Annotated in this window: 55 protein-coding genes, 1 tRNA gene, 1 other RNA gene and 1 pseudogene (1 of these 58 running past the window's edge); 28 read left to right on the forward strand and 30 right to left on the reverse strand. The window is 69.0% G+C overall.

Annotated features, from left to right (window positions below):
• Positions 1-124, reverse strand: a pseudogene (locus tag J4H91_RS10760) (IS5/IS1182 family transposase); the annotation flags it as partial.
• A 47-nt stretch (positions 125-171) separates the two neighbouring features.
• A complete protein-coding gene (locus tag J4H91_RS10765) occupies positions 172-555 on the reverse strand; it encodes a DUF2568 domain-containing protein (protein WP_208046265.1) in 384 nt (127 codons plus the stop codon).
• Positions 556-687: 132 nt separating this feature from the next.
• On the opposite strand from J4H91_RS10765, the gene J4H91_RS10770 reads away from it, so the two are divergent.
• The 7 genes from J4H91_RS10770 (at position 688) to J4H91_RS10800 (ending at position 10,520) form a co-directional block, all read left to right on the forward strand.
• Positions 688-2,028 carry an amidohydrolase family protein gene (locus tag J4H91_RS10770; RefSeq protein ID WP_208046266.1) on the forward strand — a complete coding sequence of 447 codons (1,341 nt, stop codon included), beginning with the start codon at positions 688-690 and terminating at the stop codon, positions 2,026-2,028.
• The gene (locus tag J4H91_RS10775; protein ID WP_208046267.1) at positions 2,025-3,596 is read left to right on the forward strand and encodes an ABC transporter substrate-binding protein; all 1,572 of its coding nucleotides are present in this window, start codon (positions 2,025-2,027) and stop codon (positions 3,594-3,596) included. The genes J4H91_RS10770 and J4H91_RS10775 overlap by 4 nt, the downstream gene beginning before the upstream one ends.
• A gap of 201 nt (positions 3,597-3,797) precedes the next feature.
• Positions 3,798-4,874, forward strand: coding sequence for an ABC transporter permease (locus tag J4H91_RS10780; RefSeq protein WP_341783521.1), 1,077 nt, complete (start codon positions 3,798-3,800; stop codon positions 4,872-4,874).
• A complete protein-coding gene (locus tag J4H91_RS10785) occupies positions 4,871-7,579 on the forward strand; it encodes an ABC transporter ATP-binding protein/permease (protein ID WP_208046268.1) in 2,709 nt (902 codons plus the stop codon). Before J4H91_RS10780 ends, J4H91_RS10785 begins: the two co-directional genes overlap by 4 nt.
• A 31-nt stretch (positions 7,580-7,610) precedes the next feature.
• Complete coding sequence (locus J4H91_RS10790) at positions 7,611-8,204, forward strand: hypothetical protein (RefSeq protein ID WP_208046269.1); 594 nt, start codon at positions 7,611-7,613, stop codon at positions 8,202-8,204.
• Between the two features lie 11 nt (positions 8,205-8,215).
• On the forward strand, positions 8,216-9,820 hold the full coding sequence (locus J4H91_RS10795) for an SPFH domain-containing protein (RefSeq protein WP_208046270.1): 1,605 nt from the start codon (positions 8,216-8,218) through the stop codon (positions 9,818-9,820).
• 4 nt (positions 9,821-9,824) lie between these two features.
• Positions 9,825-10,520, forward strand: a complete 696-nt coding sequence (locus J4H91_RS10800) for a PH domain-containing protein (protein ID WP_208046271.1) — start codon at positions 9,825-9,827, stop codon at positions 10,518-10,520.
• A gap of 92 nt (positions 10,521-10,612) precedes the next feature.
• On the opposite strand, the gene J4H91_RS10805 is transcribed toward J4H91_RS10800, so the two are convergent.
• Positions 10,613-11,167 (reverse strand): YqaJ viral recombinase family protein, encoded by a 555-nt coding sequence (locus J4H91_RS10805; RefSeq protein WP_208046354.1) that lies wholly within the window; start codon positions 11,165-11,167, stop codon positions 10,613-10,615.
• Positions 11,168-11,479: 312 nt separating this feature from the next.
• On the opposite strand from J4H91_RS10805, the gene J4H91_RS10810 reads away from it, so the two are divergent.
• The 7 genes from J4H91_RS10810 (at position 11,480) to ffs (ending at position 18,696) form a co-directional block, all read left to right on the forward strand.
• Positions 11,480-12,202 (forward strand): response regulator transcription factor, encoded by a 723-nt coding sequence (locus tag J4H91_RS10810; protein ID WP_208046272.1) that lies wholly within the window; start codon positions 11,480-11,482, stop codon positions 12,200-12,202.
• 269 nt (positions 12,203-12,471) lie between these two features.
• The gene (gene rplJ / locus J4H91_RS10815; protein WP_208046273.1) at positions 12,472-12,981 is read left to right on the forward strand and encodes a 50S ribosomal protein L10; all 510 of its coding nucleotides are present in this window, start codon (positions 12,472-12,474) and stop codon (positions 12,979-12,981) included.
• 83 nt (positions 12,982-13,064) lie between these two features.
• Complete coding sequence (gene rplL / locus J4H91_RS10820) at positions 13,065-13,448, forward strand: 50S ribosomal protein L7/L12 (protein WP_208046274.1); 384 nt, start codon at positions 13,065-13,067, stop codon at positions 13,446-13,448.
• Between the two features lie 309 nt (positions 13,449-13,757).
• A complete protein-coding gene (locus tag J4H91_RS10825) occupies positions 13,758-15,506 on the forward strand; it encodes an ABC transporter transmembrane domain-containing protein (RefSeq protein WP_208046275.1) in 1,749 nt (582 codons plus the stop codon).
• Positions 15,506-17,611: an ABC transporter ATP-binding protein gene (locus tag J4H91_RS10830; protein WP_208046276.1), complete on the forward strand. Its 2,106-nt coding sequence runs from the start codon at positions 15,506-15,508 to the stop codon at positions 17,609-17,611. The genes J4H91_RS10825 and J4H91_RS10830 overlap by 1 nt, the downstream gene beginning before the upstream one ends.
• Before the next feature lie 2 nt (positions 17,612-17,613).
• Entirely contained in the window at positions 17,614-18,567 is a 954-nt protein-coding gene (locus J4H91_RS10835; protein ID WP_208046277.1) for a hypothetical protein, read from the forward strand.
• A 32-nt stretch (positions 18,568-18,599) separates the two neighbouring features.
• Positions 18,600-18,696: signal recognition particle sRNA small type (gene ffs / locus J4H91_RS10840), an RNA gene on the forward strand.
• Positions 18,697-18,763: 67 nt separating this feature from the next.
• Here the strand turns inward: ffs and J4H91_RS10845 are convergent.
• A complete protein-coding gene (locus J4H91_RS10845) occupies positions 18,764-19,570 on the reverse strand; it encodes an ABC transporter permease (RefSeq protein ID WP_208046278.1) in 807 nt (268 codons plus the stop codon).
• Complete coding sequence (locus tag J4H91_RS10850; RefSeq protein WP_208046279.1) at positions 19,567-20,337, reverse strand: ABC transporter ATP-binding protein; 771 nt, start codon at positions 20,335-20,337, stop codon at positions 19,567-19,569. The genes J4H91_RS10845 and J4H91_RS10850 overlap by 4 nt, the downstream gene beginning before the upstream one ends.
• 111 nt (positions 20,338-20,448) lie before the next feature.
• Here J4H91_RS10850 and J4H91_RS10855 point away from each other — a divergent pair, with 111 nt between their 5' ends.
• Positions 20,449-21,711: a sensor histidine kinase gene (locus J4H91_RS10855; protein ID WP_243752902.1), complete on the forward strand. Its 1,263-nt coding sequence runs from the start codon at positions 20,449-20,451 to the stop codon at positions 21,709-21,711.
• Positions 21,708-22,367 carry a response regulator gene (locus tag J4H91_RS10860; protein WP_208046280.1) on the forward strand — a complete coding sequence of 220 codons (660 nt, stop codon included), beginning with the start codon at positions 21,708-21,710 and terminating at the stop codon, positions 22,365-22,367. Before J4H91_RS10855 ends, J4H91_RS10860 begins: the two co-directional genes overlap by 4 nt.
• Positions 22,368-22,453: 86 nt before the next feature.
• On the opposite strand, the gene J4H91_RS10865 is transcribed toward J4H91_RS10860, so the two are convergent.
• From J4H91_RS10865 to J4H91_RS10885, 5 genes are all read right to left on the reverse strand, one after another.
• Positions 22,454-23,911 carry an ATP-binding protein gene (locus J4H91_RS10865; protein ID WP_208046281.1) on the reverse strand — a complete coding sequence of 486 codons (1,458 nt, stop codon included), beginning with the start codon at positions 23,909-23,911 and terminating at the stop codon, positions 22,454-22,456.
• Position 23,912: 1 nt separating this feature from the next.
• Entirely contained in the window at positions 23,913-24,614 is a 702-nt protein-coding gene (locus J4H91_RS10870; protein ID WP_208046282.1) for a response regulator transcription factor, read from the reverse strand.
• 100 nt (positions 24,615-24,714) lie between these two features.
• Positions 24,715-26,373: a DNA repair helicase XPB gene (locus tag J4H91_RS10875; protein WP_208046283.1), complete on the reverse strand. Its 1,659-nt coding sequence runs from the start codon at positions 26,371-26,373 to the stop codon at positions 24,715-24,717.
• 94 nt (positions 26,374-26,467) lie between these two features.
• Positions 26,468-28,198, reverse strand: coding sequence for a helicase-associated domain-containing protein (locus tag J4H91_RS10880; protein ID WP_208046284.1), 1,731 nt, complete (start codon positions 28,196-28,198; stop codon positions 26,468-26,470).
• A 2-nt stretch (positions 28,199-28,200) separates the two neighbouring features.
• Entirely contained in the window at positions 28,201-28,470 is a 270-nt protein-coding gene (locus J4H91_RS10885; protein WP_243752903.1) for a hypothetical protein, read from the reverse strand.
• Positions 28,471-28,605: 135 nt separating this feature from the next.
• Between J4H91_RS10885 and J4H91_RS10890 the strand changes: the two genes are divergently transcribed.
• From J4H91_RS10890 to J4H91_RS10910, 5 genes are all read left to right on the forward strand, one after another.
• Entirely contained in the window at positions 28,606-28,983 is a 378-nt protein-coding gene (locus J4H91_RS10890; RefSeq protein WP_208046286.1) for a cold-shock protein, read from the forward strand.
• Positions 28,976-29,668, forward strand: coding sequence for a DUF3027 domain-containing protein (locus J4H91_RS10895; RefSeq protein WP_208046287.1), 693 nt, complete (start codon positions 28,976-28,978; stop codon positions 29,666-29,668). The genes J4H91_RS10890 and J4H91_RS10895 overlap by 8 nt, the downstream gene beginning before the upstream one ends.
• A gap of 138 nt (positions 29,669-29,806) precedes the next feature.
• A complete protein-coding gene (locus J4H91_RS10900; protein ID WP_208046288.1) occupies positions 29,807-32,332 on the forward strand; it encodes an MSCRAMM family protein in 2,526 nt (841 codons plus the stop codon).
• Positions 32,333-32,457: 125 nt separating this feature from the next.
• Positions 32,458-33,948 carry a SpaH/EbpB family LPXTG-anchored major pilin gene (locus J4H91_RS10905; RefSeq protein WP_208046289.1) on the forward strand — a complete coding sequence of 497 codons (1,491 nt, stop codon included), beginning with the start codon at positions 32,458-32,460 and terminating at the stop codon, positions 33,946-33,948.
• 116 nt (positions 33,949-34,064) lie between these two features.
• Complete coding sequence (locus J4H91_RS10910; RefSeq protein ID WP_208046290.1) at positions 34,065-35,018, forward strand: class C sortase; 954 nt, start codon at positions 34,065-34,067, stop codon at positions 35,016-35,018.
• Here the strand turns inward: J4H91_RS10910 and serC are convergent.
• Entirely contained in the window at positions 34,994-36,112 is a 1,119-nt protein-coding gene (serC, locus tag J4H91_RS10915; protein WP_208046291.1) for a phosphoserine transaminase, read from the reverse strand. The genes J4H91_RS10910 and serC overlap by 25 nt on opposite strands.
• Before the next feature lie 98 nt (positions 36,113-36,210).
• Between serC and J4H91_RS10920 the strand changes: the two genes are divergently transcribed.
• The 7 genes from J4H91_RS10920 (at position 36,211) to J4H91_RS10950 (ending at position 41,092) form a co-directional block, all read left to right on the forward strand.
• Complete coding sequence (locus J4H91_RS10920) at positions 36,211-36,903, forward strand: iron-dependent transcriptional repressor DtxR (RefSeq protein WP_208046292.1); 693 nt, start codon at positions 36,211-36,213, stop codon at positions 36,901-36,903.
• A gap of 81 nt (positions 36,904-36,984) precedes the next feature.
• Positions 36,985-38,337 (forward strand): NADP-specific glutamate dehydrogenase, encoded by a 1,353-nt coding sequence (gene gdhA / locus J4H91_RS10925; protein ID WP_208046293.1) that lies wholly within the window; start codon positions 36,985-36,987, stop codon positions 38,335-38,337.
• 281 nt (positions 38,338-38,618) lie between these two features.
• A complete protein-coding gene (locus J4H91_RS15915; protein WP_208046294.1) occupies positions 38,619-39,341 on the forward strand; it encodes an NlpC/P60 family protein in 723 nt (240 codons plus the stop codon).
• A 101-nt stretch (positions 39,342-39,442) separates the two neighbouring features.
• Positions 39,443-39,518 (forward strand) — tRNA-Arg (locus J4H91_RS10935).
• 158 nt (positions 39,519-39,676) lie between these two features.
• Positions 39,677-39,952, forward strand: a complete 276-nt coding sequence (locus tag J4H91_RS10940) for a hypothetical protein (protein ID WP_208046295.1) — start codon at positions 39,677-39,679, stop codon at positions 39,950-39,952.
• 150 nt (positions 39,953-40,102) lie between these two features.
• A complete protein-coding gene (locus tag J4H91_RS10945) occupies positions 40,103-40,417 on the forward strand; it encodes a hypothetical protein (RefSeq protein ID WP_208046296.1) in 315 nt (104 codons plus the stop codon).
• A 48-nt stretch (positions 40,418-40,465) separates the two neighbouring features.
• Positions 40,466-41,092 (forward strand): SOS response-associated peptidase family protein, encoded by a 627-nt coding sequence (locus J4H91_RS10950; protein ID WP_208046297.1) that lies wholly within the window; start codon positions 40,466-40,468, stop codon positions 41,090-41,092.
• Positions 41,093-41,770: 678 nt separating this feature from the next.
• Here J4H91_RS10950 and J4H91_RS10955 read toward each other — a convergent pair.
• The 19 genes from J4H91_RS10955 to J4H91_RS11045 all read right to left on the reverse strand — a co-directional run.
• On the reverse strand, positions 41,771-42,028 hold the full coding sequence (locus J4H91_RS10955) for a hypothetical protein (protein WP_208046298.1): 258 nt from the start codon (positions 42,026-42,028) through the stop codon (positions 41,771-41,773).
• Positions 42,025-42,441 (reverse strand): hypothetical protein, encoded by a 417-nt coding sequence (locus tag J4H91_RS10960; protein ID WP_208046299.1) that lies wholly within the window; start codon positions 42,439-42,441, stop codon positions 42,025-42,027. The genes J4H91_RS10955 and J4H91_RS10960 overlap by 4 nt, the downstream gene beginning before the upstream one ends.
• Before the next feature lie 97 nt (positions 42,442-42,538).
• Positions 42,539-43,258, reverse strand: coding sequence for a CHAP domain-containing protein (locus J4H91_RS10965; protein ID WP_208046300.1), 720 nt, complete (start codon positions 43,256-43,258; stop codon positions 42,539-42,541).
• Positions 43,259-43,309: 51 nt separating this feature from the next.
• Positions 43,310-45,106, reverse strand: a complete 1,797-nt coding sequence (locus tag J4H91_RS10970; RefSeq protein ID WP_208046301.1) for a hypothetical protein — start codon at positions 45,104-45,106, stop codon at positions 43,310-43,312.
• A 206-nt stretch (positions 45,107-45,312) separates the two neighbouring features.
• Positions 45,313-46,434, reverse strand: coding sequence for a hypothetical protein (locus J4H91_RS10975; RefSeq protein ID WP_208046302.1), 1,122 nt, complete (start codon positions 46,432-46,434; stop codon positions 45,313-45,315).
• Positions 46,434-47,225: a hypothetical protein gene (locus tag J4H91_RS10980; RefSeq protein WP_208046303.1), complete on the reverse strand. Its 792-nt coding sequence runs from the start codon at positions 47,223-47,225 to the stop codon at positions 46,434-46,436. The genes J4H91_RS10975 and J4H91_RS10980 overlap by 1 nt, the downstream gene beginning before the upstream one ends.
• 1 nt (position 47,226) lies before the next feature.
• Positions 47,227-48,060 (reverse strand): hypothetical protein, encoded by an 834-nt coding sequence (locus J4H91_RS10985; RefSeq protein WP_208046304.1) that lies wholly within the window; start codon positions 48,058-48,060, stop codon positions 47,227-47,229.
• Positions 48,047-50,578, reverse strand: a complete 2,532-nt coding sequence (locus J4H91_RS10990) for a phage tail protein (protein ID WP_208046305.1) — start codon at positions 50,576-50,578, stop codon at positions 48,047-48,049. Before J4H91_RS10990 ends, J4H91_RS10985 begins: the two co-directional genes overlap by 14 nt.
• Positions 50,579-50,592: 14 nt before the next feature.
• Positions 50,593-51,015 carry a hypothetical protein gene (locus tag J4H91_RS10995; protein ID WP_208046306.1) on the reverse strand — a complete coding sequence of 141 codons (423 nt, stop codon included), beginning with the start codon at positions 51,013-51,015 and terminating at the stop codon, positions 50,593-50,595.
• The gene (locus J4H91_RS11000; protein ID WP_208046307.1) at positions 50,958-51,377 is read right to left on the reverse strand and encodes a hypothetical protein; all 420 of its coding nucleotides are present in this window, start codon (positions 51,375-51,377) and stop codon (positions 50,958-50,960) included. Before J4H91_RS11000 ends, J4H91_RS10995 begins: the two co-directional genes overlap by 58 nt.
• Before the next feature lie 84 nt (positions 51,378-51,461).
• Positions 51,462-52,046, reverse strand: coding sequence for a hypothetical protein (locus J4H91_RS11005; RefSeq protein WP_208046308.1), 585 nt, complete (start codon positions 52,044-52,046; stop codon positions 51,462-51,464).
• A gap of 65 nt (positions 52,047-52,111) precedes the next feature.
• The gene (locus J4H91_RS11010) at positions 52,112-52,561 is read right to left on the reverse strand and encodes a hypothetical protein (protein ID WP_208046309.1); all 450 of its coding nucleotides are present in this window, start codon (positions 52,559-52,561) and stop codon (positions 52,112-52,114) included.
• Positions 52,551-52,820 carry a hypothetical protein gene (locus J4H91_RS11015; RefSeq protein WP_208046310.1) on the reverse strand — a complete coding sequence of 90 codons (270 nt, stop codon included), beginning with the start codon at positions 52,818-52,820 and terminating at the stop codon, positions 52,551-52,553. The genes J4H91_RS11010 and J4H91_RS11015 overlap by 11 nt, the downstream gene beginning before the upstream one ends.
• On the reverse strand, positions 52,817-53,167 hold the full coding sequence (locus J4H91_RS11020; protein WP_208046311.1) for a hypothetical protein: 351 nt from the start codon (positions 53,165-53,167) through the stop codon (positions 52,817-52,819). Before J4H91_RS11020 ends, J4H91_RS11015 begins: the two co-directional genes overlap by 4 nt.
• Complete coding sequence (locus tag J4H91_RS11025) at positions 53,148-53,558, reverse strand: hypothetical protein (RefSeq protein ID WP_208046312.1); 411 nt, start codon at positions 53,556-53,558, stop codon at positions 53,148-53,150. Before J4H91_RS11025 ends, J4H91_RS11020 begins: the two co-directional genes overlap by 20 nt.
• A 21-nt stretch (positions 53,559-53,579) precedes the next feature.
• Positions 53,580-53,879: a hypothetical protein gene (locus tag J4H91_RS11030; protein WP_208046313.1), complete on the reverse strand. Its 300-nt coding sequence runs from the start codon at positions 53,877-53,879 to the stop codon at positions 53,580-53,582.
• Positions 53,880-53,893: 14 nt separating this feature from the next.
• The gene (locus J4H91_RS11035) at positions 53,894-54,838 is read right to left on the reverse strand and encodes a phage major capsid protein (RefSeq protein WP_208046314.1); all 945 of its coding nucleotides are present in this window, start codon (positions 54,836-54,838) and stop codon (positions 53,894-53,896) included.
• Between the two features lie 65 nt (positions 54,839-54,903).
• Positions 54,904-55,488: a hypothetical protein gene (locus J4H91_RS11040; RefSeq protein WP_208046315.1), complete on the reverse strand. Its 585-nt coding sequence runs from the start codon at positions 55,486-55,488 to the stop codon at positions 54,904-54,906.
• Positions 55,489-55,708: 220 nt separating this feature from the next.
• A protein-coding gene (locus J4H91_RS11045) for a phage portal protein (protein WP_208046316.1) crosses the window boundary here: on the reverse strand, positions 55,709-56,963 show its 3' portion. Its footprint extends 59 nt past the window's final position; the window shows 1,255 of its 1,314 coding nt (coding positions 60-1,314); its start codon lies off the right edge, out of view — the gene reads right to left on this strand; its stop codon occupies positions 55,709-55,711.

Here is a 56,963-nt window from a genome sequence, read left to right on the forward strand (position 1 = left end):
CCTCGACCACACGCCGATTGTCCTCGAACGGACGACCCTTACGTCCCTCATTCGATGGCAGCAAAGGTTCAACGCGTTCCCATTGATCGTTCGTGAACTGCGTGAACCTCGACCGGCGAACCATGATCCTCAGCCTGCCCGAACTTCACCGACTCATATAGGAGACACGCCCTAGCCCCTGCGGGCCGACGCGATATAGCCGACCACGGCCCCGGCGACGCCGAACAGCACGGGCCAGACCCAGAAGATCCCGAAGTCGAGCAGCGCTGCGACGGCCGCGGCGAGCAGCAGCAGCTCGACGAGCGCCTGCCCGAAGCGGTCGGTGCGCAGCACTGGGCGGGGCGACAGGAACAACGCCCAGATCAGCACCGACAGCACGAGGAACCCGAGACCGGTGAGCACGCCCGGGAAGGGCAGCGGCCACGCGAGGAAGCCCCACACGGTGACCGCCGCGACGGCGACCAGCTGGAACAGGCCGCGCACGAGCTGCAGGGTCGCTGCGGTGCGTGCGGACGAGGGCTGTGCGGTCACGGGGTGTTCGGAGGCGTTGGTCACCCCGACAGTCTACCCGCGACCGATCCCTCGTCTCTCATGAGACGGGCGTGGGTGGTTCAGCGCGCACCGCGAGAAGTGGTCCATTGCTTGGTGGTGAGTTAGCGTCTTCTCATAGACCAGATGGGTCTCGACATGGATCGCGGAGGAGACGGAGTCACGGTGCCGGTGGTGAGAGGGATCCGCGCGCTCGACGAGCGCGGCGATTTCGGCGCGCCCGTCGACGTCTCGTGGGCTTCGGGCCGGTTCCGCATCGGTGCGAGCGCCGAGCCCGCCCCCGGGAGCGGCATCGCGCACGGCAGCGACGAGATTGACGGCACGGGACTGTGGATGATCCCCGGCCTCGTCGACGCCCACGCGCATCTCGCGTGGCACGCCTTCGACGCGGCCGACCGCGCGCTCCTGAGCGAATCCGAGACCGCCGCCGCGACCGATGCGGCGCTCGCGCGCCTGCTCGCGGCCGGCTTCACCTCGGTGCGAGACGCGGGCGGTCTCGCGCCGTCGCACCGCCCAGGCAACCCGTCGGACGATCCGCTCTCGATCCCCCGCCTGCAGCACTCCGTCACCATGATCGACCGCTCCGCCGCAGACGCCGCGGGCGGGATCGGCCCGGCCGTCGAGGCCGCGCTCGCGGCCGGCGCGAACTGGGTGAAGCTCGTCGCGACCGCCTCGGTCGCATCGCCTCCCGGCTCGGGTCTCGACCCCGTCTTCACACCCGGCGAGGTGCGCGACGCCGTGCGCCTGGCGGAGCAGGCAGGCGCGGGCGTGATGGTGCACGCGTGGGGCGGCGCCGCGATCGACGCCGCGATCGAGGCCGGGGCGCTCAGCATCGAGCACGGCATCTTCCTGACCGACGAGCAGGCGTGCCGCGCGGCCGAGCGGGGCATGACCCTTGTGCCGACGCTGCGCATCTACCGGCTCGTGCAGCGCATGATCGGCGAGGGATCCCTCCCCGCCGCATTCCGAGCCCGCGTCGACGAGGCCGTCTCCGCGCACCCGGCGGCCGTGCTGCGCGCCAGGGACGCGGGTCTCGCGCTCGCCGTCGGCACCGACTCCGGCACCCCCGAGCAGCACGGCACGGGAGGCCGCGAGGTCGACGCGCTCGTCGCAGCGGGTCTCGCCCCGGAGGAGGCGCTCCTCGCGGCCACGCGCGGCGGGGCAGAGTTGCTCGCCCGCGTCGCGCACGCCGATGACGCCCCTTCGGGCGTCATCGCCGACGGCGCGATCGCCGACGCGGTGATCCTGCGCCGCGACCCGCGCGACCCCGGCGCGCTCGGCGACCCCGACGCGGTCGTCGCCGTCATCCTCGGGGGTCGCGTCCTTGACCCGGCCGTCCTCCGCCCGGCAGGATCCCTCGCGGAAGGGGAGGGATCCCCCTCCCGCATCGCCGCGGCACCGCACGCCGCCTTGGACCACCCCGCACCCGGAGGCGCCCAGCGCCCCGCCACCACCCGCACCCGAAAGGAACCGCAGTGACCAGCACACCCACCCCGAGGCGCAGACGCCTCGCCCTCGCGGCAGCCGCCGTGTCGGCGGCCCTCCTGCTCAGCGCCTGCTCGGGCGGCCGGACCGCCGAGCAGGCTCCCGCTGACGAGGCACCCGTCAGCGGAGGCACCCTCGTCTTCGGCCGCTCGGCCGCCGTGAACGACCTCGACCTCAACCAGCAGATCACGGCGAACAACGCCTTCGCGATCGACAAGATCTTCGAACCGCTCGTCAGCTTCGACGAGAGCGGCGAGATCGTGCCGTGGCTGGCCGAGTACTCCGAGAGCGACGATGGCACGAGCTACGTCTTCACCCTGCGCGACGGCCTGAAGTTCTCGAACGGCGAGGACGTCACGCCGGACGACGTGGTCTTCTCGCTCAATCGGCACCTGGAGGTCGAGGGGCCGCTGCCGCTCACCGCGCCCATCACCTCGATCGAGGCGACTGGAGAGCGCGAGGTGACCATCACGCTCAGCGAGCCCTACACACCCTTCCTCTCGGAGTTGTCGAGCTTCTCCAACGGCATCTTCCCCGCAGACTTCGGCGGCGCGACCGAGGAGGAGTTCTTCCAGAAGCCCGTCGGCACCGGTCCGTTCGTCGTGCAGGAGTGGGATCCCACCGGCGACCTCACCTTCGTCAAGAACGAGCACTACTGGCAGGAGGGCCGCCCCTACATCGACGAGCTCGTCTACAAGTTCGTCGCCGATGACACGCAGCTGCGTCAGCAGCTCGCCGCCGGTCAGCTCGACGCGATCGACATCGTGCCTCCCTCGAACGCGGCCGAGGTCGGCGACTCCGCCGACACCGTGCTCTCGCAGACCCCGGGCTGGTCGACCGAGCAGGTCTTCTTCAACACGCAGCGCGAGCAGTTCGCCGACCCGCACGTGCGTCGGGCCATCGCCCACGCGCTCGACCGCGAGGGAATCACGGCCGCCACGACCTTCGGCACCGCCGAGGTCGCGAACGTGCTGCTGCCGCCGAACGTCGCCTACTCGGCGAACGACGAGGGCTACGACCTCGCGTTCGACGTCGAGACGGCGAAGGACGAGCTCGCGAGGTCGCAGTACCCCGACGGCTTCGAGACGACGCTGCTGATCGCGAGCGGCAACTCGCAGCGCGCGCAGATCGCCCAGATCGTGCAGGACTCGCTCGCGAAGATCGGCATCACCGTCAAGATCGAGCAGCTCGACATCGCCACCTTCCGCGAGCGGTTCAAGGCCTACGACTACGACTTCATGCTCAACAGCGGGCAGCTCGACTCGCCCGACCCCAACGGCTTCGTCACCTTCCAGGCCGACCCCGAGGGCTTCAGCAAGTCGTACTGGACGCACTTCACCGACGACCGCGTGACCGCACTCATGCACGAGGGGCGCACGACGCCCGAGGGCGACGAGCGCGAGCGGGTCTACTTCGAGATCCAGAAGATCCTCGCCGACGAGGTGCCCTACATCCCGCTCTTCTTCCCGGCCAACCTGAAGGCGACGACCTCCGGCGTGCACGGCTTCACCGTGCTGCCGAACGGGTCGGTGCGCTTCCAGGACGCCTGGCTGAGCGCGTAGCGCGGGGCGGGCCGGGTCGATTCGGGCCGGGTCGGGTCGGGTCGGGTCGGTTCGGTTCGGTTCGGGGCGAGGGATCCCTCGCCCGGCCTCTCGCGAGTACACCCGTTCCGTCCGACTACGCCCGAACAGTACGGGCGTAGTCGGACGGAACGGGTGTGCTCACGGTGTGCTCGTGAGGCGAACGAAAGTTAGGGTGAAGCGGTGACGAAGAACACGGTGCTGCGGGTGCTCGCGGCGACGGGCCTGCTGCTCGCGCGCGTGGTACCCGTGATGCTCGGCGTGGTCGTCGCGGTGTTCTTCCTGCTGCGGCTGGTACCGGGCGACCCTGCGACGATGATCCTCGGCGACCAGGCCACGTCGCGGTCCATCGCGGATCTCCGCGGTCGGCTCGGCCTCGACCAGCCGCTGTGGGATCAGTTCACCGCCTTCGTCGCCCAGGTGCTCACCCGTTTCGACACGGGCGACTCGCTCGTCTCGGGGGCGTCGACGCGGGAGATGATCCTCGCGAAGGCGCCGGTGAGCCTCGGCATCGTGGGCCTCGCCGTGCTGCTCGCGGTGCTCATCGCGGTGCCGCTCGCGCTCGCGGCGGCCCTCCGGAAGGACGGCTGGGTCGACCACGTCATCCGCGTGCTGCCGACGATCGGCATGGGCATGCCGCTCTTCTGGATCGGCCTGCTGCTCATCATCGTGTTCGCGGTCGAGTTCGAGTGGTTCCCGGTCGGCGGTGTCGGCGAGGGACCGGGCGAGCCGCTGCGCAGCCTCTTCCTCCCGGCCCTCGCGGTGGCACTCGGCATGGCGCCGCCGCTGATCCGCTCGCTCCGCGCCCAGCTCGTCGAGGTGCTGGCGTCCGACTTCGTGACAACGCTACGCGCCGCGGGCATCCCCGAGCGCGCGGTCGTGCTGCGCCACGTGCTGCGCGGAGCCGCGCTGCCGACGCTCACGCTGCTGAGCGTGAACACCGCCTACCTGATCGGGGGCACGCTCGTGGTGGAGAAGGTGTTCGGCATCAACGGGCTGGGCACCCTGCTCTTCACCTCGATCGGCAGTCGGGACTTCCCCGTGGTGCAGGGCATCGCGCTCTACTGCGCGGTCGCGGTGGTCGCCGTGACGACGCTCGCGGGCCTGCTGTCGGCGCTGCTCGACCCGCGGTTGCGCGCGGGTTCGGGGCGGGTGAGGGATCCGCTCCCGTCCGCCGTGGCGACGACCTTCGATGCGCCGGTACACGCTCCGGGTCCCGTGACGGGAACGAACGACCCGGCGGCGGGAGACCCGCGATGAGCGCGCGCCGACCGGGCGGGCCTCCCGCGGGGATCGCCCGAGCGGCGACGCGCGCGGCACGGCCCGCGCGTCGCCGCGTCTCGCCGGCGCTCGTCGCCGGTGCGGTCCTCACCGCGCTCATCGTCGGGGCGGCGCTCCTCGCCCCGCTCGTCGCGCCCTACTCGCCGACCGAGCAGAACCTCTCCGCCGGGTTGCAGCCGCCATCCCTCGCGCACTGGTTCGGCACCGACCAGCTGGGCCGCGACATCTTCTCGCGCGTGCTGTTCGCCGCCCGCACGGACCTGCGCATCGCGCTGCTGGCCGCGATCGCACCGTTCGCGATCGGCGTGCTCGTCGGGCTCCTCTCCGGCTACTTCGGCCGGGCGCTCGGCGGATTCGTCGGGTGGGCGGTCGACCGCGTCACCGACACCGTGATCGCCTTCCCCTTCTACGTGCTCGTGATCGCGATCGCCTTCGCGGTGGGCGCGGGCGAGGGCGGAATCGTGCTGACCTTCGCGCTCGTCGGCTGGGTCGGCTACGCGCGCGTGCTGGGCGCGATGACCGCGGCACTGCGCGACGCGGACTGGGTGCTGGCAGCACGCGGGGGCGGGCTCTCGCACGTGCGGGTGCTGCTGCGCCACGTGCTGCCGAACATCCTGCCGCAGGCGGTCGTGCTGCTCGCGACCGAGATCGTGCTGATCATGGTCGCGATCGTCACCCTCGGCTATCTCTCCCTCGGCATCCAGCCGCCCACGCCCGACTGGGGCACCATGATCCTCGACGGTCAGCCCTTCATCACCTCGGCCTGGTGGCTGTCGGCGATGCCGGGCCTCGCCGTCGTGGTGACGGGCATCGCGTTCTCGCTGCTCGGGGACGGCACGGGCGACCTGCTGCGCATCGGCCGCGATCCCGCGCCGCGCCGCGCGCGCATTCCGCGCCGTGCGCGCCGCGCCACCGGTTCGGAGCCGACCGGGCTGCGGACGGGGGAGCTGCGCGTGCGCGGCCTGCGGGTCGAGAACCGCGAGGGATCGCCCCTCGTGGGCGGGCTCGACCTCGCAGTGGAACCCGGCGGTGCGCTCGGCATCGTGGGGGAGTCGGGCTCGGGGAAGAGCCTGACGCTGCGCGCCCTGCTCGGCATGATGCCGGCGGGCACCCGTGTCGCGTCGGGCGAGATCGGCGTCGGCGGTCGGGTCGGGATGGTGTTCCAGGATCCGCTGACCGCGCTCGACCCGCTCACCCGGGTGGGTGCGCAGCTGCGCGAGGCCGTCGCCGCGGCCGAACGGGATGGTGCGGACGGACGGCACGGGGCGGCCGGCCGGGGTGCCGCGGCCGGGAGGGGTGCGGCGGCCCGTGCGCGTGTCGCGGGAGCCGCCCGTCGGGGATCCCTCGCCGATCGCGCGCTCGAACTGCTGACCGCCGCGGGGCTGCCCGATCCGCAGCGCATCGCGCGCGCCTACCCGCACCAGCTCTCGGGCGGGCAGCGGCAGCGCGCGGTGATCGCGATGGCGCTCGCTGCGAACCCCGACGTGCTGCTCTGCGACGAACCCACCACCGCCCTCGACGTGACCGTGCAGCGCCAGGTGCTCGAACTGCTCGCGCGGCTGCGCCGCGAGCGGGGGCTGACGCTCGTGTTCGTGAGCCACGACCTCGCCGTCGTCGCCGAGGTCTGCGAGCGGGTGCTCGTGATGCGAGCGGGCGCTGCGGTCGAGGAGGGGCGGATGGAGGAGGTCGTGAGGGATCCTCGTGCGCCCTACACCCGGGCCCTGCTCGATGCGCTGCCCGTGCTGCCGCCGCTCGATCCCTCGCCGGCGCCGCCGTCCGCACCGGGCTCCTCGCACGCCTCGGATCCCGCCTCCGCGCCCGCGGCCACCCCCGCGCCGACCCCCGTGCACGCCCCGACTCTTGACGAGGGGTCGCGTTTGGGGGTTATCGGGGCTCCTAAACCCCCAAACGTGACCCCTCAAGGTAGGGAAGGCGGGGGCCGCGCCGGGGTACCGGTGCTCGAGGTCGACGCCGTCGACGTGCGCTACGGGCGCGCCGTTGCCGTGCGCGGTGCGACGCTCGCGGTCGCCGCGGGCGGTGCGCTGGGTCTCGTGGGGGAGTCGGGCTCCGGCAAGACGACGCTCGCCCGCGCGATCGTCGGCCAGCTGCCGGTGAGCGCGGGGAGCGTGCGGCTCGACGGCGTCCCGCTGCCGAGGCGGCGAGGCGCGATGCTGCGCCGGGCCGTGCAGCTGGTTCCGCAGGATCCCTATTCCTCCCTCAACCCCCGCATGACCGCGGGCGCGACCGTCGCCGAGCTCGCCGGAGCCGCGCGCGTGCCCGAACTGCTCGAACTGGTGCGCCTCGACGCGGGCGTCGCGGGCGCCTACCCGCACGAGCTGTCGGGCGGGCAGCGGCAGCGGGTGGCGATCGCGCGAGCGCTCGCCGCGGCCCCCCGGGTGCTCGTCGCCGACGAGCCCACGAGTGCGCTCGACGTCTCCGTGCAGGCGGAGATCGTCGAGCTGCTTCGGGAGCTGCGGCGCGAGCTGGGCCTCGCGCTCGTCTTCGTGTCGCACGACCTGGCGGTGGTGCACCGGCTGTGCGATGAGGTCGCGGTGATGCGCGACGGTCGGATCGTCGAGCACGGCGGCCCCGACTTCTTCACGTCTCCGAGCGACCCGTACAGTCGGCGGCTGCTCGACGCGGTGCCGAGGCTCGCCGGAGCCGATGTCGGACCCCCTCGGTAGACTGGGGCGGACCGAGCAGAGGAGGTGCGAGATGGACGGCATCGTGTCGTGGGTCGAGCGGCTGCTCGACGGCTCGCTCATCGCGGGCGGCGTCTTCCTCGTGATCGGCATCGCCGGTGCGCTGCTGCTGCTCGTGTCGCTGCTGCTCGACGGCATCTTCGACGCGCTCGATTTCGGCGACGGTCCGCTCAGCCTCACGACGATCGCGGCGTTCACCGCGATCTTCGGCTTCGCCGCCTTCGCCTGCGTGGGGGCGGGCATGAGCACTTCGCTCGCCTCGGTGCTCGGCGCCCTGGCCGGCCTGCTCGGCGGCGCTGCGGCGTGGTGGCTGACCAGGCTCATCCGCGGGGCGGAGTCGAACACGGCGGTGAGCGGAGACGAGCTCGTCGGCTCCGTCGGCTCGGTGGTGCTCGCCATCCCCGCGACGGGCCTCGGCGAGGTGGCGCTCGTGCGCCACGGCGAGCGCATCTCGCTCTCGGCGGTCTCCGACCGACCCATCGCCCGCGGTACCGCCGTTCGCATCGTGCAGACGGTGACCTCCACCTCGGTGCGAGTCGAGCCGGTCGAGCCCGTGGCACCCGCGCCAGAGCAGTCGCCCCCAGACCCGAACCCACCGTCCGACTGAACGGAGACTCCATGTTCCTCGCAAGCCCGGCGATAGTCGGCATCTTCGGCGCCGTCATCGCGCTCGTGCTGATCGCGCTCGTCATCATCAAGCGCTATCGCATCGCGAAGCCCGACGAGGCGATCATCGTCACGGGCGGCAAGGGCAAGGAGGTGGTCGACGCCGCGGGCAACCGGACGAGGGATCTCTCGGGGCAGAAGGTCGTGACGGGCGGCGGCGTGTTCGTCGTGCCCTTCGTGCAGAAGTCGTTCACGATCTCGCTGCGCTCGCGCCGTCTCTCGATCACCACGGAGGCGCAGACGACCGACGGCATCACGATCCAGGCGCAGGCCGTCGCGGTCGTGAAGGTCGGGGGCACGCAGGAGATGATCCGGGCGGCCGCCCAGCGATTCCTCTCGAACTCCGACGAGATCGACGAGTCGACGCAGGAGGTGCTGTCGGGTTCCCTGCGCTCGATCATCGGCGGCCTGACCGTGCTGCAGATCATCAGGGATCGCGCGGTCGTGGCGCAGAGCGTGCTCGAGGCCGCCGAGGAGGCGCTGACGAAGCAGGGCCTCGTCGTCGACACCCTGCAGATCCAGGAGATCCGCGACGGCGCCGACTACATCACGAACATCGGACGCCCCGAGGCCGCGAAGGTGCGTCAGGCCGCCGACATCGCCGAGACGAACGCCTACCAGGCGTCGCAGGAGGCGAAGATCGCGGCCGAGCAGGTGCTCGTCGATCGCAATCGTGAGCTGAAGCTGCGTCAGGCCGCCGTGCAGGTCGAGACCGACAAGGCCACCGCGCAGGCATCCGCAGCCGAACCGCTCGAGCAGGCGATCCAGCAGCAGGCCATCGTGCAGCAGCAGCAGATCACCGCCCAGAAAGAGGTCGCGCTGCGCACCGAGAAGCTGAACGCAGACGTGCGCGCGGTCGCCGAGGCCGAGGCCTACCGGGTCGAGCAGCTCGCGAAGGCGGAGGCCGCCGCCGCGATCTCCGCGGCCGAGGGCCGCGCCGCCGCGATCGAGCGCGAGGGTCTCGCGAGCCGGGCGGCGCGTATCGCGGCCGCCGAAGCGCTCGAAGCCGAGGGTCGAGCCGAGGCGGCGGCGCTGAAGGCGAAGGGCACGGCGGAGGCCGCGGCGATCGACGCCCGCGCTCGCGCGCTCGAGACCCAGTCGCAGGCCGTGCTGGCGCAGGAGCTCATCCACCTGCTGCCCGAGATCGCGAACGAGTACGCGCGGGCGATCGGCGCGATCGACAACATGACCGTCGTCACCACCGACGGCACCTCGAAGGTCGCGGGCGACGCCATGGGCAACATCAAGGGCCTGCTGGAGATGGCGAAGGACACGGTGGGCATCGACCTCGTCGGTATGCTCAACGGCGTCGTCGCCGGCGGTGCCGCGGGTGCCGCCGCCGGACGCGCATCCGCGAGGAACGAGGCGGATCCCTCGCCCGCCGCCGAATCGGCGGGGCGCGCGGTCGCCGAGGCCGCCGAGGCCGTCTCGACCGCCTCGGAGGCAGTGCGCGATGCGGAGGCCCGCGCGGATGCGGCGGCTGCGAGCGCTCAGAGCGCTGCGGGCGCGGCCGCTCAGAACGCCGCAGGGGAGTCGCAGCCGAACGCGGCAGAATAGGCGTATGCCGCACACCGATCTCGACGCGATGCTCGGGCCCCCGCCGTCCTCGTACGCGCAGCCCGAAGCCGTCGTGCTGCGGCTGCGGCGCCACGGCCGCCGACTCGTGCTGCCCGTGCTGGTGCTCATCGTCGTCGCGGCGGCGGCGGGGTTCTGGGTGGGCGCGCTGAGCGAGCCCTGGATGAACCTCGCCGCCGCTGCCGGTGCCGCACTGGCCGCGCTGCTGCTCGGCGTCGTGCCGATCCTGCTCTGGTTGACGCGGCGCGTCACCGTGACGACCCGCCGCGTCATCCTGCGCCACGGCGTCTTCGTGCGTCACCGTTCCGAGGTCGCGCTCTCGCGGGTGCGCGAGGTGCGATCGCGGCGCACGCCGGGCCAGCGGCTCTTCGGCTCCGGCAGCATCGACCTGCTCGTGGGCTCCGAGAGCATCCGCATCGAGGACGTGCCGGGAGCGGGCGTCGTGACCGACGCGCTGCAGGAACTCGTCGAGCGCAACTACGAGCACTCGACGCGGGCCTTCGGGATGCCGGGCGTGCCGGGCGCCCCCGCGGGTCTCGGCACGCCGGGCGGAGCGGGAACGCCGAGCGCGCAGGCGTTCCCCGCCGCTGCCGGCCACGACCCGACCGCGGTGTTCCCGCAGTCGGCTCTGGGCGGCCGGCCTCCGGCCGCGGATCCCTCTGCCCCCGTCTCGTTCTGGTAGGCCCCGCGCGTCTCCCTCCGGTAGACCCGGCGCGCTCGTAGGCACCGTTCGGAGACGGGCGACCGACTTGCGTCGCTCCCGGGAGCGGCCGGTTACGTCGTGCGCTCGATGAGCACGTCGATGAGCTGCGAGGCCAGCTTCACGAGCCGCTCTATCTCGCTCTCATCGCGATCGACCCACCGGAACTCGGGCTCGCCGACCGGCACGAAGTTCTCGTGGCGCTCCCACACCATGAGCGTGCGCTCGGCGCCGAGCACGTACTGCTGCCACCACACCTGCCGCAGATACTGGCGAGGGATCGAGCGCCACTCCTTGTTGGTGGTCTTGATCTCGGCGAGTTCGACGCAGCCGTCCTCGCGCAGGGCGAGCCCGTCGGGAGTGGCGAGGTGGCGCCGGTCGAACTCGGCGTGGAAGAGCGCCTGGCTCGGAGAGATCCCGTGCTCCCGCTGCACCCATGCCGCGATCTCGGGCTCCCTGGCCTTGCCGTGGTCGGTGTAGGCGTTGCCGCTGAAACGGCTGCCGAAGAGCTTCTCCCGCGCCGCCGCCTCGATGGAGCGCGGCGTCGAGAGTTTCGCGACATCGGTCGCGGTGATGCCGCGCGCCCGGGCCCGGAACCACTCGCCGCGGTCGCTGCCGTCCGTCACCATGCGGCGCAGGTAGGCGGGGGCGAGAACGGTCACCCCACCAGTCTCCCACGCCTCCGTGCCGCGCGGGCGCAGCGCGTCGCGCGTGTAGCCGATCCCTCACTGAGAGCGGAATCCGCCCGTGCGCTGCGAACCGGGCGCTCGGCGAACGCGAGCGGATCTCTTGCGGGTGCTCGGGAGCCGTGCGGAGTATTGTCTTCCTGTGAGCCGCAGATCCCGGGGCGTGCGCCCCGACTGCGCCGCAGGGGTACTGAGGTAGCCCGCTCGACTCGCGGCGGGTTCCGCGAGGCAGGACGAACGGACCGGGGACTGAACATGGACAAGCGGGGCAAGGTGCCAGCCGAGAGCGAGAAGCTCAGGGCGCTCATCGTCGACGATGAGGACTCGATCACTCAGCTCGTGTCGATGGCACTCCGCTACGAGGGGTGGAACGTCGAGACGGCCTCGAACGCGGCGGAGGCGCTGGAACGCATCAAGGAGCGCGAACCCGACGTCGCCGTGTTCGACATCATGCTGCCCGACATGGATGGCATGCAGCTGCTCTCGCGCGTGCGCAGCGGAGGTGCGCTCTTCCCGGTGCTCTTCCTGACCGCGCTCGACTCGGTGGAGGATCGGGTGAAGGGGCTCACCGCGGGCGGAGACGACTACGTGGTGAAGCCGTTCAGCCTGGAGGAGCTGATCGCGCGCCTACGCGGGCTGGTGCGACGCTCGCAGATGGCGGCCGCACTGCAGCCCGATCCCGTGCTGCGGGTCGGAGACCTCAGCCTCAACGAGGACAGCTACGAGGTGGAGCGCGCGGGCGAGCCCATCCAGGTCACCAGCACGGAGTTCGAGCTGCTGCGCTATCTGATGCGCAACCCGGGGCGCGTGCTCTCGAAGGCGCAGATCCTCGACCGCGTCTGGGCATACGACTTCTCGGGCAAGTCGACCGTCGTCGAGCTCTACATCTCCTACCTGCGCAAGAAGATCGATTCGGGCAGGGATCCCATGCTCCACACGGTGCGCGGCGCCGGCTACATGCTGAAGCCGGCGAACTGACCCGGGCGGACCGGCTCGCACGCATCAACGAAACGTGATAGAGTTTCCGACGGCCCAAGACCGCCGGTAGGGTCCGCAAGGATCCCGGAACGTCTGCGAGAGCAGAGACCTGCGCAGGTACGAACTCCTTGAGGAGCGGACTCGATCCCTCACTCTCTGAAGCTCCGTGCGTGCGCGCCGGAGCTTTTCTCGTTTCGAGAGCGAGTTCCGAGCGGCGCCGGCCCCCGTGCGACGTCCGTCGCCCGGGTTACGACAAGCTAGGGAGCGCCATGGCTACGAAGGACGCTACGGTCGCCGATCTTCAGCGCAAGTTTGAAGAGTCGGACGCCGTTCTGCTGACTGAGTACCGCGGTCTCACGGTTGCCCAGCTGCGGGATCTCCGCAACAGCATCCGCGAGCACGCGACTTACGCCGTGGCGAAGAACACGCTGACCAAGATTGCGGCCAACAACGCCGGGATCACCGCTTTCGATGACGAGCTCGCCGGTCCCTCGGCTCTCGCCTTCGTGCACGGTGACACCGTCGCGGTCGCCAAGGCCCTGCGTGACTTCGCCAAGGCCAACCCTCTTCTGGTGGTGAAGGCGGGCTACTTCGATGGCAACGCCCTGACCGCCGCCGAGGTTGGCAAGCTTGCCGATCTTGAGAGCCGCGAGGTGCTGCTGGCCAAGGCCGCAGGCGCCATGCAGGCTGCTCTCGTCGGTGCAGCTCAGCTGTTCAACGCTCTGCCCGCCAAGGCCGCACGCGGCTTCGGCGCGCTGCAGGAGAAGCAGGACGCGTAAGTTCCGACCCCGTCGGATACATACCCACAACAAGACCCGCCTGCCGTGCGCACGCACGGGGGCAGACATCAAGGAGAAACACAATGGCTAAGCTTTCGACTGAAGAGCTGCTCGAGCAGTTCAAGGAGCTCACCCTCATCGAGCTCTCGGAGTTCGTGAAGGCGTTCGAGGAGACCTTCGACGTGTCGGCTGCCGCTCCGGTCGCCGTCGCCGCTGCTCCGGCCGCCGGTGGCGCTGCCGAGGCCGTCGAGGAGAAGGACGAGTTCGACGTCGTCCTCGAGTCGGCCGGCGACAAGAAGATCCAGGTCATCAAGGTCGTGCGCGAGCTGACCGGCCTGGGCCTGGGCGAGGCGAAGGCTCTCGTCGAGGAGGCTCCGAAGAACGTGCTCGAGGGCGCGAACAAGGAGGACGCGGAGGCCGCCAAGGCCAAGCTCGAGGAGGCAGGCGCCGGCGTCAAGCTCGCCTAAGCCCTCTTCGCCCTCAGGCGATTCCCGGCGGCCCCGCGGGAGTGTTTCGACACTTTCGCGGGGCCGCCGTCGTTTTCGATGAGGAATCCCTAACGCTCGCCTTCGCCTCGGCCCGCCTCCTCCGGTCCTCTTCCTCCTTTCGCGCGATCACGGCCTCGAGACTGGTGATTCCGTCCGACATCTGCTACTGTTTCTCGGCTGCTACGATCCGTTTTCCATTCGCCATGACGCTACTGAGCCGCTTCTGCGTGCGTCCTCTCGCGAATGTCAGTGGTACGGATCAGACTGGCGCAGGACGAAAGGATCCTCGTGGCCCTCATCTCATTGACCCTTCGACACGCGAAGAAGTACTGGTGGTTCATCGCCGCGGTGCTCGTATTGCAACTGCTGTCGACGATCGCGGCGCTGTGGCTGCCGAGCCTCAACGCGCAGATCATCGACAAGGGCATCGCCCAGGGCGATACCGATTTCATCTGGCGCACGGGCGGCTTCATGCTGATCGTGTCGCTCGGCCAGGTCATCACGGCCGTGTTCGCCGTCTATTGCGGCGCGCGCGCCTCGATGGGCATCGGCCGTGATCTGCGTCGCGAGGTCTACCGCAAGGTCGACTCCCTCTCCACGCTCGAGGCGACGAGGTTCGGGGCCGGCACGCTCATCACGCGCGGCACCAACGACGTGCAGCAGATCCAGATGCTCGTGCTGATGACCTTCAACTTCATGGTCTCCGCGCCGATCATGGCGATCGGCGGCATCATCATGGCCCTGCGAGAGGATGCGGGCATGGCCTGGCTCGTGTGGGTGTCGGTCGCGGTGCTGGCGGTGATCGTCGGCCTGCTCGTCTGGCTGCTGCTGCCGCTGTTCCGCACCATGCAGGAGAAGGTCGACGCGATCAACGGCGTGCTGCGCGAGCAGATCATGGGCATCCGGGTGGTGCGGGCGTTCGTGCGCGAGAATTTCGAGAGGGATCGCTACGGCGTAGCCAACCGCGACATCACCGACGTGTCGGTGAAGGTCGGCAACATCTTCGTGCTCATGTTCCCGGTCATCATGATGGTGCTGCACTTCGCGACGGCAGCCGTGCTGTGGTTCGGCGGGCACCGGGTCGAGGCGGGCGACGTGGAGGTCGGCTCGCTGACCGCCTTCCTGCAGTATCTGCTGCAGATCCTCATGGCGGTCATGATGGGCGTGTTCATGACGATGATGATCCCGCGCGCCGTCGTCTGCGCCGAGCGCATCCGCGAACTGCTCGAGACGGAGTCGACCCTGTCCTTCCCCGAGCGGGCGACCGCCCCGACGCCGACCGAGGGCCGCATCGAGTTCGACGGAGTCACCTTCGGCTTCCCCGGTGCTGAGAAGCCCGTCATCCGCAACGCGAGCTTCGTCGCCGAGCCCGGTCGCACGACCGCGATCATCGGCTCCACCGGCTCGGGCAAGACAGTGCTGCTCAATCTCCTCCTGCGGCTCTACGATCCGCAGGAGGGGTCGATCACGATCGACGGCGTGCCGGTCTCGTCTCTCACGCGCGCTCAGCTCGCCGAGGCGGCGAGTCTCGTGCCGCAGCGGCCGTACCTGTTCTCCGGCACGATCGCGTCGAACCTCCGCTTCGGTCGCGCCGATGCGACGGACGAGGAGCTGTGGGAGGCCCTGCGCGTGGCTCAGGGCGCCGACTTCGTCCGCGAGAAGGAGCACCAGCTCGACGAGCCGGTCTCGCAGGGCGGCACGAGCGTCTCGGGTGGCCAGCGCCAGCGGCTCTCGATCGCGCGGGCGCTCGTGGCGAGGCCCCGGGTCTACCTGTTCGACGATTCCTTCTCGGCGCTCGACGTCGCGACGGACGCGAAGCTGCGCGAAGCGCTGCCCGACGCGACGGCGGGGGCGACGACGATCATCGTGGCTCAGCGAGTGTCGACCATCACCGAGGCCGATCAGATCCTCGTCGTCGAAGACGGCGAGATCGTCGGACGCGGCACCCACGACGAGTTGCTCGAGAGCAACGAGGTCTACCAGGAGATCGTGCGATCGCAGCTGGAAACGGCTGAGGCGAGTGGAGGTGCGGCCTGATGGCGCGCAAGAAGAAGCAGGACGGCGGTTCGACCGCAGGCGGCGCGGTGACCACCGCGACCGATGAGTTCGAGCTGCCCGACGACTACCAGCCCGATAACGACGACTGGTCGGGCACGCAGCCGACCAAGAAGGCGAAGCACTTCTGGCCATCGGCCAGGCGACTCTTCGGCCTGCTCGCCCCCGAGAAGCTGCTGTTCGGCTTCGTCGTCGCGCTCGTCGTGATCTCGGTCGTCCTGACCGTGATCGCACCCAAGGTTCTCGGCCAGGCGATGGATGTGATCTTCAACGGCATCATCGGCAAGCAGCTGCCCGCCGGTGTGCCGCTCGAGCAGATCATCCAGGGTGCCAGGGCCGAGGGCAACGACCAGTTCGCCGACATGCTCAGCGGCGCGAACATCGTACCCGGCGAGGGCATCGACTTCGGTCTGCTCGCCCGCCTGATCATCGCGGTGCTCGGCCTCTACCTGGTGGCCTCCTTCCTGATGTGGTGGAACGGCTACATCCTGAACCGCCTGGTGATGCGCGTCGTCTACCGTCTGCGCGAGGACATCGAGGAGAAGATCAACCGCCTGCCGCTCAGCTATTTCGACGGGCGACAGCGCGGCGACGTGCTCTCGCGGGTCACGAACGACGTGGACAACATCCAGCAGGCGCTGCAGCAGGCGCTGTCGCAGCTGGTGCAATCCGCGCTCACCGTGCTCGGCATCGCGATCATGATGTTCGCCGTGTCGTGGCAGCTGGCCCTGCTCGCGCTGATCGCGCTGCCGCTCTCGGGCATCATCGCCGGTTTCGTGGGCGTGCGCGCACAGAAGCTGTTCGTGGCGCAGTGGAAGAACACGGGCGATCTCAACGGTCACATCGAGGAGTCGTTCACCGGCCACGAGCTCGTGCGCATCTTCAACCGCGATGTGGAGATGACCGAGGAGTTCGACCGCCGCAACGAGGGCCTGTTCCAGGCCTCGTTCAAGGCGCAGGCGCTCTCCGGGACCATCATGCCCTCGATGCAGTTCGTGCAGTATCTCAGCTACGTGCTCATCGCCGTGGTCGGCGCGCTCCGCGTCACGGGCGGCCAGATGACACTGGGCGACGTGACCGCGTTCATCCAGTACTCGCGCGAGTTCTCCCAGCCCATCGGGCAGATGGCGGGCATGGCCAACATGCTGCAATCGGGTGTCGCCTCGGCGGAGCGCACCTTCGAGCTGCTCGACGCAGACGAGCAGGACCCCGACACCGCAGAGTCGTCGCTGCCCGAGCGCACCGACGGGCACGTCGAGTTCGAGCACGTCTCCTTCAGCTACGACCCCGAGTCGTCGCTGATCGAGGATCTCTCGCTCGAGGCCCGACCGGGTCACACCGTGGCGATCGTCGGCCCCACGGGCGCGGGCAAGACCACGCTCGTGAACCTCATCATGCGGTTCTACGAGCTGAACAGCGGACGCATCCTGCTCGACGGCGTCGACATCACCCGGCTGTCTCGCGCCGAACTGCGCGGACACGTCGGCATGGTGCTGCAGGACGCGTGGCTGTTCGACGGCACGATCCGGGAGAACATCCGCTACGGCCGCCTCGACGCGACCGACGACGAGATCGTGGAGGCCGCGCAGGCGACGATGGTCGACCGCTTCGTGCGCCAGCTGCCCGACGGCTACGACACCGTGATCTCCGAGAACGCGTCGTCGCTGTCGGCGGGTGAGCGGCAGCTGCTGACCATCGCGCGCGCCTTCATCGCGAACCCCTCGCTGCTGATCCTCGACGAGGCGACCTCGTCGGTCGACACCCGCACCGAGGTACTGGTGCAGCAGGCGATGCGCGCCCTGCGCGCCGACCGCACCTCATTCGTCATCGCGCACCGTCTGTCGACGATCCGCGATGCCGACACCATCCTCATGATGGAGAGCGGTCGGATCGTGGAGCAGGGCACGCACGAGGAACTGCTGGCGAAGAAGGGCGCCTATTACGCGCTCCACCAGGCACAGTTCGCGGGCGAGGACGCCGAGGAGCGCGCTGCCGAGCTGTTCGAGGAGCCCGCGACCACGGGGGTCATCCCGGTGATGGATGAGACGCCAGTGGAGGAGAGCGGCGAGGCCGAGCGGGGCGAGTGACGGTGTCGGACAGCCCCGCCTCCCAGGGGAACGGCTTCGAGCCGTTCCCCTGGCCTCCGGTCGAGCCGACGTTCTCGGCGTGGAAGGCGGCAACGTTCGGCATCGGTGCCGCCTTGGCCGGTGCCCTTCTGCTCGCACGGGATCTGGCCGAGGGGGAGCGCGTGCACGCGCTCCTCACCGGTCTCCTCTTCAGCTGTTTCTCGCTGATCGGCTTCGGCCTCATCCCGCAGCGGCGCCCGCGCGGCGCCTTCCGCTACATCAACGCGACGGTGATGACCCGCGCGGAGAGGCCGACCGCGGACTCCTGGGTGCATCTCGCGCCCACGCGCCCCGCGCGGCTGCCGCTGCTCATCGCCGGGGCGGAGGCGACGCTCGCGCTGAGCGCGCTCGTCGTCTACATCGTGCTGGTGCTGCTCGGCCTCGCCCCGCTCCTCAACGAGGATACGGGGGAGGGCGGCTACCTGCTCGCCCTCGTGCCGGTCGCCCTTCTCGCGGTCGCGAGCGGCTGGGTCACGGCGCTCATGATCGGCAGACGCATCCGCGGGGGCAGCTTCGGCACGCGGCCCAGCGGCGTCGCGCTCGGCGAGACGAGCGTGACCGTGCGCGTCCCCGGCCGAGACATCGAGATCCCCTGGACCCAGATCAAGAGCGTCACCGCGCGCCGCACCGCTGTCGGCACCGATCTTCCCGGTTCGGTGCTGCTCCCGCGCCGCCACCGGGGCGAGAACCTCGATCTCATCCGTCTCGCGCTGCTCCCGGGCGGTGAGGTGACATCGCGGGAGCAGTGGCTGGCGGCCGATGGTTACTCGGTGCCTCGCGACGCCGTCTACACAGCGCTCCGCTGGTATCACTCCCACCCCGAAGCACGGTGGGAGCTGGGCCGGGTCGAGGGGGAGCGCCGCATCGAGGGCTGGCGTCGCCGCGCCCTCGCGGCGGCACGGCCAACCGAGGCGTGATTCGAACCGCTCCTCGGCATCCGCTAGACTGGTGAGGCTCCCCACGTGGCGCTATCTCCGGGAACTCCCCCAGGTCGGAAACGAAGCAAGGGTACCGGGGCTCTGGCGGGTGCGTGGGGAGTCTTGCATTTCCGCCCCGGCGCCCCGGTGGGCGAAGCACCCCCGCTGATTGAGCGAGGCGCGTCGCCCGCCCTGCTCACTCCCAACGGAAGAACATCGCCGCGACGACCGCACCGAGCACGGCGGAGACACCGAGGCCGACGAGGTGCGCGGGCTCGACGGGCAGGCCCGCCCATGCGGCCGACAGCGCCTCCACCCCCGCACCGAACGGCAGCGCCTCGCCCACCGCGGCGAGCCACCCGGGCAGCGAGTCGCGCGACCCGAACATGCCGCCGAGGGCTCCGAGTCCGAGAAATCCGATGATCCCGATCGCCACGGCCGCGTTCGGCGTGGGAGAGGCCGAGGCGACGACCATGCCGACGCCGTACATGGCGAGCATCGTGAGCAGCAGCACGCCGAGAGCGGTCCAGGGTTGCACGGGCATCCGCGCCCCGAAGAAGATCGCTGCCACGCCGTAGGCGAGGGCGATCCCCAGCGCTGCCTGCACGAAGCTCACAGCGACCTGCGCTCCGAGCACCGCGAGCGGCGAGAGGGGCGTCGTGGCGAGCCGCCGCAGCACGCCGGTGCGCCGGTAGGTGGCGAGGAAGCTCGGCATATTGGTCACCCCGATGAGCGTCGCGACCATGACGAAGACGAGCGGCAGCACGTACAGGTCGAGCGCGCTGCGTCCGTACGCGACGATCTCGGTTCCGGCTCCCGATGCCGAGGTGAGCAGGATGAGGATCGGCAGGCCGAACGGGACCACGAGCCCCGCGGTGTCGCGCGCGGTCATCTTCGCCTCGCAGACGCACAGCCGCAGCCATGCCGCGAGGCCCGGCCGGCGCGGGGCTGCGGCCGTCCCGCCTGTCTCGGTGAAGCCCGGCGCCGGTGCGTTCGCATTCATGCTGCCTCCTCCTCTTCGGCGTGTTTGCCGGTGAGCGCGACGAAGGCCTCGTCGAGGTCGGCGGCACCGGCCTCGGCCACGAGAGCCGCGGGGGTGCCGGTCGCGAGCACGCGCCCCGCGTCGAGCAGGGCGACGCGGTCGCACAACCGTTCGACCTCCTCCATGGCGTGGCTGACGAGCAGGATCGTGGATCCCTCGTCGCGCAACTGCTCGACGGTCGCCCACATCTGCCGCCTGGACTTCGGGTCGAGGCCCGTGGTCAGCTCGTCGAGGATCACGACGCGCGGCCGCCCGGTGAGCGCGAGCGCGATCGAGAGACGCTGCTGCTGCCCGCCCGAGAGCTTGTCGAACCGCACGCTCCGTTGCTCCTCGAGCCCGACGAGTCCGACGAGCTCGGCCGCGGGTCGCGGGTGCGGGTAGAAGCTCCGGTAGAGGCCGATCAGCTCATCGACGGTGAGCGCGTCGTGCAACCTCGCATCCTGCAACTGCACGCCGAGCACCTGTCGCAGCGCCGCGCGGTCGCGCTGCGGGTCGAGCCCGAGCACGCGCACGGTGCCGCGGTCGTGCCGTCCCGCCCTGTGCAGACCGGCGATCGTCTCCACCGTCGTGGTCTTACCGGCCCCGTTCGCGCCGAGGATCCCGAAGATCTCTCCGCGCTCGACCCGCAGGCCGACGTCGTCGACTGCGATCTTCTGCCCGTACCGCTTGTGCAAACCCTCGACGACGATCGCCGGTTCCGCCTCACCGTGATTCTGATTCCCGTCCATGCCACTCACGCTAGGTCGCGGCGCGGCCGCACCGCCCGTGCCGCCGGTCACGTCGGCGAAGGTGACTTCCGGCACCTGCGCGGCGCACTCAGTCCCCGTACGCTGGAGGGTATGCGGCGCTTCAACCCCGAACTGTGGTCGGGCGCGGCGATGCTCGCGGTGATGGTGGTCGCCGCGGGCCCGGCGCTCTTCGCTTGGGCGCCGACGCGGATCCCTCATCCCCTCTGGGTGGGGTTGTTCGTCGTGATGCTCCTCGCGCTGCTGGCGGGGATCTGGGGCGTCGACGAACCGCAGCGTCTCAGCCTCCGGGTGCACGGCCCGTTCGGGGTCGCCGTGCTGGCGTCGTGGGCGCTCGTGCTGGGGGCGGGCGGTCGAGGGATCGTCGCGATCCTGCTCGTGGTGACGGTCTCGGTATGCCCCTACATCGCGCCGTTGCGCGCGGGTTGGTGGCTGATCGCGCTCAACCAGCTCGTGCTGATCGCGGCTTTCGTGCCGTGGAGGCCGCTGCCGGACCCGCCGTGGGCCGACGCCAGTGAGGTGCTCATCGAGCTCTCGATGTTCGGCGTGTTCTACCTGCTCATCCAGGCGGCTTCGCTGCTGAGCTCCGCGGCGCTGCTGCGTGAGCAGCAGGCGCGCCGCGCTCTGGCCGAGGCGCACGTCGAACTGCAGGCGGCCTCTGCGCTGCTCGCGGAGTCGACGCGCACGAATGAGCGGCTGCGCATCTCCCGGGAACTGCACGATCTGATCGGGCATCGGCTGACCGTGCTGACCCTCGAACTCGAGGCCGCGAAGCACCGGGCTCCTGCCGGGGCGGCCGCGATCCCGCACATCGAGCGCGCCGATGCGGTGGCGCGCGAGCTGCTGTCGAGCGTGCGGGCGACCGTGGGCGAGCTGCGCGGGCGGGACGGCGCGCTGCACGAGACCCTGCAGCGCGTGGTGCGCGATCTGCCCGGGCCCCGCGTGGTGCTCGAGGTCGACGAGACGCTCGAACTCGATGAGGAGCGCACCGTGCTGCTCGTGCGAGCGGTGCAGGAGATCGTCACCAACACGATCCGGCACGCGCACGCCCGGGAGCTGTGGATCGAGGCGCGCGCGACGGCGTCGGGCGTGCTGCTGCGCTCGCGCGACGACGGCCGGGGCGCTCGCGAGGTGGTGCCGGGCAATGGCCTGCGCGGCCTGCAGGAGCGCTTCGAGGCGTTCGGCGGCAGCGCGGTGTTCGAGGGCGCGGGCGGCTTCAGCGTCACGGCGCGGCTGCCGGTGGACGCGGGGGAGGCCTCCGGTGCTGGAATCCGCGAGGGATCCTCGGGTCTCGCCTCCGCAGCCTCGCCGCGACCCACGGAAGCCGGAGCGGCAGTGGATCGGGGGCTCGGGTGACCCGCGTGGTGGTCGTCGACGACCAGGCGCTCGTGCGGCAGGGGATCCGCACCCTGCTCGAGATCGCGGGAGTGGAGGTCGCGGGGGAGGCCGGCGACGGCGAGGAGGCGCTCGCCGTGATCGCCGAGACCCGCCCCGACGTGGTGCTGCTCGACCTGCGGATGCCGCATCGGGACGGCATCTGGACCCTGCGGAGGCTCAGGGATCAGGCGGCGAGGGATCCGGACCGCGACGTACCCGTGCTCGTGCTCACCACCTTCGACGACGATGCGCTCGTGCTCGACGCCCTGCACGCGGGAGCGCGCGGCTACCTGCTCAAGGACGTCACGCTCGAGCAGCTGACCCGCGCGGTCGACGCGCTCGCCGGCGGGGGCACCCTCATCGCGCCGTCGGTCACCGACCGGCTGCTGCGCGCCCTGCGCTCGGGACCCGCGCCGGCCGACGCGCGGTCGCTCCCGATCGAGCCGCTGACGGAGCGGGAGCTCGAGGTGCTGCGCCTCATGGCCGAGGGCTACAGCAACCGCGAGATCTCGGACGCCCTGTTCCTCGCCGAGGGGACGGTGAAGAACCACGTCTCGACGATTCTCGCCAAGCTCGGGGCGAGGGATCGCACGCGCGCCGTGCTGCGCGCGCTGCGCGAGGGCGTGCTCGGCTGAGCCCCAACCCTCACGGTTAAGCGGGCAGGGCCCTCACCGCTGGTTGAGCGAGCGGGGCGAGTCGAAACCCGGGCGGAGCCCAGTCCTCACGAGGTGCCGGTGGGCTGCTGCACCGACGGCAGTTCGACGCGGAAGGTCGCACCGCCGCCCGGGGTCTCGTGCACGCTGACCGTGCCGCGGTGGGCGTCGACGATCGACTTCACGATCGCGAGCCCCAGCCCCGACCCGCCTGTCTCGCGATTGCGGGAGTTGTCGGCGCGCCAGAAGCGGTCGAAGATCTTCTCCCGGATCTGCTCGGGAACCCCGTCGCCGTGGTCGACGATCTCGAACCGCGACGTCCCGGTCTCCGGCGACGAAGACACGACGATCTCGATCGGGCTCCCCGCGGGCGTGTGCCGCATCGCGTTGCCGATCAGGTTCGTCATGAGCTGCCGCACCTTGTGCTCGTCGCCGAAGACCTCCGGGGCGGTCGGGTCCTCCACGACCGACACCTCGCGGTCGGGCGCCTGCGCGCGCGCGTCGAGCGCGGCGTCGTGGGCGAGCCGGTTCAGGTCGAGCGGGGCGAGTTCGAGAGCGCGGCCCTCGTCGAGACGTGCGAGGGCGAGCAGATCCTCGACCAGCGAGGTCATGCGGATCGCCTCCTTCTCGATGCGCTCCATGGCCTGGCCGACCTGCTCCTCGTCCTGCAGCGCGCCCATGCGGTAGAGCTCGGCGTAGCCGCGCACCGATACGAGAGGCGTGCGCAGTTCATGCGAGGCGTCGCCGATGAAGCGGCGCATGCGCTCGATGGTGCGGGCACGATCCTCGAGCGAGCCGTCGAGCCGGTCGAGCATGATGTTCAGCGAGTTGCCGAGGTGTCCGACCTCCGTCTGCGGGTTCGCCACCATGATGCGCTTGGAGTAGTCGCCCCGTGCGATCTCGAGCGCGGTCTTCTCGACCTCCGCGAGCGGCAGCAGCGTCGTCGTGATGAGCAGACGAGTGAGCGCGGCGCCCAGCAGGATGACGGCGATGCCGAAGCCCGTGAAGATCGTGACGTAGTTCGCGATCACCTGGTTGATGCCCGCCGTCGACGCCGCGATCAGCAGGGTGCCGCGCGGTTGCCCGTCGGCCGTGATGGGGGCGACGACGGCGCGCCATTCGGTGCCCGACGAGCTGCGCAGCGTGATGAGCCGGTCGCCGTTCTGCAGCACCTGGTCGATGTTCAGCGCCGGCACTTCGGGCACCGATGAGTCCTGGCGACCCATCGTGTTGTCGTACTGCAACTCTCCGTCGGTATCGAGCAGCGCGACGTAGTACTGCTGGTTCGCGTAGAGCACGTCGCCGCGCTCGAGGGCGTTCGTATTGGCTCCGCGGGCGAGCGCGGGGGTCGGGTCGCTGCGAAGCTGACTGAGCGTGTTCGCCTGGTTCGCGCTCAGGATCGGCTGCAGCACCGAGAGCGTGCCGACGCCGGCGACGATCAGGCCGAGGAAGAGGATGAACACCGTGACGCCGGTGATCTTCGCCCTCAGCGAGATGTCACCCCAACGGCCGGCGAGCGAGGCCACCCTACTTGGCTTCGGTCTTGAGCATGTAGCCGAACCCGCGCTTGGTCTGGATCAGCGACTCCTCCGTCAGCGGGTCGAGCTTGCGCCGCAGGTACGAGATGTACGACTCGACGATGCCCGCGTCGCCGTTGAAGTCGTATTCCCACACGTGGTCGAGGATCTGCGCCTTCGACAGCACGCGGTTCGCATTCTGCATGAGGTAGCGCAGCAGCTTGAACTCGGTGGGGGAGAGCTCGACGGAGGTGCCCGAGACGGTCACCTCGTGCGTGTCCTGATCCATCGTGATGGGGCCGACGCTCAGCACCGAGTCCTCATCCTCCTGGATGGTGCGGCGCAGCACGGCCTTGATACGCGCGATGATCTCGTCGAGGCTGAACGGCTTCGTGACGTAGTCGTCGCCGCCGACGGTGAGGCCCTCGACCTTGTCCTCGGTCTCGTCCTTCGCGGTGAGGAAGATGATCGGGGCCGTGTAGCCCGCGGAGCGGAGGCGCTTCGTCACGCTGAAGCCGTTCATGTCGGGCAGCATGACGTCGAGCACGATCAGATCGGGCTCCTCCTCGAGCACCGCCGAGATGGTCTGGGCGCCGTTGGCGACCGCGCGCACGCCGAAGCCGGCGAACCGCAGGCTCGTGCTGAGCAGCTCGCGGATGCTGGGCTCGTCGTCGACGATGAGGATCCGGGGTCCCTTGTGCTGTGTAGTCATGCTCACAGTCTCTGACCGTTTGCTATGAACTGGCTGGAAGTGTTAAACCGCCGATTGAGCGAGCTTGCGAGTCGAAACCAGCGGAATGCGGGGCGATCCCTCACACCTCGTCGGCGTCGAGAATCGTGTACGAGTACCCCTGCTCGGCGAGGAAGCGCTGGCGGTTCTGCGCGAAATCCTGGTCCACCGTGTCGCGCGCGATCAGGGTGTAGAACGACGCCGTGATGCCGTCCGACTTGGGTCGCAGCAGGCGCCCGAGGCGCTGCGCCTCCTCCTGACGCGATCCGAACGAACCCGAGATCTGGATGGCCACCGAGGCGTCGGGCAGATCCACCGAGAAGTTCGCGACCTTGGAGACGACGAGGATGCGCTCCTCGCCGCTGCGGAACGCCTGGAACAGCCGCTCGCGCTCGTCGACCGGGGTCTGCCCGGTGATGAGCGGGCAGTCGAGTGCTTCGGCCATGGCTTCGAGCTGGTCGATGTATTGGCCGATCACGAGCACCTGCTCGTCGGGGTGCTTGTCGATGATGCGCCGGGCGATGCGCTGCTTCTCGGGAGTGGAGGAGGCGATGCGGTAGCGGTCCTGATCCTCGGCGACGGCGTAGTCCATGCGCTCCGACTCGGGCAGGGTGACGCGCACCTCGAAGCAGGCGGCCGGGGCGATGAAGCCCTGCGCTTCGATGTCCTTCCAGGCCGCGTCGTAGCGCTTCGGGCCGATGAGGCTGAACACGTCGCCCTCGCGGCCGTCCTCGCGCACGAGTGTCGCGGTGAGGCCGAGGCGGCGGCGCGCCTGCAGCTCGGCGGTCAGCTTGAACACGGGAGCGGGCAGCAGGTGCACCTCGTCGTAGACGATGACGCCCCAGTCCTGCGCGTCGAGCAGCGACAGGTGCTGGTACTCGCCCTTCCTGCGGCTCGTGAGGATCTGATAGGTCGCGATCGTGACCGGTTTGATCTCCTTCACCTGGCCGGAGTACTCGCCGATCTCCTCCTCGGTGAGGGTGGTGCGGCGGATGAGCTCGTCGCGCCACTGGCGCGCCGAGACGGCGTTGGTCACGAGGATGAGCGCCTTCGCGCCGACGGCGGCCATAGAGGCGGCCCCGACGATCGTCTTGCCCGCGCCGCACGGCAGCACCACGACACCGGAGCCGCCGCGCTGGAAGGCCTCCACGGCCTTCGCCTGGTAGTCGCGCAGGTGCCAGGCCCCCTCGCCGTCGGCGTCCCCGTCGCTCTCCGCCAGCTCGATGTCGTAGGGCTCGCCGGGGGTGTAGCCCGCGAGATCCTCCGCGGGCCAGCCGCGGGCCACGAGCTGCTGCTTGAGCTCTCCGCGGGCCCACGGCTCGACGGGGAAGGTGCGGTCGTCGATGCGGTTGCCCAGCAGCGGCGCGATCTTCTTCGCGCTCGACACCTCGCGCAGGATGGCAGGATCGTCGCAGCGCAGCACGAGCGCCCCGTCGGCGTCGCGCTCGATCGTGAGTCGACCGTAGCGGCGCATGGTGTCGGTGATCTCGCCGGCGACGCCGCTCGGCACGGGGAACTTGGCGTGGCGGTTCAGCGTGTCGAGGATCTCCTCGGCGGTGTGGCCCGCGGCGCGGGCGTTCCAGAGGCCGAGCCGCGTGATGCGGTAGGTGTGGATGTGCTCGGGTGCCCGCTCGAGCTCCGCGAAGACCGCGAGCTCGTGGCGCGCATCCTCCGCATCCGGGTGGGCGACCTCCAGGAGGACGGTGTGGTCGCTCTGCACGATGAGGGGGCCGAGAGTCATAACGATCGAGTTTACCCGCGTCGCCCGTGCATCGGCGGGCGCGCCCCGGGATCCCTCGCCCGACCCGCACGAAGCCCGACAGCCGGACGAGGATCTACTCGACCGCGGTGATCGTGCTGATCGGCAGGGTGCGCTCGACGCCGGCGCCGGGATCGGTCGCGCGCAGTCGGCCCGCGTCGAGCGAAGTGGGCAGCAGCGTGAATACGTGCGTGCGCCCCTGCGCCGACGCGGTGACGCGCACCGTGCTGCGATCCCTGATCGCCAGCTCCAGGCGTCGTGCGAAGCCCCCGGCGCCGGGCTCCGAACGCACGGCGGAGTGCACCCGGTCGACGAGCTGCGCGAGCTCGTCGGGCAACTCGGTCGTGCGCGGCTCCGGCGCGGGGTTCACGAGCGGGGAGTCCGCAGCACCTTCGAACGAAGCCGTGTAGCGGGCGTCGCCGAGTGCGGCGAAGACGTGGTCGGCGCGCAGGCGGGAGTAGAGGGCCGACGGCTCCTCGCCCTGGGCGAGCTGCAGGTGGTGCAGTGCGCGGTCGACGAGCAGCGTCTCGCGCAGCTCGGGGCGGCTGATGTCGAGGCGGGTGCGGCCCTCGTCGCCGGAGTGCTCGCGCACGACGATGCCGCGGATGCGCTCGGCGATGGAGGCGAGCATGTAGTCGAGCGGCTGGGGGATGCCGGTGAGCGACAGTCGCTCGAAGGCGCTCCGCGCTCCCGCGGCGTCGAAGCCCCGTTCGAGGGCCGCGGCGATCGAGGCCTCGGTGATGCGGCGCGTCGAGGCGATGCCCGTCTGCTCCGGCACGGTGAGGGCGGCAAGGGCGGCCTCGTCCGACGGCGCGAGCGGCCCGGGCACGACGACGCTCAGGTCGGGTTGGATGTAGACGCCTGCGACGGGGGCCGGCATGTCGCGCTCCGCGATCGCGCGGGCGGCGTCGAGGTCATCCGCGAGCAGGGCGCGGCCGGCCTCGCCGAGCGCCCCGTCCACCGCGAGGCCCAGGTGCTCGGCGATGCGGCCGAAGCGTCGGGCGGCCGCCTCGGTGCTCGCGGGCAGCAGCGGGTAGCGGTCGCGGAGCGCGGCGAGGGATCCCTCGAGGTCACGCTCTTCCAACAGTCGTCGCAGCTGCGGCGGCATCGCGGCCACCGCGGCGGCACCGAGCGCCACCCACCGGTCCGGGGCCCCGAGCTCGAGCCAGTCGGCGGTCGCGGGAGACCACGAGAGCAGGGTGAGCTGCGCGGCGGGCACCAGCAGCCGGGCGTCGAGCAGGGCCTGCACCGCGTCGCCCGTGCGGTCGACGTCGATGCGGGTCGCCTCGGCGAGCGACTTCACGGTCGCGACGGCGACCGTGCCCGTGCGGTTCAGCCGCCCGGGCTGCGTGCGCAGCGCGCGCAGCACCTCGGCCGCGGTTCCGAGCGCCGTGAGCGCGGCGACGTACCAGGACGCGGTGTCGGTCGTGCCGGGCGGCTCGGATACGTGGTCATTGCGGAGGGAGTCGGGGGAGAGGCCGACTCGGTCGAGGCTCGCGGTGAGGGCGGCGGCGACCTCGGGGAGGGGCGCGGCGGATCCCTCGTCCCATCCCAGCAGTCCGAGCCCGAGCAGCCGGTCCCGCACCTCTTCCGCAGCCGTCTCGGGTTGCAGCAGTGCGGCCAGATCGTCGCGCTCGAGCGGGGCGATCGCCCGCTCGACGGAATCCGCGCGCAGCAGTTCGCTCGCGAGGCCGATCGGATCGGTGATGCCCGAGATCGCCTGCGGCCGCCTGCGCTCCACGACCGCGGCGAGGGTGCCGCGATCCATCGCGGCGAGTGCCGCAGCGAGGGCGAGGGTGCCGCTCATGCTCAGCGCTCGGCGGCGTTCCGCTTGAATTCCGCGCGCCGCCTCCGCTGGCTCACGACGAGCAGGACGATCAGCAGCGCGAAGCCGAGCGGCAGACCGAACAGCGACAGGCCGTAGACGACCGGCCACATGCCCGAGGCGAGCATCTCGCGATCGATCATGCCGATGATGAGGGTGGCGAAGAACGAGAGCAGCGCCGCCCCGATGATGGTGACGGTGGCGTATGCGAGGATCCGCTCGAGGATCGACGGCGTGCTGGATTCTTGCGACATCCCGGCCATTTTACCCGCTCTTCTCCGAGAACGCCCTCGCGGCCCCGGCCGGTAGGATCGAAGGGTGCGCGGGGAGCTCTGCGCGAAGACTGCGGGCGGCCCCGAGGCCGCGACCGAGATGGAGAGGGACGAGGCATGCCGAACGGCAAGGTCAGGTTCTACGACGAGGACAAGGGCTTTGGTTTCATCCAGGGCGATGACGGGCAGCAGGTGTACCTGCACGCATCGGTGGTGCCTACGGGCGCCGATGTGCAGGCGGGCACGCGGCTGGAGTACAGCGTCGCGGACGGGCGCCGCGGCCCGCAGGCGCTGTCGGTGCGCGTGCTCGAGACGCCGCGTCTCGCCAAGCGCAACCGCAAGTCGGCCGACGAGATGGCGATCATCATCGAGGATCTCGTGAAGCTGCTCGACGGCCTGGGCGGTCGACTCAAGAGCGGGCAGTACCCCGAGCGCTCGCAGTCGCGCAAGGTCGCGACCATGCTGCGCCGCGTGGCGGACGACTTCGATGTCTGAGGCGCGCGAGGCTCCCGCCGAGGCCGAAACGGTCGAGCCCACCACCGAGCCGGGGCTCTCGGAGACCCGGGGCGGGGCGAGGGATCCTGAAACCGAGGCCGCGCCCGCCGCTGATCCCGTGCTTGCCGCTGATCCCGTGCTCCTTGCGGCCCGCGCCCAGGCGCGCGCCGCGCTCGCCGAGATCACCGACGAGCCGAGCATCGGGGCCGACGAGGGGCACGAGGTGCACGAAGCCCACGTGCTCACCCTCTACTTCGAGTGCCGTCTCGCCGGGTACCCCGGCTGGCGCTGGGCCGCGACGCTCGCGCGCGTGGACGAGGAGTCGCCGGTGAACGTGCTCGAGGTCGAGCTGCTGCCCGGGCCCGGAGCCGTCGTGGCCCCCGAGTGGGTGCCGTGGTCGGTGCGTCTCGCCCAGTACCGGGAGACGCAGGCGAGACAGGCCGCCGACGAGGCTGCGGAGGCCGAGGCAGCCGCGGCCGAGCTCGAGGAGGAGGACGGGGTGGATCCCGACGAGGATCTGCTGACGAACGACTTCAGCGACTTCGACGACGAGATCGATGGAGTGGAGCTCGACGGCGAGGACGACGAGGAAGACGATTCCGACGAGAAGTCCGATGACTTCGACGACGACGACGAGGGCGATGACGGCCCCGACGGCTTCGAAGGGTTCTCCGCCGAGCGCTGAGTGCGGAGCGCGTCATTCCGCGGATCCTCATGAATACGTAATTCCCCCGGATCCCTAGCCGTCCGATTCTTCATAGGCTCGCCGCAGCACTCGGGGGAGCGCTGATTCGGACACTTGTGGCCGGCGACGACCTCTCCCATGTCTGGGATCGAGGTTGTGATGCTTTCGAGTTCTTCTCTCGGGGGAAAGAAGACCGGGCGGTCGCGTAGGCCCGGGGACGGGCGCGGCCGGAAGCGGCGCGCCGTCGCTCTCGCGGCGGTCGTCACGGCGGGCGGGCTCGTACTGGGATGCGCGGCCCCGGCGCTCGCCCTGGCCGACGCCGACCCGGCACCGGTCGAGGTAGCGCCGACGACTCCGCCGCCCGAGCAGACCGGCGAGCCGGGCGGCACGGACCCTGGTAATGCCGAGCCGGGCGGCACGGACTCGCCCGGGGCGACGCCGAACGCACCGATGCCGAGCCAGGAGCCCACCGTGGAACCGCCTCCCGCGGAGGAGCCGGGCGGAGCCGAGGCCCCGCACGAGGTCCAGGTGCCGCCGATCTTCGCAGCGCCGAAGACCGCCGAGAAGCAGTCCGTCACGGGTCTCGCGGGCCCGGTGGTCGCGCTGGGCCCGGTCGGATCGCAGCAGACCGGTGGCTACCAGATCCTGAAGGACAACAGCAATCCCGCGACCTGGAGCTGGAAGGATCCCGCGACCATCGCCCAGGCTTCTGAGATCACGGCCGGAACCTTCAGCTCGAACATCGTCGGAACGGACCTGGTGATCAAGTTCGTCCGACCGAACGCGACGGGCAGCAACTCCTTCGCATTCGAGTACACGAACGCCCCTGAACGGTGGGGGCCGGCGGGCGCGACGACTCTGGCGGTGCCGCAACCGGACCGCAGCCAGGGCGGCCAGGTCATCTTCATCGAGCAGCAGGGCAGCGCCAACCCGGTGGTGACCTACTGCACGTACCCGCAGAACGGCTACGTGACGAGCCTGAACTCGCCCTCGTGCGTCACGCTCGCCGGGGTGATCGTCTCCATCGGTACCACGGTGGAGCTCAAGATCCCGCTGAGCACGATCAACCAGGGATCGCCGGGTTGCCCGCCGACCATGGGGACGACGGCCTACCTGCGCTCGTTCAACAACGCCAGCGCACCCAGCTCCAACCTGGGCATCTGGGCCGCTCCCATCGCCTTCGAACCTCCGTCGACGTGCGCCACGCTGACGCTGACGAAGCAGGTCTCCCTGCAGTACGCGGCCACCGGAACCGGATCGGCGCCCACCGACTGGACGCTGACGGCCACCGGGCAGGGGCCGGTGGCCGGCCAGACGGTGACCGGAAACGGGACCGTCACGCGCAGCGACGTGAAGGCAGGCACCTACCTGCTCTCCGAGAGCAGCAACCCGGGGTTCGCACTGAAGACCGACTGGGCCTGCACCGACATCACCGACCCGGCGAATCCGACGGCGGTCGCCCTGACGAACGGCAACTCCCTCGCCCTCGCCGAGAAGAGGAAGGTCTCCTGCGTCATCGTGAACACTGACAAGCCCGGTGCGGTCACGTGGGCGAAGACCGACGACCAGACCTCGGCGACGCTGCTCGGGGGGTCCGAGTGGACGGTCACCGCCTCGCCGGGTGGGATCGGGGTCGGCGCCGTGATCGTCGACTGCACGGCGGCCGTGTGCGCGCCCGGGGTTCTCAAGGATCAGGATCCGGCGGCGGGCAAGTTCGCGTTGGCGGGGCTCCCCTGGGGAGCGTACGTGCTGACGGAGACGAAAGCACCCGAGGGGCATGCGCTCACGACACCCGCGAAGACCGTGTCCTTCACCGTCGACGCGGGCAACGCGGGAACCACGATCGCGGGACCGACGGTCGTGAACCCGCGCAAGCCCGGAGCCGTGAAGTGGTCGAAGGTCGATGACCAGACGCCAGCAGCCCCGCTCGGAGGGTCGGAATGGACCATTGTCGGCCCCGGAAGCCCCGAACCGGGCACGACGATCGTCGACTGCACGGCGGCCGTCTGCGCGGCGGGCCCGTTCAAGGACATCGACCCGACCGCGGGCGGATTCGAACTCGCAGGCCTCGCATGGGGCGCCTACACGGTGACCGAGACGAAGGCCCCGGCCGGGCACTCGTTCGCCGACCCGAAATCGTTCACCTTCACCGTCGATCAGACGAACGCGGGGACCACCATCGACGCGGGTGCGCGGGTGAACCCTCGGCTCCTCGGCGAGGTGGCATGGACGAAGGTCGATGAGGGTGGCGGTCTTCTCACCGGTTCGGAGTGGACGCTCACGGGTCCCGGCGTCCCGGCCGACACCGTGGTCGTCGACTGCGCGGAGTCGCCCTGCACGGCAGGCGACTTCCTGGACCAGGATCCCGGCGGAGGCGAGTTTCGACTCGCGGGTCTGGGCTGGGGCGACTACACGTTGCAGGAGAGCAGGGCCCCCGCGGGTTACCACGCCTCGCCCGCTGTGCACCCCTTCACGATCGATGCCGAGCACCTCGCCGTCGAACTCGACCCCGTGGTGAACACCCGCATCGACGGGCCGGAGCTTCCGATGAGCGGCGGGATCGGTCGAGACCTCTTCACCGCGCTGGGGCTCGGCGTGCTGGTGCTCGGGGCGGGCACCACGGGTGCCATCGCGATCCGCAACCACCGCCGTAAGGGGGCCTGACCGACCACCCGGAGGAAGCAGGCGGGGCGGGCCTCAGGCCTCGACGAATCAAGCATCGAACACACAGAAGACACCCCGAGGGTCGCTGACGAACCGCGGGGGCGGGAGAGAAACAGGGTAGTGAAATGAACTCGAAGAGCAGGGCGATGCGACGCATCGCAGCCGGAGTCGGGGCCGTCGCCCTGGCGCTGGTGGGCGTCGGCACATTCAGCACGGCGGCCTTCGCGGACGTCGGGCCCGACCAGCCAGGCGCACCCGCCGAGGGCACGCTGACCATCAACAAGTACGCGGGCGCGCCGCTCGGCGAGGGGGAGACCCTGGAGGATCGCGACACGCTGGACGGCGTCGAGTTCACCGTGACCCCTGTCGGGCGGCTGGACAACGGCGACTGCGTGGCGATCGACCTGACAGATGCGGCCGACTGGGACGGACTCGGCGACCTGTTCGCCTCCGCGCCCGCCGCGCCGACCGCCCCCTTCTGCCTCCTCACGGCCGACGCCGTGTCGGACGTGACCGCGGGCGGCACGGTCGACTTCACCCTCGACGTCGGGGTCTATTTCGCGCAGGAGACCGACCCGGGCGAGAACCACATCGTGTCGAAGGTGCCCGACTTCTACGTGTCGATTCCGACCTCTGAAGGCGACGGCGGCGAAGGCTGGAACTACGACGTGGTCGCCGACCCGAAGAACCAGATCATGAACGAGCCGACGAAGACGATCGCGGAGATGCCCGATGGGCTGACCATCGGCTCCGGCGTGACCTGGACGCTGACGGTCCCGGTGCCGACGCTCAACAATGAGGAGACCTTCACCACGGCCTCCGTCTCCGATGTTCTCGATCCGCGCCTGAGCTACGCCTCCTCGAGCCTGACGCTCGACGGCGCACCGCTCTCCGAAGGACCGGGCGGCGACTACACGGTCGACCCGAACGGGGTGACGTGGACGTTCACCGCCGCCGGCCGGGCGAAGCTCGACGCAGCGATGGGCAAGAGCCTGTCGATCGAGCTGGTCACGACGGTCGACGAGGTCGGGGACGGCAGCATCCCGAACGACGAGTACTCGAGCACCTTCAACGGCACCACGGTTCCCGGCGAGCAGATCCCCTACACCTACTGGGGTCAGCTGTCGATCTCCAAGCACGACGATTCGAAGCCCGCCAAACCGCTCGCGGGCGCCGAATTCCAGGTGTTCGCGGAGCCGCAGGCCGGTTGCCCCGCCACCGCTCCGGCGACGGGCGCGGTTGCGACCGGCACCTCGAACGGCAGCGGCACCGTGGTCTGGGAGGACGTCGATCCGAACACGGTGCTCGGGCTGTGGGTGGCCAACAGCCCCAACGGTCCGCTGGCCGATCCGTCGAAGGACTACTGCGTGTACGAGACCGTGGTGCCCGCCGGGCATACGGCCACGGCCGTCAGCAACCCCGTGACGATCACCCCGGGCGAGGACGGCGTCTTCGAACTCGACGTCGTGAACAAGAAGAAGGACGGCCCGGACCTGCCGCTCACCGGTGCGGCCGGCACGCTCGCCATGACGATCGGCGGCCTGGCGATCATCGCAGCGGGAGCCGGAGCGATCCTCGTCGCCCGTCGCCGCCAAACGGGCGATCCCGCCGACTGAGCGCAGACCGGCTGATCGAGCGAGGCGAGTCGGCCAGGCCCGCTGATTGAGCCGGCGTTCGCTCGACCGGAGATCCTGTGCGAGATGCGGTTGCACCCGAGGAGGGGGCGAAACGGATGCAGACATCGACTCGGAGCCGGGAGGCGACCCGTGCCAGGCGCATGCGCCCGCCGCCCGCGGCGAGATGGCGCTTCCCGCCCGCGCAGGCGATCGCCTGCCTGCTGATCCTGCTCGGCGTCTGCGTGCTCCTCTATCCCCAGACCGCCTCGTGGTTCGCGCAGCGGGAGCAGTCCCGCGCCACGGAATCAGCGCAGGAGCGGTTGGAGGCTCCCCCCGCCGACGACCCCGGCTATCGGGCCGAGCAGATCGAACTCGCACGCGAATACAACGACGCCCTGTCGAGCGGTGCGCTGCTGAAAGCGAACACGCCCGTCGCAACGGGCGAGGGAGATCTCGCGAAGGGATCCCCCGCCTACGACGAACTGCTCGACCCCACGGGGACGGGCTTCATGGGGCGGCTGCAGTACCCATCGCTCGGTATCGACCTTCCCATCTACCACGGCACCGCCGACAAGACGCTGCGCAAGGGCGTGGGGCACTTGGAGGGGACATCGCTGCCCGTCGGCGGCGCCGGCACGCGCGCCGTGCTCACGGCCCACCGCGGCCTGCCCGAATCGACGCTCTTCACCCACCTCGATCGGGCCGAGGTGGGCGACACATTCACGATCTCGGTGCTCGACGAAGTGCTCACCTACCGGATCTTCGAGAAGCAGGTGGTCGATCCGGCGGACACCGAGGAGATCCTCGCGGACCCCGATCGCGATCTCGTCACCCTCGTGACCTGCACGCCCCTCGGCATCAACAGCCACCGCATCCTCGTCACGGCCGAACGCGTCACGCCGACGCCTCCCTCGGACATCCGTGCCGCCGCGACGCACCCCGACCTCCCCGGCTTCCCCTGGTGGGCCGTCGGCGTCGGCGTCGCGGCGACGCTGCTCACCGCCTACGTCGCGTGGGCCGGGCGGGCCCGCCACACGGGCTCCGTTCAGCCCAGGCGTTCGAGCACGTAGTCGAGGCAGCCGGTGAGAGCGCGCACGTCGTCGGGGTCGATCGCGGTGAAGGTCGCGATGCGCAGCTGGTTGCGCCCGAGCTTGCGGTAGGGCTCGGTGTCGACGATGCCGCTCGCGCGCAGCGCCTGCGAGATCGCCGCGGCGTCGATCGACTCGTCGAAGTCGATCGTCACGACCACCTGCGAGCGATGATCGGGGTTCGAGACGAACGGCGTCGCCACCTCGCTCCGCTCGGCCCAGTCGTAGAGCACCCCGGACGACTCCGCGGTGCGGGCCGCCGCCCACGACAGGCCGCCCTGCCCGTTGATCCAGCGCACCTGCTCGTCCATCATGGCGATCGTGGCGAGCGCGGGCGTGTTCAGGGTCTGGTTCTTGCGGGAGTTCTCGATCGCGCCCGCGAGGTTCAGCGTCTCGGGGATGTAGCGGTCGCCCGCAGTGAGGCGTTCGATGCGCTCGATGGCCGCGGGTGAGACGAGCGCGAACCACAGGCCGCCGTCGGAGGCGAAGTTCTTCTGCGGCGAGAAGTAGTAGACGTCGACCTCGCCCGCGTCGAAGTCGATGCCGCCCGCGCTGCTCGTCGCATCGACGACGGTGAGAGATCCCTCATCGCCCGAGACGCGTCGCACAGGGGCCATCACGCCCGTCGAGGTCTCGTTCTGAGGGAACGCGTAGACGTCGACGCCGGCGATCGACGCCGGCTCGGAGCGCGAACCGGGGTCGGCCGAGCGCACGTCGGGCTGCTCGAGGAAGGGGGCCGCCCCCGCCGCCTTAGCGAACTTCGAGCCGAACTCGCCGAACGCCAGGTGCTGGCTGCGCTGGGCGATCAGAGAATGCGTCGCCGAATCCCAGAACGTCGTCGCCCCGCCGTTGGCGAGAAGCACCTCGTAGCCCTCGGGAGCGCGGAACAGCTCGGAGAGGCCTTCGCGCACGCTGCCGACCAGGTTCTTCACCGGAGCCTGCCTGTGCGAGGTTCCGAGCACCGACGGTTGCAGCGACGCGAGGAAGTCGAGTTGTTCGCCGCGCACTTTCGAGGGTCCGCAGCCGAATCGGCCGTCTGCGGGCAGGAGCTCGGAGGGGATGGTGATGTCAGCCATGCGCCGATTCTATCGGTGGCCTCCGACGTTCCCCGCGTAGGGGCGACCTCCGCGTTGCCGGTAGGCTGGGGATGGACACGCGTGTGAGGAGGACCCGATTGGCCGACCTGATCGACACCACCGAGATGTATCTCCGCACGATCCTCGAGCTCGAGGAGGAGGGGATCGTCCCCCTCCGCGCGCGCATCTCGGAGCGGCTCGGGCACTCCGGCCCCACCGTCTCGCAGACCGTGGGTCGCATGGAGCGCGACGGTCTCGTCGTCGTCACCGATGACCGTCGTCTCGAACTGACGGGGGAGGGCCGCACCAAGGCGATCCACGTGATGCGCAAGCACCGGCTCGCCGAGCGTCTGCTCGCCGACGTGATCGGTCTCGAGTGGGAGTACGTGCACGACGAGGCGTGCCGCTGGGAGCACGTGATGAGCGAGCGCGTCGAGCGCAAGCTCCTCGACATCCTCGACCGCCCAGTCGAATCGCCCTACGGAAACCCGATCCCCGGGCTCGCCGAGCTCGGCGGCGCTCGCACGGGCTCCTTCCAGAGCGGTGTCATCGCGCTCACCGAGCTGCTCTCCGAGCCCGACGTCAGCGTCACCGCCCGAATCCGGCGTCTCGCCGAGCCAGTGCAGGTCGATCCCTCGCTGCTCGGCCAGTTCGTCGCCGCCGGCATCAAGCCAGGCGCCACAGCTTCCTTCGTTCGCCGGGGCGACATCGTCCACGTCGAGGCGGAGGGAACCCGCGAAGCGCTCGACCTTCCGAGCGAGATCGCCTCGCACATATTCGTTTCGCCATAGGGCAGAGCCCGCAGGCGAGCCTCACAAGGGTCACCGCGAAACACACACCCAGCTGGAGTTGATAGACCGAGGAGTCGAACCTTGTCCCTGCCCACCCCCGAGGCGCATCTTCGCGCCGTAGCCGACACCGTCGAACACCGCAGCACCGGAGAGCCCGAGTTCCTGCAGGCCGTGCGCGAGGTGCTCGACACGTTGACGCCCGTGCTCGCAGAGCACCCCGAGTACATCGAGGCAGGCATCCTCGACCGGATCGTCGAGCCCGAGCGCCAGCTCATCTTCCGCGTTCCGTGGACCGACGACAACAACCGCGTGCAGGTCAACCGGGGCTTCCGCGTGCAGTTCAACTCGGCGCTCGGCCCCTACAAGGGCGGCCTGCGCTTCCACCCGTCGGTGAACCTCTCCGTCATCAAGTTCCTGGGCTTCGAGCAGATCTTCAAGAACGCGCTCACCTCGCAGCGCATCGGCGGCGGCAAGGGCGGCTCCGACTTCGACCCGAGCGGCAAGAGCGACGCCGAGGTCATGCGGTTCTGCCAGAGCTTCATGACCGAGCTGGTGCACCACATCGGCGAGCACACCGACATCCCCGCGGGAGACATCGGCGTCGGCGCGCGCGAGATCGGCTTCCTCTTCGGGCAGTACCGCCGCATCACCCAGCGCTACGAGGCCGGTGTGCTCACCGGCAAGGGTGTGGGCTGGGGCGGAGCCGAGGTGCGCACCGAGGCCACAGGCTACGGCGCCGTGTTCTTCGCCGACGAGATGCTGATCCGCGCCGGCGAGGGCATCGAGGGCCGCCGGGCCGTCGTCTCGGGCTCGGGCAACGTCGCCACCTACGCGATCGAGAAGATCGAGCAGCTCGGTGGCAAGGCCATCACCGCCTCGGATTCGAGCGGCTACGTCGTCGATGAGCAGGGCATCGATGTGGACCTCCTCAAGCGCATCAAGGAGGTCGAGCGCGCCCGCATCTCGGAGTACGCGGAGCGGCGCCCCGGAGCCCGCTTCGTCGAGGGCGGTCGTGTCTGGGACGTGCGCGGAGAGCTCGCCTTCCCGTGCGCGACGCAGAACGAGCTGAACGCCGACGACGCCAGGAAGCTGATCGCGAACGGCGTGCGCGCCGTGGCGGAGGGCGCGAACATGCCGACCACGCCCGAAGCGGTGGAGCTGTTCCAGGAGGCAGGCGTGCTGTTCGCGCCGGGCAAGGCCGCGAACGCGGGCGGCGTCGCGACCTCGGCGCTCGAGATGAGCCAGAACGCGGCCCGCTCCCGCTGGGACCGCGACAAGAGCGAGTCGCGCCTGCACGACATCATGCGCGACGTGCACGCGGCGACCTACGCGGCGTCGGAGCGCTACGGCCGCCCGGGCGACTACGTGCTGGGCGCCAACTCGGCGGCCTTCGTGACCGTCGCGCAGGCGATGCTGGAGCAGGGCGTCATCTGATCCACCGCTCGGGCGCGCAGGGCCCCGACCCCCGATCGAGGGGTCGGGGCCCTGCGTCTTCCGGGCCTTCAAAGAACGGACGAACTCGCTCGACATCGAGAGAAACGCTGTGCTCAAACGGGCCGGCGATCCGCGAAAACACGCCAAGTTTCAAGTGAGGTTGAAGCTTTCGTGACCTCGGCGTGACATTATCGTGATCTTCGGTTACCCTTGAACGGTCGCGGCTCGCCAGAGCCGTTCCTCTGGTACGGAGATCGTTCAACGTAAGGCAGAAGAAACTCGTGACTCATACCCCCAGCAACGCAGTAGCGCTCGCCGCCCCGGCGACGAAGCAGTCCTTCTCGAAGGGCAAGCGCGTCGCCCAGATGGCAGGAGCCGCAGCGCTCAGCTTCGGCATGATCGGCACGTTCGCTCTGCCCGCATACGCGACCAGCTCCGAGGTCGATCCCTCGATGATCGACGGCTTCGCCAACGTGCAGAACCTCGAGGCTCCGGCCGTCGAAGACGCCGTCGTGCCGCTCAACGCGCCGACCGGTCAGGTCGATGAGGCCGTCGTCGCGGCCGAGCGCAAGGCCGAGGCAGAGGAGGCGGCCAAGAAGGCTGCGGCCGACGCAGCTGCCGCGGGCGGTAACGGAACCGCCGCCAAGGGCTACTCGGGCGCCGACGTCCCCGCGGGCGCCGGCGCGCAGGGCATCGTGAACGCCGCACTCGCTCAGCTCGGTGTGATGCAGGACTGCACGGCGCTCGTCGAGAAGTCGCTGCGCGCCATCGGCGTTCCGGCGGGCGACCTCGGCACGCAGGTCGGTGAGTACACCGCCCTCGGCGGTGCGCTGGTCACGAGCGGTGACTACGCTCCCGGCGACATCCTCATCTGGTCGGGACGCCACGTGGCGGTCTACATCGGCAACGGCCAGGCGGTGCACGGTGGCTACGGCGGCAACCAGACCGTCGTCGCGGGCGCGTTCATCGACGGCGCCCCCAGCGGCGTCGTGCGCTTCGGCTGAGTCGACTCGGTCGCACAGACTTCGAACGGGCGGGGCTTCGGCTCCGCCCGTTCTGTCATCTGCGGGCTGCTAGACTCGCAGAGGCCCCGAACAGTGGCCGCGCCTTGGTAGCTCAGTGGATAGAGCACCGCTCTCCTAAAGCGGGTGTCGGAGGTTCGATTCCTCTCCAGGGCACCAACCAGTCAAGCCGCCTACTCGCCTAGAAAACATTGGCGAGTAGGCGGCTTCTCTGTTGCCCCAGGGATGGTGTTTGCCCACATTTTGCCCACAGGTGTGGCGGGGGTTGCCTGTCTCGCCGCTGCTACGGCGAGAGCACCGCGGGTAGGCTCTGTGTCATGCTGACTGCCACTATCCGCAAGGTCGAGACCGTCACGATTGAGGTGTCGGGTGAAGGCCTCCCGGAGGTGAGGGAAAAGCTCGCAGAGAAGTGCCCGGAGGGTTTCGAGCTCATCCACGCTCCTGTCACGATGCAGAAGGGCTCAACCGCGATCACCGCGACCGCGACATATGCGCGCCGCGACGGCCTACGAGAGATCACCGGCAGAACCGTAGAAGAACTCCGCGCCGCCGTCCCGGACGGATGGCAGATGCTCTACTACCTGCACGACTGACCGTGCCTGACCTGATCCTCGGCGGCCCCTGCCCCGCGTGCGGACGGGGCACGCTCGTGTGGTGGGAGGCGTGGTGGGAGTGCTCACGCTGCGACCAGGCCGTACTCCCGGCGGCCGAGATTGTCAGAGGCGAGGCGTACCATCTCGCGCATGCCACGCCAGTACGGACCTATCATCCAGATCGAGACCGACACGTGGATCGTGATGCGTGAGGTGCTGAGCTCACCGAAGGGCATCATCCACAGAGTCACCGACGTCTCCGGGGCCGAGCGCTTCCTCCTGATGCGCTGGACCGCCGCCCCGGCCGACCGTCGTCTCGTGGGGATCTACGAAACCATCGAAGCAGCGGCTCAGGCAGTGCCCGGGCCAACGACACGCGTCCCCGGCCCGCCAGGTGGTTCTCCCGCAGATGCAGCCGCCGACATGCGCCGGCGGGGCGTGACCGGTACCGGCTTCCCCGGGTAACTCCTCGAAGCGCTAGTCACAGGCTTCGCACGGACGTACGATGCAGGCATGTGCGCGACCTACGGCCTAACCCCATCCGGTGAGAAGATCATGCTGCCCGGCGGCCTCGAACCCTACTCCGAGAAAGTCGACGACCACGTCGTGGCGGAGTGGATGCGGACACGTGGCGGCACAGCGAAGATCACCGGGAAGAACGCCCTGAACATGAACCCGATCATCCGCGCCGGCGACGACGGTGTGGAGGTGCTGCTGGCGTGGTGGTGGCTCTGGCTCGACTCATCAGGGCCCGTGAAGTTCAGTGCGTTCAACTCGCGTGACGACAAGCTGCTGCGCTCCTGGCGCAAGCCATTCCAGCACCGCGCGCTCTTGCCAGCGTCCTGGTATATCGAGAAGAAGGGGCGTTTCCGCCTCCCCGGCGAGGAGGTCTTCGGGATCGCGGCCGTCACATCAACCGTCACCCGCGACGACGGGACCGACCTCGTCACCTACTCCATGGTCACCCGCGACGCACCCACCGGCAGCGAAGCCGCCGACTACTGGGGACGCATGCCACTCGTGCTCCCCACCGACATGCACGACGAGTGGCTGGACCCCGAGCGACCCGGCGATGCCGACCTCGTGGCCGAGGTGCAGCACGCGTCAGAGGAGCTCTCGAATTCCCTGACGACCGCGTGATTGTCGCTGGGGCTCCGCAAACGATGCCCCAGCGACAAGGGAGATACTTACGTTGCGAGTTCCATATCGCACGCAAAGCGATGGATCTGCCAAATCCTCACGATCGCGGTGAGGAGGTTCTGGACGAACCGTGCGGCGACCATCCACCGCGACTGCTTCTTGGGCGGTCCGCTGAGCAGCGGCACCTCCGTGTTGGCGACGTACATCCTGGGGTCCAATCTCCGCGCACTTAAGGGAATGCCGTGTCCGTGCACATAGGCTGCGCGGCTGTTGTACTCTCGGAGGACGGACCTTCAAAACCGTTCTTCGAGTCGGACTCGACTCGAGGGAGACGCCCCTTCACATCCGGTGCAGGGGCGTTTTCTCTCGGTGCCGCTGGATTGCGGACCATCGCTCTCTCTCAATCCAGTAATACCTCATCCGCCCCTACGAAAATACAGCGATGTAGTTCGTTGCCGTGGGTGTGACCTGACCTGTGAATATCGTTTCGCGTGATCACGCCTCTTCGGACACTTATCCACAGCCAATCTGCGTGGATTTATCCACAGGGATGCGAAGGTGACTTATCCACAGGAAGCATGAAGAACGCCCCCGCACCCAAGCTCACAGGAACAGGGGTGCGGGGGCGCAATGCGTATGGAAAATGGAAAGCGGCACTTTCCATTCGTTTTCTTTCGGTCAGGTGCGGGGAACGTTCGGGAGGGTGACCACGAGGCCGAACGCGGACGAGAGCAGCGTGACCGCGGCCGTGACGAACGCGACCGCACGGGTCGGGATGTCGGTCCCCGCGGCGAGTTCGGGGAAGAACGCGAACAGCAGCGTCGCGAGGCCCGCCGCAAGGCTCACGAGGTACAGGGCGACGCCAACACGGCGGCGCACCGCAGGATCGGGGATCACCACGTTCGGGGTGATCTCTTCAGGTGCAGCATGGGTCATGGCTTCTCCTTGCGAGGGTTGAGGGTCTGCTCGATGTCGGTGACGCGCTCAGACAGTTCGCTGTCGCCGTCCTCCATGAGCTTCTGCAGACCGGCGATCTGCTCAGACTGGGTGTCGAGCTTCGCCGACTGATCGGCTAGCTCTTCGGCCTGCCGGATCTGCTCAGCCTCCACACGGCGTAGCGCGTCGTTCATGGAGGTTCCGGTGTTGGGGCGCACCTCGTGGTGGATCTCGTCGAGGAGGCGCATCTTCGCGGGCAGATCCGCAAGCGCGTCGATCGTCGCGACGAACCGGCGCACGAGCGGCCATACTTTCACGATGAGGATGATGAGCGCGACGACCGCGCCCACCAGGAGCACAAGCTGAACTGCCGTGAGATCGCCGAGCAGTCGCGCGAGCTGATCTTCTGTCATTCGCGCCTTCTTCCGTAGAGCAGGTGCCCGACACCGAGCACGATGCTGGCGGCGATGAGTGCGAGGCCGAGACCGCAGAGGATGATCGCGGCGGCGCTCACGAGTGGCGACGCTTCAGGTCGTCCCAGAACGACTGCACCACCTTCATGGCGTTGCCGCGCTGGGAGGCGAGCTGGTTGGCGGAGTCCTGCCCGGTGAACTCGATCCACGACCCCTTCACGCCGGGGGTGAGGATCGCGTAGCGGACGGTGCCGGAGTCGGCGCAGTAGATGTACATGGAGTCTCCTTCGATGTTGCGGCGGCGCACGAGGCTCGCCAGCTTCTGGGATGCGGTGAGGGACGGTGACCGCGACGCGTCGACGCCACCAGTGGCGAGCGCCTTAGGGCGCAGGTAGCCGATCACGCCGGAGACGACGAGGTCGGCGATCTGAACGGCGCCCGGGTTCTGGGTGAGGCAGCGCAGCATCCGGCCGCCGTGGGTGACATCGAGCACGGTCGCGACGTGGGAGAGCGGGTACCAGGCGGATCCGTACTCCCAGAACGCCACGTCCCCAGCGCGGGGGCTGGCGTTGGCGGGGAGGATGTCGAACCAGCGGTCGAGGCCGCTCCTCGCGGCGTTGTGGTAGACGTTGCACGCCCACCCCGAATGCGGGGCTGCACCGCCGGCGTTGGTGTACGTCGGACCCGTCGGTACGCCGAGAAAGGTGGTCGCGTAGTGGGACCACTGATCCCAGCACTGCGCACCGAAACTCCGGTCGACGTCGATGTACCGGCCGCGCACCGATGCGATGTAGGCGGCGAGATTCGGAGTCGCCATCGGCGACCACCTCCTAGAAATGAGTGAGCCCCGCTTACTCGGCGGGGCTGGTTAGACACGGAACTCGAAGTTCCATACGGCGCGGGCGTTCGCAGCGGGTGCGGACCACAGGATCAGGCTCCCGGCAGTGGTGATCTGCCCGAAGCCGATGAACGCGCCGCCACCCTGCGAGACCGCGCACGGCCCCTCCCACGCGCCGGCCGGGCGGAACAGCGTCGGGAGCTTCCCGAGCTCGACACCGGTTTCCAACACGGATCCTCCGTTGCGGCGGATCGCGATCGCGCCGCGCACGAACCCGTCCGTTCGGCGCTGCACCCACGACGACGTCGTGTCGAGCGTGTACCCCGAACGCACGGTCACCGCTGACAGCAGCATCGCCACCTCGGTTGGCACCTCGTACGTGCCGATCCGGACCCGAGTTACTGCAAGGTTCGATTCGGTACCGTCCGAATACAGCTGCCCGATGATGCCGCCTGCGAGGTTGGTGACGTTGACCGAAGCTCCCGTCATCTCGGCGCGCAGTCCCGTCTCTTGGGTGGCGAACCGTCCGTTGAGGTAGTTGTCCTCCCCGTCGAGACGTCCCGTGCGGGCTCCGATCGTGGAGAACAGCTCGAAGCCACCCTCTTCGGTCAGCCGCCATCCCTTCTGGGGCTGCACTTTCGCGAACAGCGCCGACGTCATGCTGAGCTGGAACCACGCACGACGGATGATCTCCGGGTCGGCGATCGCGCCGTCGTTCCAGTTCGCCGGGGTGTACCCGTAGGGCAGCTCCCGCTCCTCGGCGCTCGCGGTCCACGTGCTGTCGAGCACGCCGTTGTCGTAGACACGGGCGTAGCTGCCGATGTCGAGAAGGCGTTCTGCGCCACCTCCGGCGGCGGTGTAGGTCGCCCTCACCCGGAACCGAACATTGCCGGTGAACGTGGCATCCCACCAGTCATTGACCTGGCCCGCACGCTTCTCGGTATCCGTCACAGCCCGGCTCCACAGCACCGCCGAGGTCGCCGCGTTAATGACCTCGATGTACAGCGATACGAGATCAAGCTGCGTCGACTGAATCGGGGTGAATCCGATGCGTGCGTTCCACCGCTCACCGGAGGCGACCGCGAACGTGCCCGAGTTCGTCAGATACGTAGTCTTCGCGGTGCCAGCCGTCGGCGTGAACCCAGGCGTCTTCCACGTCGGATCGAACTTCCCGGCACCGATGTACGGGGACGGTGCCGTCGGAAACGCGTACCAGTTATTCATGCTACGGTTGGCTGGCACCCACCCGAAGTTTGAGAACAGGATGGTGCCGGTTCCCCGGGTCCCGGTCTTCAGGTTCAGACGTGCCGTGCCGTTACCCTGATGCCACCGATTAATTGTGAGCGTGTCGGTGACTTTCCACGGGTACGACTGAGACCAGGTGATCGTATCAACATGCGTTTTCGGTGCGTCACCGAGATGCCCCGACGCGACCCACGCTGTGTTGATGCCCGACTGGAATGTCGGATCGTTGAGGACGTTGGAGCCCGAGCCGAGCTTGTCGGACGACGCGATCACCGGGGCCTCGATATAGCCGCCGTAGAACTGCATCGCGTGGACCTCGAGGCCGTTGAGCACGCCGACTGCGAGCTTCGGCGTCGTGATCGTCCCGTCCTTGAGCTGGATCGCACCGTCCTCGCCCGGGATCAGGATCTCGTCCGCGAGGTACTGGGCGTGCACCCACTGGGTGCCGTTCCAGACGCGCACTTCGCGCGGGGTGCCCTCGACTTCCACTACCCACTCCGCGCCGACTTCCCAGCCACTCTCGGGGGGTGTGGGCTCGGTCTCGGAGTAGGTGCGGACTCGGCCGAGCACGGTGCGCTCCACGGAGGCCGCGGCCTCGAGCGCCGCATCGGCATCGGCCTGCGCCTGCACCGCGCGAGTGTGCGCCGACTCTGCGGTCTCCATCGTGAGCGCCTTCTCCGTGCCCGTCGGCCGGTTTGCCTCACGACTGCTGCGGCGCACAGCCCGAATCGCATCAGCGATCGCTTCTTCCTGTCGTCGGTACCTGACCGCCACGCGGTCCTCCCTTCCTACACGAGCGTGATCTGCGCCCACCCCGGATCAGACGACTTCCGGCCTACAGAGAGGACACGCACCGGATAGTCGCCATCGGGGAGATCCCAGTGCCTCCGAGCGGACAGCACACCCTGGTCGCCATGCCGGACGCCGTAGGCGACGTGAGCGCGCACTTCGAAGCTGATCCGATCCGGACGGCCACCGAGAGCTCCGTCGGCCCACTTCTGCAGCGTCGATTGAACCGCCACCGTGGAGTGCGACGAATCCCACAATTCGGCCCGCGGATACCCCTGAGCGAGGGGGCCATGATCCTGCCCGCGCGCGAACATCACCGAGTCATCATCCTTGCCGCCCGAGAACACCGAGTCAGTGATGAGCGGGGTCGGGTCCGGGTCACGTTCATATCCGCGAACATCGGGTTGTGCGCCGCCGAGGTTCCACACCCACTCCGACTGACCCGATACGATCCGGCTCGCGTCCGTACCCGTGACGAGATGTACGCTGATGCGGTCGAGCTCATCGCAGACGGTCTGAAAGTCGTACTCGACACCGTCTGACAGGTCTGCCAACTGATCGAGCGCCTCGAGCAGTTGCTTACCCTCGACTGCCTGATATCGATTCCGCTCGTGCACGCCGGCACGGTCGGGCTCGTAGACGATCGGGAGATCTCCGCCCGGCCACTTCGTGGACTCCTGCACCAGGCGCTTCATGATCGTCCCGTAGGAGAGCCCTTCGAGAGCGTGGTCGTAGGCGCCGGTCGGTTTGCGGTCGGCACCGATGAGCGGCCATCCCGGGTAGAGGCGGACTTGTCGCCACTCCAGCAGGCGCTCCCACCCCCGGCACGTCACCTTGTAGGTGTGGCGTCCGTCGGGGTCCTCCTGCGGCGCGGGCGACACGATCGGTCCCGCCGCGGCGACCCTGCGGACGCCCTCCACGGACTCGTCGATCAGGGCGATCGAGTGCCGGTCCCTGGTGAGGAGATCGCGCAGGTCCAGCGACTTCGATCGCTTCGTGTACGCCGGGACCGTGACACTCAGCTTGTCCGGTGCGAGAATCCCGGTGTCGTAGTCCCAGGCGGTCGTTTCGAGGTCGATGATGGGGTTGCCGGTGCGCGTCTCATACAGCAGGGCACGCATCACAGCACCGCGAGATAGCGGGTATGGAACGATAACTTGCGGTTCCCGGCGGGCGGGTTCCAGACGTAGATGCCGCCGTTCGCGCGGACCTCTCCGAACACGGGGCCGGCGGCGCCGCCCTGAGAGGCGCCGCCGACGAACTCGGTGGTCGCGGCCGGCCGGAACCCCAGCGGCATCGTCGCGATCCACAGGTTCGTTCCCATCGCGGCGGGCGAGATCAGCTCGACGTAGACGTCGACCATGCCCGACGGATCACGCTCGATGCGCGTCTGCGCCGAGACGGTCACCCCGGCAGCAACGGTCGTGATCTTCCCCTGCACGCGATCGGCGAACTGGTACTCTTTCGTCACCCGGTCCGGGAGCACCATCCCGTCGCCCGCGTTGACGCGAACCTTCAGCACCTTCGCGAGCGTCCCAACAGGCGGCTCCACGGGGGATGCTGCCGGGGTGCCGCGCACCACCGAGAGCTCGGCTGCGATCGGATCCCAGCACACCAGATCGAGACGGGCCTGCCCCGCCGGAATGTTGCCCGTCGCGGGGAGGATATCCAGTTGCTCAGCAGCCGATACCCCCGATAGCTGCAGCGCGCCCGCGACCTGGTGGGCGTAGATGAACGGGCCGACCTCGACCTTCCACGACGCCGGCACCGCGGTGGCAGCAGGGCCTGGGCTCATCATCCCCACCCTGGGCTGCCCGGATGCTTCCCGCACCACGAGCCCCGACAGGGCAAGGCCGACGTTCGCGGCGTCGATGTCGTCCGCGTTGCGCGGGAACGGCTTGAACGTGGTCATCTCACCACACCCCAATCTGATATTCGACGGTCATCACCAGATCCGGCGATGGCCCAGATGCCACGAAGAAGAACTCCGCCGTCCCGCCGGCAGGGATCTCGTGCCAGTCACGGCGCACCGCATAGCGAGTCACGTCAGCCCCGTTCAGCCAGACGCGCCGATCCCTGTTGTCGATCACGAGTTCCCCGCTGAACGAGCCGACTTCGACACGGCGCGGGCCACCATGCACGACGAGCGCCGATGCAGCACCCACCACCCGCACCACAGGGAAGACAGGAGCAGTGCCCTCGTTCACGATCAGCACTGACGGCTGGATCGACGTCCCGAAGTTCCACGGGAACGCCTTTGGGAGACGGAGCCCGCCCTCGCGCACCGGGAGCCCAACAGGCCCCAGAGCCACGGGATCCCGGTATCGGATCGGATCCGGCGCGATCAGGTCCAACGCGAACGGCACCCGCGGCCGATTCCATGCCTCCGCGGGTGTGGCCATCTCCACCTCGACCATCCGTGTCCACTCACCCGTGGAATCGCAGACGCGCAGTTCGACCGTCCGCCCACCGATGGCAGCCTCGAGCTCATCGAGCATGAGCGCCGCATCGTAGGCGGTCGCCCCGATAGCGGCTCCGCGCAGCTCCATCGAGCGGCCCTCGCGGAGCACAACCTCGCGAGCGTAATCTCCGTTTCCGTCCGGAATCGCGTCACTCTCACCCCGCGCGCCGGGCAGGCCGCGCCACCCAATCAGGCGCGACAACATCAGTCCCGAGAACGGGTCCGGCCCGGCGGGGGCGCCATGCAGACGCACCCCGCCGAGCTCAGCCCAGCTATATAGCTCCAAGGATCTCCTCCACTCCTCGACCGATCGCACGTCCGACGCGGCGCGGATCCCGCTCGAGCATCTTCACCGCGACGGGCGCCTGCACCGTCACACCCCCGAGGCCAGCCGCTCCGCCGCCGCGCTTGGCGCTCACTGCGTCGAACGTGACGTCCATGGCAGCGGCAACTCTCGCGCGAAGTGCTCGCTCCTGGCCACTGGGGAACGCGCTGACTACTTGATCTGCGAGGCGCTCGCTCGACGCTCCTACCTTCGTACGCTGGCTGTCCAGCCCGAGGACGAGGCCTTCGCCGGTCCACACGCCGAGCTGTCGGAACACCTTCGACGGGGAAGCGATCCCGAGGAACGACTTCACCCTGTCGACCATGGAGCTACCGAGATTCTCGACAGCACGTATCGCGCTCGACACCATCTCGTTCACACCGTTGATGAGACCTTGAACGATATCCCGGCCAACGGAGTACAGCCACGAGCCTGCACCGCTCAGAGCGGAGAGGATTTGACCGGGCAGACCAGCTACGAAACTCACTGCCGTGTTGACACCTGACTGGAAGGCGCCGGCGACGCTCTGCCAGATCGACCGCGCGGCACCGAGAAATTGGTCGAGCCCCTGACGCGCCAGATCCATGTTGCCCGTGATCAGGCCAACGATGAACTGCAGCGCGCCGCCGAGCGCGAGGCCGATCTGCGCCCAGATATCCGCGAAGAACTGGCGAACGGACTCGAGCCCGAGTTGCACCTCGACCCACTTCTCCGACAGCCACGCGACCACCGGGCCGACCGTTTCCGTGACCACAGCCGAGAAATCGTTGAACCAGATGATCAGGTTCGAGATCGCGTCGAGCACTGACCCCGACGATCCGGAGATCCCGGCCAGCTCCTCCGCGGTTTCGGAGAGCGTGGAGTCGCCGGACAGCCACCCCAGCAGGGCCCCGACCTGCTCGCCCCACACGCCCCACGCGTCCGCCACGTCCATGAGAAACGGGGTGATCGTCTCGAGCGCGTCGACGATGATCGGGAGCACGTCGGTGCCCATCTCGATCAGTTTCGGCAGATTCTCCGCGACAGCATTCGCAAGCTCGATCAGGGACGGTGCGGCCTCCTTCACCGCATCGCCGAGTTCAGGACCGACCTGGTCGATAACCTCGTTCAGTACGGGCACGAGCTCGTCGTTCGCGATCTTCGCGAGCTCCGTCAGTGTCGGCATGAGCGACGTGCCGAGCTTCGCCTGCGCGTTCTCCCACTCTGCGGTGAGGCGCTGCTGCTGACCTGCGAGCGTGTCCGACTCGCGGGCGAAAGTGCCAGAGGCGTCCGCGGTTTGCTCGTAGATCATCGCGAGCGTCTCGTTGGCCTCGGCCGCCTTTAGTGCGTCGCCCTCAAGCTCGCTCAGGCCCTTCGCAGCGAGACGAGCGTTGATGTCCGCCTGCTTGATCGAGACGCCGTAGCGCTCGATTGGGTCTCGCTCCCCGCGCAGCGCTGACGACAGGGCGTCGACAGCATCAGAGGTTGGTCCTCCGAACTGGGCGGAGAGGTCAGCACCGAGCGAGATGAGATTGCCGGTCTGCGCGACGACGTCGGACATGGGGAGACCCATGTTCTTGAGCTGCGCCCCGACGACAGTCGCGAACTCCTGGTACTTGACCTGCGAGAGGCCCACCGACTGGGCCGACTCGGCCGACCACGCCTTGATGGTCTCCGCGTTCTCCTTGAAGATCGCGTCGACGGCGCCCATCGACTGCTCAAGACTCGACGCGGCGCTGACCGACTCCTGAACATAGGAGATGACCGAAGAGACAGCCGTGTCGATGACGTTGCTGATCATCGACCCGATACCGAGCGCCGCAACGGCGGCAAGGATCGCGGGGGCGGCCTTACCGATTCCGGCAGCGATGCCACCCGAGAACTTCTTACCCCCGGAATCGCCGACAGAGCCGAGTTCAGTCCCTGCCCGGTCCGCAGATCGGGTGAGGTCTCCGAAGCCGCCCTGCGCGTCGTTGGCGGCGTTCTCGACCTGCTTCAACTCGCGCTCTGCCTTGTCGGTCGCTTCCGCGAGCCGATCCTGTGCAGAGCTGAGCTTGTCCGTTGCGGACTTCGTGTCCTCCTGCCTGGCCGCGAGAGTGCGCTGCGCCGCCTGCAGCCGCTCCTCGGCACGAACCACCTGCGACGAGTCGGCCGCGTACTTCTTGCGGGTCTCCGCGAGCTGCGCCTCCGCAACACGCACCTTGCCGGCCGCGTCCTGCTCCTTGAGGCGCGCCTGCGACACCTCGCGGGCAGCCTTCGCGACATCCGAGCGCATGCTCTTCGTGAGCTGCTCGACCGTCTTCTTCGTCTCCCCGCCGAATGCGGAGTGAAAGCCCTTGCCCGAGTCAGTGCCGGCCTTGGTGCCGGCCGACGCGAACCCCTTCTCAAAGGCGCCCTTGGCCTCCTTCGTGGCGGAATCCACCTCGGAGGTGACCGCGCGTCGGAACCCCTTGATCGTGGGGACGATTGCGACTTCGCCAACACCGACCTGAGTAGCCATCGCGCGGTCTCCTCTCAGTCGTCGAGTGGGAACGGGGCGGTCGCGCGCGCATACTCGACGAGGTCGTCGCGCTCCTCTGGGGTCACGTCAGCGTTGGCGGCCTCGCGCTCCGGGAACGGGCCCGGCAGTTCGACGGCGTCAACGCCTTCCGGGCGATAGAGATTGATCACGCGCTGGGCGTGCAAGATCGACGCGATCTCCCCGTAGGTGGTCGGGGCGGACATGCCGTGGAGCGCTGACCAGTAGTGCGAACCCGGATGGTTGCCGAGCTCGTCGATCAGGTCGATTGCCTCCGGCCAGGGGATGCCTTCCCCGATGGAGGAGAGGGGCACCCCGAACTCGTGCCGGAAATCGAATGTGAGCTCGGCGCGATAGGTCTTTACCGTCGCGGCGAGCGACGCAATTTTCCCAGCGACACCTGTGTGCGCTGCTTCCACGCACGGAAGAACAGGAGCGAGACGGCGATCGCGTCGGCCATATCGATGCCCTTGAGCGTCTCCACGAGGTCGGCGTCGCCGATGATCTCGAGCAGCACGAGGAGCTGGTCGAGCTCGTCGGCGTCTGCAGTGGTTCGGGCCTTCAGATCCTGAATCTGGTTGTACGAGAGCTTGAGCGGGAGCCGGAGCTCTCCGGGGTCGTCGAGGCGCACGATCAGCGTCGACCCTGCGATGAAGCAGGGGAAGCGGTCGTCGCTGTCGTCCTCGACGACAGGGATCTCGTACTGGTCGACGTCGAGGAGCTCGTCCTCGGTGGCCTCGGCTGTCTCGTCGATGATTTCGGGTGCGGGGTTCTCAGTCATGATGGGGTTCCTCTGGTTGGTGGGTGGTGGTGGGTTGGGGAGTAGCCGGGGCAGCGCACCCACCGAGCGCTGCCCCGGGGCCTGTTACGGAGTGACCGGCACCGGCGGGATGATCCACTGCCGGTAGTGCTTCATGCCGAGCTGCGAGGCGCGGTCGACCTTGAAGGTCACGGCCTGGCCCTGCACGCTGCCGCGCTCGGACTTGTCGAGCTTCACGGTCTGGACGCCGACGTTCGGCATCAGGCGACGTCGAATCCAGCCCGACTTGAAGACCTCGTGAGAGAAGAGGCCGACGCGCTTCCCATTCGATGCCTCCTCGATGTCGGTCGACCCGAACGAGTCCGGCGCGACGCCGTAGAGGAGTTCCTGGTTCTTCGCCTTGTGCTCGGCGAGGGTCGTAGCGATCGACACGTTCGCGAGGCCGGTGGGCTCGCTGTAGCCTTCCTGCCAGAACTCGATCGCGTCGCCGTTCGCCTCGCCGGTCCAGTCGAAACCGCCGTCCTGCTTGATGAGTCCGACCTTCGACCATGCGGGGTCCAGGACGAGGCTGAGGCTCGCGCCCTCCTCAGGGGTGAGGATGGATGCGAGCGGGAGCGGCGCCCACGCGAGAAACCCGGTTACCGGAATCCCGATGAGACCGATGTCGTTGCCTTCGGCATCTGCTGCCATGGTTCTTCTCCTTCAATGAGAAAGCCCCCGGCAGCGCCAGGGGCAACGGATGAATGGTGGTGGGTCTAGAGCGGTTGCGAGACGACTGCGAGCGAGCACGTCATGTACCGCTGCTCGTAGGCCGAGTCCTCCTCGACCGGGTATGGTCCGTGAAAGTCGAGCACCGCGGCAACAGGGTTCCCCGGCTCCACTCGCGGCGTGGCCTTCACGATTGCTTTCACGAGCTTCGCGAGACGGATCGCCGGGCCCGGGTTGTCCTGAGAGCCCGCGAGGCACACAATCCCGACTCCGGCGTCGCCGAGACTGAGGTCGATGTCGTTGATGCCGTCGTCTCGGACGATCACCTGCCAAGCCGGGGGAGTAGCGGCGGGGCTCGCCGCTGGCGGCGTCCACCGACGGTTCGAGACGTGCCCGCGAGCGGCCGGGAACTCGGCGCCTGCGAGCGCTGCAATCCGAGTCCGAATCTCGCCCGTGAGGAAGAGTTCGACATCCGGGTCGAGTAGTTCACCGGCCACGACGCGACCCCCGTAAGGCACGAGCGAGGTTCCCCGTCTTGGACTCGACGATCAGAGACTTCGGATCGGTCGCCTGCACTAGGCCGATGTACCGCTCCTGCATCTTGCTCGTCTCCTTGATCCCGTTCTTGTAGTCGCCTTCACCGACTGGGGCTGTGGCGCGAGCACGGGCTGCGACCCGTCCACGCGTCTCATCCACAATGGGTCGGGCTGCGACCTTCACGAGCCAGTCGTAGAAGCTGTCGTTGTGCTGCATCAACCACTCACTCTCGTCAGCGGGATCTCCCGGATCGGCTGCCACCCCGTCCACGGGTTGACGTCGGCGGTCGGCATCCCGTCGATCTGATAGGTGACGCCCTGCGCGCGGATCCGATCCTGCGCCTGCACGTCCGCATGCGGGTCGTCCAGATACAGGCTCTTCTCCTCGAGCAGCTCGTTCCGTGCGGCATCGCGACGCGCTGACGTCGACGACGACGCAACGTAGGCGCCCTCGAGGTCGAGCTCGTCCGGGTCGTCCCAGTCGCCGAGTGTCACCGTCCCCGAGTAGGGGTCCAGCACCTCGGCGCGGCGGAGGCGCACGACCTGCTCACCATTCGGGAAGCTCATCGGGCACCTCCGGACGGTATCGGTTACCGAAACGCTGCGCGTCGGGGGCGGGCGTCCGATGAGACCGGATCGACCCAGCCCCGATGACGTCGTCGAGCTGTTCGAGCTCCTCAGGCAGGAACCAGGCCGACAGCAGGAAGCGCGGGTCACGCTTGATCGACGCGGGTCCGACCCGCTCCTCAATCGCTCCACCGCGGGGACGCTCGAGGCGTCGGATGATCGCGTCCGCTGCGGCCGATACGAACACCGGCTCGAGTTCAGCCGTGATTGCGTCGCCGTAGCGAGCGTTCAGCAGCGGACCGAGCACGGTGATCCACGCGTCCACCTTCGTGCTCTGGTCAGTCCGGAGCGTCGGGAGGAACGGATCCAGCTTCGCTCTTGTGAGGTCCATGATGTCCGTCCCTCCCGTCTGCTACTCGGCGGCCGCGATCTGCGGCTCGTGCGTGGCGGGCTCGCCGTCGGCGGGCTCCTCCTCGGGAGACGTGGCGGCTTCGATGGCGGCGAGGATCTCGTCCTTCTTCGAGGCAGAGCCGAGGTCGATGTCGTGCTCAGCGGCGTATGACTTGAGCTCGTCCACCTTCCACGACTTCGACGGGGCGGTTACCTCTTCGGCGGGCTCGCCGTCGGCGGGCTCCCAACCGAGCGCGAGGTACCCCTCGGCGATGTTCTCCGGCACGTCCACGACGCGCCCCTGCGGGTGCTGAAGCTTCACGGTGTTCTCCTCTCTCAGGCGGTCGGGGTAACGGCGGCGACCGGGTTCGCCGAGGTTCCGTTCGCGGTGATGGTGTTGCCCAGCGCGTAGGCATAGCGAGCCTTGAAGCGCAGGGCGACCATGTCGCGCTCGGCGAGGTTGATCGTCGAGGCGCCGTTCGTGATCGTGGCCTGGTCGAGGAACTTCACCGCGATGTCCTGACGGAGGCCGATCTTCACGCGCGAGCGGTCGGCGACGATTGCGGTCGCCTGCGCCGCATCCCACGCCCCGTTCTTCACGAACGACGCGTCGAGGCCTGCGATCTGGTCCGAGAACGAGCCGTTGTCGCCGAGAGTGCGGGACAGTACCGCGGTACCATCCGTCGCACGGAGGTTCGCGAGGCGGAAACGCAGGCCCGACGCCGACAGGACCGTGGTCGGATCCGCGCCAGAGTCGGCGACGGCACCCGCGGCCTGGAAGATGGACCCTGCGAGGTCGTCCTCGCCCGGCGTCGCGGAGATCTGAAACACGTTGCCCGCGGCGACCGCGGCCGGCAGGAGCGCCGGATCGGTCCACGTCGCAGGCTTGTTCGTGCCGAAGATCACGGCCTGGTCGAGTACCTTGCCGATCGCCTGCCCACCGAGCTGCGTGATCGCCTGCAGGCCGTCCTCGGTCATGTCCTCGAGCACGTCCTCATGGACGGGGATGATCACAGCGATCTCCTCGACCACGAACTTCTTGTTGCCCCAAGTGGCCTCGCTCGTGGGCTTGATGCCGGTCGCGTCCGGGAGCTCCGACACCCATGACGCCGCCGGGAGCGCGGTGAGAACGGGTGCGTTCGTGGTCTTCGTGCCGAGAGGCACGGTCCCGAACGCCTGGATCGCCGCCGAGCCCTCGTTCGAGCTCGCGGCGTCGAGGAACACATTCGAGTACTCCTCCTGGATGAGGGTCGCAACGTCGTTGCGCGAGATATCAGCCATGAAATGGCCCCTTTCAATGCGAAAAGCCGCCCAAAGGACGGCTCAGATGATGATGATGGTGAGGTTCAGGAGGACTTCCGCGCAGCCCCGAGCTGCCGCAGAGCAGCCGCGGCACGGCCCTTCTTCGGCTCCGACTCCTGCCGCTCGCCCGGCTTCGGACGAGGACGCGTCGCGGGACGAGCGCTTCCGGCCTTCACGAGATACGGCTTGTCGAACGCGAGCTTCTCCACGGCGGCCTTGATCGCCTCGGTGTCGGGCTCGTCGTCCTTCACGGGCAGCTTCTCGGCGTCGATGACGGCGAGCGCGTCCGAGGGGTCGTTGAACCCGAGCGTCGCGGCGATTGCCTTGACCTCGGTGGACACGAGCTTCGAGAGGAACCGCTGCGCGACCGCGCTCTCGGTGTCGGCCTTCGTCTTGTCGAGCGCCTTCTGGTGCTCGTCCTTCTGAGACTCGAGGTACGCGTCGTGCTCGGCGGCCTTCTTCTTGAGGTCGTCGTAGTCGGCGAACTTCGAGCGCTCGCGTGCGAGACGCGACTCGACGATGCGGTCGAGGTCTGCCTGCGTTGCCGGGGGCGTGTAATCCGACTTGCCGCCATCGGCCGGCTCGGTGCCGGTCGGGTTCTCGTTCGCGGGCTGGTTCTCGAGCGACATGATGGGTAGTTCTCCTTCGCCGGCATGTTCGAGCAGGTGCCGTTTCCTGCGTCCCCGCGGGTGCGGGTGGGGTCATTCAGGGAGCCGCAGCGCCACCGGCGTGGCACCGGTGAACTGCAGCCCGGGGAGGCCGACGCGCTGTGCCGCATCGCCCGGCGAGACGCCGGCGCGGATGAGCGAGCCGAGAGCGTCGGCCTGGTCTTTCGTGGCGCCGGTCAGCTCACTGGCTGGCTGGCTGGCTGGCTGGCTGGCTGGGCGAGGATGCCTCAAGCGCGAGCCTCGCCCGACGATCCAACGCGATCCCCGCCGACTCAAGCGCGTCCTGCCGCGACCACCCCGGAAGCATCTGGAACAGGCGTCCGAGATCCGCGCCGACGACGTCGAGCTTCGAGATCGCATCAGACACCTGCGCGAGCGACCACGACTGCACGTTCGCCCACGACACCGCATCCGTCAACGCGCTCGCCGCCGCGTCGTCGCCGAGGATCCTTGCTCCAGTGCGCAGCGCGAGCTCGTAGCCCTCGCCGAGCGCCGCTCGCCGGTCGCCGATGTTCCGGTGATACCCGGACTCCGCCGCCGCGATGCCTTCCGCGGACATGTTGACCACCGCGCCGAGCAGGTAGTGCGGCGGCACCTGCAGCACCGCGGCGAGATGCTTCACGTGCGCTTCGAGCGCCGCGACCATCTTCGTGGGATCCGCGGCCTCGAAGGTGCCGAACCTGACGGCCTCGCCTTCCGCGCCGGGGGCATGGATGAGCGAATCGACCGCGACACGGACCTCACCGAGGGTTCCGCCGGCGCCCCACTTCTGCGGGAATGCGCCGTAACGCTGGATCATCTGCAGCGCGAACGTGGCGTCCACGATGCGCTTGTAGATCGGGATCCCCGGCTCTACTGACGACAGCGGCTCACCTTCGGATGCGAGCGTGTTCGAGATCCGCACAACCGGCGTGAAGCCGAGATTGTGAGGGGACTCATCCACGTTCTGCGGGCGTGCGGGCGACCCGTCGAATCGGTACGAGGCCTCGCCGTCGAAGGCGTACCACTGGGACTCCCAGAACTTCGGCCCCGACTTCGTCGCCCCGATCCGGTACAGCACGAACTCGGGGAACTCATCCCACGGGTCCGTGTAGATCGCGTAGGTGTTGTGCGCGCTCATCGGCCGCATCACCACGCCGCCATCAGCGGCCGGGAGCAGCATCAGGAAGCTCTTACCGAGCCCCACCGCTTCCTTCGTGGAGACGCCCTGACGGCCGTCCATGCCGTTCGCGCGCCACACGCGCGCCCAGACGTCCTCGTTCTCGTAGCCGTTGATAATGCAGCCCTGCGCGATTGCGTCGCGCGAGAACCCAAGCCAGGGGCCGCCGGACTTGTTCAGCAGATCCCGATACTCGGCGTCCGCGCCCTCCGGCATCCACGTCTTCAGCACCTTCCCGTCGATGTGACGCTGCAGCAGGCGGAGGCGCATCCACTCC

The sequence above is a fragment of the Leucobacter ruminantium genome (genome assembly GCF_017565705.1).
GTDB classification, from domain to species: Bacteria; Actinomycetota; Actinomycetes; order Actinomycetales; family Microbacteriaceae; genus Leucobacter; species Leucobacter ruminantium.

What these genes read in the sequence shown, in the direction of transcription:
- J4H91_RS10885 (WP_243752903.1), bottom strand. Translation starts at nt 28,470, where the DNA reads ATGTCGCAAGAATCCAGCACGCCGTCGATCCTCGAGCGGATCCTCGCA.
- J4H91_RS11025 (WP_208046312.1), bottom strand. Translation starts at nt 53,558, where the DNA reads ATGGACCTCACAAGAGCGAAGCTGGATCCGTTCCTCCCGACGCTCCGG.
- J4H91_RS11035 (WP_208046314.1), bottom strand. Translation starts at nt 54,838, where the DNA reads ATGGCTGATATCTCGCGCAACGACGTTGCGACCCTCATCCAGGAGGAG.
- J4H91_RS10990 (WP_208046305.1), bottom strand. Translation starts at nt 50,578, where the DNA reads ATGGCTACTCAGGTCGGTGTTGGCGAAGTCGCAATCGTCCCCACGATC.
- J4H91_RS10810 (WP_208046272.1), top strand. Translation starts at nt 11,480, where the DNA reads ATGGACAAGCGGGGCAAGGTGCCAGCCGAGAGCGAGAAGCTCAGGGCG.
- J4H91_RS10880 (WP_208046284.1), bottom strand. Translation starts at nt 28,198, where the DNA reads ATGAGCGGCACCCTCGCCCTCGCTGCGGCACTCGCCGCGATGGATCGC.
- J4H91_RS10890 (WP_208046286.1), top strand. Translation starts at nt 28,606, where the DNA reads ATGCCGAACGGCAAGGTCAGGTTCTACGACGAGGACAAGGGCTTTGGT.
- J4H91_RS10870 (WP_208046282.1), bottom strand. Translation starts at nt 24,614, where the DNA reads ATGACTACACAGCACAAGGGACCCCGGATCCTCATCGTCGACGACGAG.
- J4H91_RS10875 (WP_208046283.1), bottom strand. Translation starts at nt 26,373, where the DNA reads ATGACTCTCGGCCCCCTCATCGTGCAGAGCGACCACACCGTCCTCCTG.
- J4H91_RS11000 (WP_208046307.1), bottom strand. Translation starts at nt 51,377, where the DNA reads ATGACTGAGAACCCCGCACCCGAAATCATCGACGAGACAGCCGAGGCC.
- J4H91_RS10900 (WP_208046288.1), top strand. Translation starts at nt 29,807, where the DNA reads ATGTCTGGGATCGAGGTTGTGATGCTTTCGAGTTCTTCTCTCGGGGGA.
- J4H91_RS10845 (WP_208046278.1), bottom strand. Translation starts at nt 19,570, where the DNA reads ATGAATGCGAACGCACCGGCGCCGGGCTTCACCGAGACAGGCGGGACG.
- J4H91_RS11020 (WP_208046311.1), bottom strand. Translation starts at nt 53,167, where the DNA reads ATGAGCTTCCCGAATGGTGAGCAGGTCGTGCGCCTCCGCCGCGCCGAG.
- J4H91_RS10975 (WP_208046302.1), bottom strand. Translation starts at nt 46,434, where the DNA reads ATGCGTGCCCTGCTGTATGAGACGCGCACCGGCAACCCCATCATCGAC.
- J4H91_RS10830 (WP_208046276.1), top strand. Translation starts at nt 15,506, where the DNA reads ATGGCGCGCAAGAAGAAGCAGGACGGCGGTTCGACCGCAGGCGGCGCG.
- serC (WP_208046291.1), bottom strand. Translation starts at nt 36,112, where the DNA reads ATGGCTGACATCACCATCCCCTCCGAGCTCCTGCCCGCAGACGGCCGA.
- J4H91_RS11040 (WP_208046315.1), bottom strand. Translation starts at nt 55,488, where the DNA reads ATGTCGCTCGAGAACCAGCCCGCGAACGAGAACCCGACCGGCACCGAG.
- J4H91_RS10795 (WP_208046270.1), top strand. Translation starts at nt 8,216, where the DNA reads ATGTTCCTCGCAAGCCCGGCGATAGTCGGCATCTTCGGCGCCGTCATC.
- J4H91_RS10960 (WP_208046299.1), bottom strand. Translation starts at nt 42,441, where the DNA reads ATGACAGAAGATCAGCTCGCGCGACTGCTCGGCGATCTCACGGCAGTT.
- J4H91_RS10965 (WP_208046300.1), bottom strand. Translation starts at nt 43,258, where the DNA reads ATGGCGACTCCGAATCTCGCCGCCTACATCGCATCGGTGCGCGGCCGG.
- J4H91_RS10790 (WP_208046269.1), top strand. Translation starts at nt 7,611, where the DNA reads ATGGACGGCATCGTGTCGTGGGTCGAGCGGCTGCTCGACGGCTCGCTC.
- J4H91_RS10785 (WP_208046268.1), top strand. Translation starts at nt 4,871, where the DNA reads ATGAGCGCGCGCCGACCGGGCGGGCCTCCCGCGGGGATCGCCCGAGCG.
- J4H91_RS10850 (WP_208046279.1), bottom strand. Translation starts at nt 20,337, where the DNA reads ATGGACGGGAATCAGAATCACGGTGAGGCGGAACCGGCGATCGTCGTC.
- J4H91_RS10855 (WP_243752902.1), top strand. Translation starts at nt 20,449, where the DNA reads ATGCGGCGCTTCAACCCCGAACTGTGGTCGGGCGCGGCGATGCTCGCG.
- J4H91_RS10955 (WP_208046298.1), bottom strand. Translation starts at nt 42,028, where the DNA reads ATGACCCATGCTGCACCTGAAGAGATCACCCCGAACGTGGTGATCCCC.
- J4H91_RS10800 (WP_208046271.1), top strand. Translation starts at nt 9,825, where the DNA reads ATGCCGCACACCGATCTCGACGCGATGCTCGGGCCCCCGCCGTCCTCG.
- J4H91_RS11005 (WP_208046308.1), bottom strand. Translation starts at nt 52,046, where the DNA reads ATGGCAGCAGATGCCGAAGGCAACGACATCGGTCTCATCGGGATTCCG.
- J4H91_RS10895 (WP_208046287.1), top strand. Translation starts at nt 28,976, where the DNA reads ATGTCTGAGGCGCGCGAGGCTCCCGCCGAGGCCGAAACGGTCGAGCCC.
- rplJ (WP_208046273.1), top strand. Translation starts at nt 12,472, where the DNA reads ATGGCTACGAAGGACGCTACGGTCGCCGATCTTCAGCGCAAGTTTGAA.
- J4H91_RS10945 (WP_208046296.1), top strand. Translation starts at nt 40,103, where the DNA reads ATGCCACGCCAGTACGGACCTATCATCCAGATCGAGACCGACACGTGG.
- J4H91_RS10910 (WP_208046290.1), top strand. Translation starts at nt 34,065, where the DNA reads ATGCAGACATCGACTCGGAGCCGGGAGGCGACCCGTGCCAGGCGCATG.
- J4H91_RS10950 (WP_208046297.1), top strand. Translation starts at nt 40,466, where the DNA reads ATGTGCGCGACCTACGGCCTAACCCCATCCGGTGAGAAGATCATGCTG.
- J4H91_RS10980 (WP_208046303.1), bottom strand. Translation starts at nt 47,225, where the DNA reads ATGACCACGTTCAAGCCGTTCCCGCGCAACGCGGACGACATCGACGCC.
- rplL (WP_208046274.1), top strand. Translation starts at nt 13,065, where the DNA reads ATGGCTAAGCTTTCGACTGAAGAGCTGCTCGAGCAGTTCAAGGAGCTC.
- J4H91_RS10805 (WP_208046354.1), bottom strand. Translation starts at nt 11,167, where the DNA reads ATGGTGACGGACGGCAGCGACCGCGGCGAGTGGTTCCGGGCCCGGGCG.
- J4H91_RS10940 (WP_208046295.1), top strand. Translation starts at nt 39,677, where the DNA reads ATGCTGACTGCCACTATCCGCAAGGTCGAGACCGTCACGATTGAGGTG.
- J4H91_RS10770 (WP_208046266.1), top strand. Translation starts at nt 688, where the DNA reads ATGGATCGCGGAGGAGACGGAGTCACGGTGCCGGTGGTGAGAGGGATC.
- J4H91_RS10905 (WP_208046289.1), top strand. Translation starts at nt 32,458, where the DNA reads ATGAACTCGAAGAGCAGGGCGATGCGACGCATCGCAGCCGGAGTCGGG.